Origin of the sequence: Streptomyces sp. NPDC094032, assembly GCF_040303965.1 — a bacterium.
In the GTDB taxonomy this organism is placed as follows: domain Bacteria; phylum Actinomycetota; class Actinomycetes; order Streptomycetales; family Streptomycetaceae; genus Streptomyces.
Genome location: NZ_JBEOUE010000021.1, coordinates 1 through 57,671, shown reverse-complemented (window position 1 = coordinate 57,671; position 57,671 = coordinate 1). Strand labels below are relative to the sequence as shown.

At 72.2% G+C, this 57,671-nt stretch carries 49 protein-coding genes and 1 pseudogene (1 of these 50 running past the window's edge); 30 read left to right on the top strand and 20 right to left on the bottom strand.

Features of this window, described 5'->3' with window-relative positions; all coding sequences use genetic code 11:
* The 7 genes from aroA to ABTZ54_RS26145 form a co-directional block, all read left to right on the top strand.
* Positions 1-201, top strand: the 3' end of a protein-coding gene (gene aroA, locus ABTZ54_RS26175) for a 3-phosphoshikimate 1-carboxyvinyltransferase (RefSeq protein ID WP_351667571.1). The gene continues 1,065 nt to the left of window position 1, outside the view; 201 of the gene's 1,266 nt are visible here — the last part of the coding sequence; its start codon lies beyond the left edge, outside the window; it ends in the stop codon at positions 199-201.
* Positions 202-234: 33 nt separating this feature from the next.
* On the top strand, positions 235-1,485 hold the full coding sequence (gene dxr / locus ABTZ54_RS26170; protein ID WP_351667569.1) for a 1-deoxy-D-xylulose-5-phosphate reductoisomerase: 1,251 nt from the start codon (positions 235-237) through the stop codon (positions 1,483-1,485).
* Positions 1,482-2,786 carry a M50 family metallopeptidase gene (locus ABTZ54_RS26165; RefSeq protein WP_351667567.1) on the top strand — a complete coding sequence of 435 codons (1,305 nt, stop codon included), beginning with the start codon at positions 1,482-1,484 and terminating at the stop codon, positions 2,784-2,786. Before dxr ends, ABTZ54_RS26165 begins: the two co-directional genes overlap by 4 nt.
* A gap of 147 nt (positions 2,787-2,933) precedes the next feature.
* Complete coding sequence (gene ispG / locus ABTZ54_RS26160) at positions 2,934-4,091, top strand: flavodoxin-dependent (E)-4-hydroxy-3-methylbut-2-enyl-diphosphate synthase (protein ID WP_329424710.1); 1,158 nt, start codon at positions 2,934-2,936, stop codon at positions 4,089-4,091.
* A gap of 156 nt (positions 4,092-4,247) precedes the next feature.
* Positions 4,248-5,096 carry a GNAT family N-acetyltransferase gene (locus tag ABTZ54_RS26155; protein ID WP_351667565.1) on the top strand — a complete coding sequence of 283 codons (849 nt, stop codon included), beginning with the start codon at positions 4,248-4,250 and terminating at the stop codon, positions 5,094-5,096.
* Between the two features lie 66 nt (positions 5,097-5,162).
* Entirely contained in the window at positions 5,163-5,708 is a 546-nt protein-coding gene (locus ABTZ54_RS26150) for a GNAT family N-acetyltransferase (protein ID WP_351667563.1), read from the top strand.
* Between the two features lie 69 nt (positions 5,709-5,777).
* Positions 5,778-7,481 carry a proline--tRNA ligase gene (locus ABTZ54_RS26145; protein ID WP_351667561.1) on the top strand — a complete coding sequence of 568 codons (1,704 nt, stop codon included), beginning with the start codon at positions 5,778-5,780 and terminating at the stop codon, positions 7,479-7,481.
* 64 nt (positions 7,482-7,545) lie between these two features.
* Here ABTZ54_RS26145 and ABTZ54_RS26140 read toward each other — a convergent pair whose 3' ends face one another.
* The 7 genes from ABTZ54_RS26140 to ABTZ54_RS26110 all read right to left on the bottom strand — a co-directional run bounded on the left by ABTZ54_RS26140 (position 7,546) and on the right by ABTZ54_RS26110 (position 12,800).
* Positions 7,546-7,737, bottom strand: coding sequence for a hypothetical protein (locus ABTZ54_RS26140; RefSeq protein WP_351667559.1), 192 nt, complete (start codon positions 7,735-7,737; stop codon positions 7,546-7,548).
* A 15-nt stretch (positions 7,738-7,752) separates the two neighbouring features.
* The gene (locus tag ABTZ54_RS26135) at positions 7,753-8,811 is read right to left on the bottom strand and encodes a glycosyltransferase family 2 protein (protein ID WP_351667557.1); all 1,059 of its coding nucleotides are present in this window, start codon (positions 8,809-8,811) and stop codon (positions 7,753-7,755) included.
* Positions 8,812-8,988: 177 nt separating this feature from the next.
* Positions 8,989-9,741, bottom strand: coding sequence for a response regulator transcription factor (locus tag ABTZ54_RS26130; protein WP_351667555.1), 753 nt, complete (start codon positions 9,739-9,741; stop codon positions 8,989-8,991).
* 155 nt (positions 9,742-9,896) lie between these two features.
* Positions 9,897-10,874: a slipin family protein gene (locus ABTZ54_RS26125; protein ID WP_351667553.1), complete on the bottom strand. Its 978-nt coding sequence runs from the start codon at positions 10,872-10,874 to the stop codon at positions 9,897-9,899.
* Positions 10,875-10,914: 40 nt separating this feature from the next.
* Positions 10,915-11,799: an aminoglycoside phosphotransferase family protein gene (locus ABTZ54_RS26120; RefSeq protein ID WP_351667551.1), complete on the bottom strand. Its 885-nt coding sequence runs from the start codon at positions 11,797-11,799 to the stop codon at positions 10,915-10,917.
* A gap of 51 nt (positions 11,800-11,850) precedes the next feature.
* A complete protein-coding gene (locus ABTZ54_RS26115; protein WP_351667549.1) occupies positions 11,851-12,267 on the bottom strand; it encodes a ferritin-like domain-containing protein in 417 nt (138 codons plus the stop codon).
* The gene (locus ABTZ54_RS26110; RefSeq protein ID WP_351667547.1) at positions 12,264-12,800 is read right to left on the bottom strand and encodes a hypothetical protein; all 537 of its coding nucleotides are present in this window, start codon (positions 12,798-12,800) and stop codon (positions 12,264-12,266) included. Before ABTZ54_RS26110 ends, ABTZ54_RS26115 begins: the two co-directional genes overlap by 4 nt.
* Positions 12,801-12,956: 156 nt before the next feature.
* On the opposite strand from ABTZ54_RS26110, the gene rimP reads away from it, so the two are divergent.
* The 10 genes and pseudogenes from rimP (at position 12,957) to ABTZ54_RS26060 (ending at position 25,691) form a co-directional block, all read left to right on the top strand.
* Entirely contained in the window at positions 12,957-13,463 is a 507-nt protein-coding gene (rimP, locus tag ABTZ54_RS26105) for a ribosome maturation factor RimP (protein ID WP_351667545.1), read from the top strand.
* A 2-nt stretch (positions 13,464-13,465) separates the two neighbouring features.
* Complete coding sequence (nusA, locus tag ABTZ54_RS26100) at positions 13,466-14,461, top strand: transcription termination factor NusA (RefSeq protein WP_351667543.1); 996 nt, start codon at positions 13,466-13,468, stop codon at positions 14,459-14,461.
* 73 nt (positions 14,462-14,534) lie between these two features.
* The gene (locus ABTZ54_RS26095; protein WP_351667541.1) at positions 14,535-14,816 is read left to right on the top strand and encodes a YlxR family protein; all 282 of its coding nucleotides are present in this window, start codon (positions 14,535-14,537) and stop codon (positions 14,814-14,816) included.
* 145 nt (positions 14,817-14,961) lie between these two features.
* A complete protein-coding gene (infB, locus tag ABTZ54_RS26090) occupies positions 14,962-18,051 on the top strand; it encodes a translation initiation factor IF-2 (RefSeq protein ID WP_351667539.1) in 3,090 nt (1,029 codons plus the stop codon).
* 138 nt (positions 18,052-18,189) lie between these two features.
* Positions 18,190-18,483 carry a DUF503 domain-containing protein gene (locus ABTZ54_RS26085; protein ID WP_351667719.1) on the top strand — a complete coding sequence of 98 codons (294 nt, stop codon included), beginning with the start codon at positions 18,190-18,192 and terminating at the stop codon, positions 18,481-18,483.
* Between the two features lie 36 nt (positions 18,484-18,519).
* The gene (gene rbfA / locus ABTZ54_RS26080; RefSeq protein WP_351667537.1) at positions 18,520-18,960 is read left to right on the top strand and encodes a 30S ribosome-binding factor RbfA; all 441 of its coding nucleotides are present in this window, start codon (positions 18,520-18,522) and stop codon (positions 18,958-18,960) included.
* Complete coding sequence (gene truB, locus ABTZ54_RS26075) at positions 18,957-19,883, top strand: tRNA pseudouridine(55) synthase TruB (protein ID WP_351667535.1); 927 nt, start codon at positions 18,957-18,959, stop codon at positions 19,881-19,883. Before rbfA ends, truB begins: the two co-directional genes overlap by 4 nt.
* A gap of 190 nt (positions 19,884-20,073) precedes the next feature.
* Positions 20,074-20,517, top strand: a pseudogene (locus ABTZ54_RS26070) (trypsin-like peptidase domain-containing protein); the annotation flags it as partial.
* Positions 20,518-23,370: 2,853 nt separating this feature from the next.
* The gene (locus tag ABTZ54_RS26065; RefSeq protein WP_351667717.1) at positions 23,371-24,324 is read left to right on the top strand and encodes a bifunctional riboflavin kinase/FAD synthetase; all 954 of its coding nucleotides are present in this window, start codon (positions 23,371-23,373) and stop codon (positions 24,322-24,324) included.
* Positions 24,325-24,557: 233 nt separating this feature from the next.
* Positions 24,558-25,691: a type III polyketide synthase gene (locus ABTZ54_RS26060; protein WP_502997316.1), complete on the top strand. Its 1,134-nt coding sequence runs from the start codon at positions 24,558-24,560 to the stop codon at positions 25,689-25,691.
* A gap of 54 nt (positions 25,692-25,745) precedes the next feature.
* Here the strand turns inward: ABTZ54_RS26060 and ABTZ54_RS26055 are convergent, their stop codons facing one another.
* The 8 genes from ABTZ54_RS26055 to eccE all read right to left on the bottom strand — a co-directional run bounded on the left by ABTZ54_RS26055 (position 25,746) and on the right by eccE (position 37,127).
* Complete coding sequence (locus ABTZ54_RS26055) at positions 25,746-26,762, bottom strand: oligopeptide/dipeptide ABC transporter ATP-binding protein (protein WP_351667715.1); 1,017 nt, start codon at positions 26,760-26,762, stop codon at positions 25,746-25,748.
* A gap of 20 nt (positions 26,763-26,782) precedes the next feature.
* Positions 26,783-27,748, bottom strand: coding sequence for an ABC transporter ATP-binding protein (locus ABTZ54_RS26050; RefSeq protein ID WP_351667531.1), 966 nt, complete (start codon positions 27,746-27,748; stop codon positions 26,783-26,785).
* Positions 27,745-28,629 (bottom strand): ABC transporter permease, encoded by an 885-nt coding sequence (locus ABTZ54_RS26045; RefSeq protein WP_351667529.1) that lies wholly within the window; start codon positions 28,627-28,629, stop codon positions 27,745-27,747. The genes ABTZ54_RS26050 and ABTZ54_RS26045 overlap by 4 nt, the downstream gene beginning before the upstream one ends.
* Positions 28,626-29,690 carry an ABC transporter permease gene (locus tag ABTZ54_RS26040; protein ID WP_502997315.1) on the bottom strand — a complete coding sequence of 355 codons (1,065 nt, stop codon included), beginning with the start codon at positions 29,688-29,690 and terminating at the stop codon, positions 28,626-28,628. Before ABTZ54_RS26040 ends, ABTZ54_RS26045 begins: the two co-directional genes overlap by 4 nt.
* A 3-nt stretch (positions 29,691-29,693) precedes the next feature.
* A complete protein-coding gene (locus ABTZ54_RS26035) occupies positions 29,694-31,541 on the bottom strand; it encodes an ABC transporter substrate-binding protein (RefSeq protein WP_351667713.1) in 1,848 nt (615 codons plus the stop codon).
* Between the two features lie 206 nt (positions 31,542-31,747).
* Complete coding sequence (locus ABTZ54_RS26030; RefSeq protein ID WP_351667525.1) at positions 31,748-34,525, bottom strand: SCO5717 family growth-regulating ATPase; 2,778 nt, start codon at positions 34,523-34,525, stop codon at positions 31,748-31,750.
* 218 nt (positions 34,526-34,743) lie between these two features.
* The gene (locus ABTZ54_RS26025) at positions 34,744-35,592 is read right to left on the bottom strand and encodes a hypothetical protein (protein ID WP_351667711.1); all 849 of its coding nucleotides are present in this window, start codon (positions 35,590-35,592) and stop codon (positions 34,744-34,746) included.
* A 209-nt stretch (positions 35,593-35,801) separates the two neighbouring features.
* Complete coding sequence (eccE, locus tag ABTZ54_RS26020; RefSeq protein WP_351667523.1) at positions 35,802-37,127, bottom strand: type VII secretion protein EccE; 1,326 nt, start codon at positions 37,125-37,127, stop codon at positions 35,802-35,804.
* 191 nt (positions 37,128-37,318) lie between these two features.
* On the opposite strand from eccE, the gene eccB reads away from it, so the two are divergent.
* The 4 genes from eccB (at position 37,319) to ABTZ54_RS26000 (ending at position 41,050) form a co-directional block, all read left to right on the top strand.
* Positions 37,319-38,857, top strand: coding sequence for a type VII secretion protein EccB (eccB, locus tag ABTZ54_RS26015; protein WP_351667521.1), 1,539 nt, complete (start codon positions 37,319-37,321; stop codon positions 38,855-38,857).
* 14 nt (positions 38,858-38,871) lie between these two features.
* Positions 38,872-40,194, top strand: coding sequence for a type VII secretion-associated serine protease mycosin (mycP, locus tag ABTZ54_RS26010; RefSeq protein ID WP_502997314.1), 1,323 nt, complete (start codon positions 38,872-38,874; stop codon positions 40,192-40,194).
* Between the two features lie 179 nt (positions 40,195-40,373).
* The gene (locus tag ABTZ54_RS26005) at positions 40,374-40,712 is read left to right on the top strand and encodes a WXG100 family type VII secretion target (RefSeq protein WP_351667519.1); all 339 of its coding nucleotides are present in this window, start codon (positions 40,374-40,376) and stop codon (positions 40,710-40,712) included.
* 44 nt (positions 40,713-40,756) lie between these two features.
* Positions 40,757-41,050: a WXG100 family type VII secretion target gene (locus ABTZ54_RS26000; protein WP_351667517.1), complete on the top strand. Its 294-nt coding sequence runs from the start codon at positions 40,757-40,759 to the stop codon at positions 41,048-41,050.
* 88 nt (positions 41,051-41,138) lie between these two features.
* Here the strand turns inward: ABTZ54_RS26000 and ABTZ54_RS25995 are convergent, their stop codons facing one another.
* Together ABTZ54_RS25995 and eccCa are read right to left on the bottom strand one after the other, a co-directional pair.
* Positions 41,139-41,384, bottom strand: coding sequence for a DUF397 domain-containing protein (locus tag ABTZ54_RS25995; RefSeq protein ID WP_351667515.1), 246 nt, complete (start codon positions 41,382-41,384; stop codon positions 41,139-41,141).
* Between the two features lie 143 nt (positions 41,385-41,527).
* Positions 41,528-45,481: a type VII secretion protein EccCa gene (eccCa, locus tag ABTZ54_RS25990; protein WP_351667513.1), complete on the bottom strand. Its 3,954-nt coding sequence runs from the start codon at positions 45,479-45,481 to the stop codon at positions 41,528-41,530.
* Positions 45,482-45,662: 181 nt separating this feature from the next.
* Between eccCa and eccD the strand changes: the two genes are divergently transcribed.
* From eccD to ABTZ54_RS25960, 6 genes are all read left to right on the top strand, one after another.
* Positions 45,663-47,138 (top strand): type VII secretion integral membrane protein EccD, encoded by a 1,476-nt coding sequence (eccD, locus tag ABTZ54_RS25985; protein WP_351667466.1) that lies wholly within the window; start codon positions 45,663-45,665, stop codon positions 47,136-47,138.
* Between the two features lie 205 nt (positions 47,139-47,343).
* A complete protein-coding gene (gene rpsO / locus ABTZ54_RS25980; RefSeq protein WP_132918941.1) occupies positions 47,344-47,634 on the top strand; it encodes a 30S ribosomal protein S15 in 291 nt (96 codons plus the stop codon).
* Positions 47,635-47,930: 296 nt separating this feature from the next.
* Entirely contained in the window at positions 47,931-50,150 is a 2,220-nt protein-coding gene (locus tag ABTZ54_RS25975; RefSeq protein ID WP_351667464.1) for a polyribonucleotide nucleotidyltransferase, read from the top strand.
* Complete coding sequence (locus tag ABTZ54_RS25970) at positions 50,147-51,526, top strand: M16 family metallopeptidase (protein WP_351667462.1); 1,380 nt, start codon at positions 50,147-50,149, stop codon at positions 51,524-51,526. The genes ABTZ54_RS25975 and ABTZ54_RS25970 overlap by 4 nt, the downstream gene beginning before the upstream one ends.
* 34 nt (positions 51,527-51,560) lie before the next feature.
* Positions 51,561-52,313, top strand: coding sequence for a 4-hydroxy-tetrahydrodipicolinate reductase (gene dapB / locus ABTZ54_RS25965; RefSeq protein WP_351667460.1), 753 nt, complete (start codon positions 51,561-51,563; stop codon positions 52,311-52,313).
* A 4-nt stretch (positions 52,314-52,317) separates the two neighbouring features.
* Positions 52,318-52,758, top strand: coding sequence for a hypothetical protein (locus ABTZ54_RS25960; protein WP_351667458.1), 441 nt, complete (start codon positions 52,318-52,320; stop codon positions 52,756-52,758).
* A 29-nt stretch (positions 52,759-52,787) separates the two neighbouring features.
* On the opposite strand, the gene ABTZ54_RS25955 is transcribed toward ABTZ54_RS25960, so the two are convergent.
* Together ABTZ54_RS25955 and ABTZ54_RS25950 are read right to left on the bottom strand one after the other, a co-directional pair.
* Complete coding sequence (locus ABTZ54_RS25955) at positions 52,788-53,342, bottom strand: SCO5741 family PH domain-containing membrane protein (RefSeq protein WP_351667456.1); 555 nt, start codon at positions 53,340-53,342, stop codon at positions 52,788-52,790.
* 53 nt (positions 53,343-53,395) lie between these two features.
* Positions 53,396-53,635 carry a hypothetical protein gene (locus ABTZ54_RS25950; protein WP_351667708.1) on the bottom strand — a complete coding sequence of 80 codons (240 nt, stop codon included), beginning with the start codon at positions 53,633-53,635 and terminating at the stop codon, positions 53,396-53,398.
* A 161-nt stretch (positions 53,636-53,796) separates the two neighbouring features.
* Between ABTZ54_RS25950 and thyX the strand changes: the two genes are divergently transcribed.
* From thyX to ABTZ54_RS25935, 3 genes are all read left to right on the top strand, one after another.
* Positions 53,797-54,537, top strand: coding sequence for an FAD-dependent thymidylate synthase (gene thyX, locus ABTZ54_RS25945; protein WP_351667454.1), 741 nt, complete (start codon positions 53,797-53,799; stop codon positions 54,535-54,537).
* 178 nt (positions 54,538-54,715) lie between these two features.
* Positions 54,716-55,615, top strand: a complete 900-nt coding sequence (gene dapA, locus ABTZ54_RS25940; protein ID WP_351667452.1) for a 4-hydroxy-tetrahydrodipicolinate synthase — start codon at positions 54,716-54,718, stop codon at positions 55,613-55,615.
* A 111-nt stretch (positions 55,616-55,726) separates the two neighbouring features.
* Positions 55,727-57,412: a ribonuclease J gene (locus tag ABTZ54_RS25935; RefSeq protein WP_351667450.1), complete on the top strand. Its 1,686-nt coding sequence runs from the start codon at positions 55,727-55,729 to the stop codon at positions 57,410-57,412.
* 64 nt (positions 57,413-57,476) lie between these two features.
* On the opposite strand, the gene ABTZ54_RS25930 is transcribed toward ABTZ54_RS25935, so the two are convergent.
* Positions 57,477-57,671: hypothetical protein (locus ABTZ54_RS25930; protein ID WP_351667448.1), on the bottom strand; the 195-nt coding region annotated here is incomplete at its 5' end.

Here is a 57,671-nt window from a genome sequence, read left to right as displayed (position 1 = left end):
ATCCACCCCGGCACCCCCGGCACCCCAGGCACCCCCGTCGGGCCCGTCGAGATCGCCACCCACGGGGACCACCGCATCGTGATGTCGTTCGCGGTCACCGCCCTGCGCACGCCCGGCGTCACGTTCGACGACCCCGGCTGCGTACGCAAGACGTTCCCGGACTTCCACACCGTTTTCGAGGCGTTCGCCCGGGGGCTGTGAGGAGCGCACAGTCTTTGCGGCAAGAATGGGGGCATGAGCGACCGCCCCTCTCCTCTCGCCGACCCGCACATCGCCTTCGATGTGTCCACCGGACGCCGCGACATCGTCGTGCTCGGCTCCACCGGTTCCATCGGCACCCAGGCCATCGACCTGGTCCTGCGCAACCCCGACCGGTTCCGGGTCACCGCCCTCGCCGCGTCCGGCGGCCGGATCGGGCTGCTCGCCGAGCAGGCGCACCGGCTGCGGGTCGGCGCGGTCGCGGTGGCCCGCGAGGAGGCGCTGCCCGAGCTGCGCGCGGCGCTGACCGCGCTGTACGGATCCGAGCCGCTGCCCGAGCTGCTGGCCGGCCCCGACGCCGCCACGCAGCTCGCCGCGTCGCCCTGCCACACCGTCCTCAACGGCATCACCGGCTCCATCGGCCTGGCGCCCACGCTCGCCGCCCTGGAGGCCGGCCGCACCCTGGCGCTGGCCAACAAGGAGTCGCTGATCGTCGGCGGCCCCCTGGTGAAGGCGCTGGCCAAGCCCGGCCAGATCATCCCGGTCGACTCCGAGCACGCGGCCCTCTTCCAGGCGCTCGCCGCCGGCACCCGCGACGACGTCCGCAAGCTGGTCGTCACCGCCTCCGGCGGCCCCTTCCGCGGCCGCACCCGGGCCGAGCTGGCGGGCGTGACCCGCGAGGACGCGCTCGCCCACCCGACCTGGGCCATGGGCCCGGTGATCACGGTCAACAGCGCGACCCTGGTCAACAAGGGCCTGGAGGTCATCGAGGCCCATCTGCTCTACGACATCCCGTTCGACCGCATCGAGGTCGTCGTCCACCCCCAGTCGTACGTCCACTCGATGGTCGAGTTCACGGACGGCTCCACGCTCGCCCAGGCCACCCCGCCGGACATGGGCGGCCCCATCGCGATCGGCATCGGCTGGCCCGAGCGGGTCCCCGACGCGGCCCCCGCCTTCGACTGGACCAAGGCCTCCACCTGGGAGTTCTTCCCCCTCGACAACGAGGCCTTCCCGTCGGTGAACCTGGCCCGGCACGTCGGCGAGCTCGGCGGCACCGCCCCCGCCGTCTTCAACGCCGCCAACGAGGAGTGCGTGGACGCCTTCCTCGCCGGAAGGCTGCCGTTCAACGGAATCATGGATACGGTCACCCGAGTCGTCACCGAGCACGGCACCCCGGACCGGGGAACCTCGCTCACGGTGTCGGACGTCCTGGAAGCCGAGACCTGGGCAAGGGCCCGGGCCCGGGAACTCGCGGCGAAGGCAATCGCGGAGGCGCGCGCATGACCGTTCTCTTGTACGTACTGGGCCTGGTGCTGTTCGCCTTCGGCCTGCTCGTGTCGATCGCCTGGCACGAGCTCGGCCACCTCTCCACGGCGAAGCTGTTCGGCATCCGGGTGCCCCAGTACATGGTCGGCTTCGGCCCCACCGTCTGGTCGCGCAAGAAGGGCGAGACCGAGTACGGCTTCAAGGCGATCCCCGCCGGCGGCTACATCCGCATGATCGGCATGTTCCCGCCCGGCAAGGACGGGAAGATCGAGGCCCGCTCCACCTCCCCCTGGCGCTCCATGATCGAGGACGCCCGCGAGGCCTCCTTCGAGGAGCTCCAGCCCGGCGACGAGGACCGGCTCTTCTACACGCGCAAGCCGTGGAAGCGCGTCATCGTGATGTTCGCCGGACCGTTCATGAACCTGGTCCTGGCCGTCTTCCTGTTCTTCGGCAGCGCCATGGCCATCGGCTTCGAGGCCCAGACCACCAAGGTCGCCGGCGTCCAGAAGTGCGTCATCCCGCAGTCCACCAAGCGCGAGGCCTGCCAGGCCGGCGACCCGGTCTCGCCCGCGTTCGCCGCCGGACTGAAGCCGGGCGACAAGATCCTCGCCTTCAACGGCACCGCCGTCGCGGACTGGAACACCCTCTCCGACCACATCCGGGACACCATCGGCCCCGCCACCATCACCGTCCAGCGCGGTGACCAGCGGATCGACCTCCACCCCACGCTCATCAAGAACGAGGTCTACAAGAAGGACGCCGACGGCCGGGTCGTCCAGCCGCTCCAGACGGTCCCCGCCGGCTACCTGGGCTTCGCCTCCAAGACCGAGGTCACCCCGCTCACCTTCGGCGAGTCCACCACCCGCATGTCCGACCAGCTCCAGGCCGGCGTCGAGTCCGTCATCGCCCTGCCCGGCAAGATCCCCGACCTGTGGAACGCGGCCTTCGGGGGCGGCGAGCGCGCCCAGGACTCGCCGGTCGGCGTCGTCGGCGCCGCCCGCATCAGCGGCGAGCTGATGACCGTGGACGCGCCGCCGCAGACGATCCTCGTCTGGTTCATGAACCTGCTGGTCATGTTCAACGTGTCGCTGTTCCTGTTCAACATGCTCCCCCTGCTCCCGCTCGACGGCGGCCACATCGCCGGCGCCCTGTGGGAGTCGATCCGCCGCCACACCGCGCGGATCTTCCGGCGCCCCGACCCGGGCCCCTTCGACGTGGCCAAGCTGATGCCGGCCGCCTACGTCGTGGCAGGCGTGTTCGTCTGCTTCACGCTGCTCGTCCTCGTCGCCGACATCGTCAATCCGGTGAAGCTGACCTGAGCCGCACGCGGCCGGAACCCGTGCGGTGTCCGGCCGCCCGCCCGCGGGGCGGTAATCTCGAAGACCTGAGCAAGGCCTGAGCAAGACCTCAGCAAGACCTGAGCAAGACCTGAGCCCGATGAACCACACCTTGGGGTTGTACAGCTGATGACCGCGATCTCTCTCGGAATGCCTTCCGTCCCGACCAAGCTGGCCGAGCGGCGCAAGAGCCGCCAGATCCAGGTCGGATCGGTGGCCGTCGGCGGCGACGCCCCCGTGTCGGTGCAGTCGATGACTACCACCCGCACCTCGGACATCGGCGCCACGCTCCAGCAGATCGCCGAGCTCACCGCCTCCGGCTGCCAGATCGTCCGGGTGGCCTGCCCCACCCAGGACGACGCCGACGCCCTCGCGACCATCGCGAAGAAGTCGCAGATCCCGGTCATCGCCGACATCCATTTCCAGCCGAAGTACGTGTTCGCCGCGATCGACGCCGGCTGCGCCGCGGTCCGCGTCAACCCGGGCAACATCAAGCAGTTCGACGACAAGGTCAAGGAGATCGCCAAGGCGGCCTCCGAGACCCGTACCCCGATCCGTATCGGCGTCAACGCCGGATCGCTCGACGCCCGCCTGCTCGCCAAGTACGGCAAGGCCACCCCCGAGGCGCTCGTCGAGTCCGCCCTCTGGGAGGCCTCCCTCTTCGAGGAGCACGGCTTCGGCGACATCAAGATCTCGGTCAAGCACAACGACCCGGTCGTCATGGTCAACGCCTACCGCCAGCTGGCCGCCGCCTGCGACTACCCGCTGCACCTCGGCGTCACCGAGGCCGGCCCCGCCTTCCAGGGCACCATCAAGTCCGCCGTCGCCTTCGGCGCGCTGCTCTCCGAGGGCATCGGCGACACCATCCGCGTCTCCCTCTCGGCCCCGCCGGTCGAGGAGGTCAAGGTCGGCAACCAGATCCTGGAGTCGCTGAACCTCAAGCCGCGCCGCCTGGAGATCGTCTCCTGCCCGTCCTGCGGACGCGCCCAGGTCGACGTCTACAAGCTGGCCGAGGAGGTCACCGCCGGCCTGGAGGGCATGGAGGTCCCGCTGCGCGTCGCCGTCATGGGCTGCGTCGTCAACGGCCCCGGCGAGGCCCGCGAGGCCGACCTCGGCGTCGCCTCCGGCAACGGCAAGGGCCAGATCTTCGTGAAGGGCGAGGTCATCAAGACCGTCCCCGAGTCGAAGATCGTCGAGACCCTGATCGAAGAGGCCCTGAAGATCGCCGAGCAGATGGAGAAGGACGGCGTCGCCAGCGGCGAGCCGACCGTCGCCATCGGCGTCTGAGCCCCGCGCTCCCGAAGCAGCTCTCGAAGCAGCTCTCGAAGCAGCTCGCGAAGCCCCTCCGCCCCTCCCGGGACGGAGGGGCTTCGCACACCCCGGGCGGCGGGGGACGGGGGTAAAGTGCGGAGACCAGCAGAAACCGTACGGTGAGGCCCCCTCGTGTTGACGCAGACCTCCACCCGGGTCCTCGAACCCGCCGACCTCGGCGCCGCGCTCGCCGTCCTGGAGAGCGCCCCCGTCGAGAACGCCTTCGTGACCGCCCGCGTCCAGATCGCCGGGCTCGACCCCTGGCGCCTGGGCGGCGAGATGTGGGGCTGGTACGCCGACGGGCACCTGCGCTCGCTCTGCTACTCCGGCGCCAACCTGGTCCCCATCTGCGCCACCCCCGAGGCCGTCCGCGCCTTCGCCGACCGGGCCCGCCGGATCGGCCGCCGCTGCTCCTCCATCGTCGGCCCCGCCGGACCCACCGGGCAGCTCTGGCGGCTCCTGGAGCCCGGCTGGGGCCCCGCCCGCGACGTCCGCGCCCACCAGCCGCTGATGGTCGCCGACGCGCCCTCCACCACCGTCACCGCCGACCCGCTGGTCCGCCGGGTCCGGAAGGACGAGATGGAGGTGATCATGCCCGCCTGCGTGGCCATGTTCACCGAGGAGGTCGGCATCTCCCCGATGTCCGGCGGCGACGGCGGACTCCTCTACCAGGCCCGCGTCGCCGAGCTCGTCGGCTCCGGCCGCTCCTTCGCCCGCATCGAGGACGGCCGGGTCGTCTTCAAGGCCGAGATCGGCGCCGCCACCCGCCAGGCCTGCCAGATCCAGGGCGTCTGGGTCGCCCCCGAGCACCGCGGCCGCGGCCTCTCCGAGACCGGCATGGCCGCCGTCCTCCAGTACGCGCTCGCCGACGTCGCCCCCCTCGTCAGCCTCTACGTGAACGACTACAACACCCCTGCCAGGGCCGCGTACCGCAGGGTCGGCTTCGACGAGGTCGGCGCCTTCATGAGCGTGCTGTTCTGAAGCACGTCCTGAAGCACCTCCAGAAGCACGTCCTGAAGCGCCCGTACGGCTTGTAGGGTGCGGCGCATGGATGACACGAAGGTCGGGATCGGGCCCGTCAATCTCGCCGCGCGCGTGGACGAGGCGCTCGCCGTGCAGGCCCAGGCCTTCGGGCTCGAAGCGGACGAGATCGCCGTACGCCGCCACATCGTGCTGCGCCATCTGCTCAACCCCGGCGCCCGCGCCTACGGGGCGACCACCCCCGACGGGACGCTCGTCGGCTTCGTGTACGGGATGCCCAACGACCGCTCCCACTGGTGGTCCACCATCGTCGAGCCGTATCTGCGCACCACCGGCAGCGAGGGCTGGCTCGACGACTCCTTCGTCATCACCGAGCTGCACGTCCACCCGGCCTTCCAGGGCCGTGGCGTCGGCCGCGCGCTGATCACCACCATCACCGACACCTCGGAGCTGCCCCGCTCGATCCTCTCCGCGATCGACACCGACAGCCCCGCCCGCGGCCTGTACGCCTCGCTCGGCTACCTCGACCTCGCCCGGCAGGTGCACTTCCCGAGCGCACCCCGCCCGTACGCGGTCATGGGCGCCCCGCTGCCGCTCAGACGCGGGAACTGATTTCTCCGACCCGGGCCCGCCCGGCTAACCTCCTAGCCATCACCCTTACCCGGCAGGAGTACGAGAACCATGGCCAACGCACCGGTCCAGCGCATGTCGAAGTTGATGGCGAAGACGCTGCGCGACGACCCGGCGGACGCCGAGGTCCTCAGCCACAAGCTGCTCGTCCGCGCCGGCTACGTCCGCCGCACCGCCGCCGGCATCTGGAGCTGGCTGCCCCTGGGCAAGAAGGTCCTCGCCAACGTCGAGCGCGTCGTCCGTGAGGAGATGGACGCCATCGACGCCCAGGAGGTCTCCCTGCCGGCCCTGCTGCCCCGCGAGCCCTACGAGGCCACCGGCCGCTGGGAGGAGTACGGCCCCGAGCTGTTCCGCCTCCAGGACCGCAAGGGCGGCGACTACCTCCTCGGCCCGACCCACGAGGAGATCTTCACCCTCCTGGTGAAGGACCAGGCGTCCTCCTACAAGGACCTGCCGGTCATCCTCTACCAGATCCAGACGAAGTTCCGCGACGAGGCACGCCCCCGCGCCGGCATCCTGCGCGGCCGCGAGTTCCTCATGAAGGACTCGTACTCCTTCGACACCGAGGACGAGGGCCTCGCGCACTCCTACGCCCTGCACCGCCAGGCGTACCAGCGCGTCTTCGAGCGCCTCGGCCTCGACTACCGCATCTGCGCCGCCACCGCGGGCGCGATGGGCGGCTCGAAGTCCGAGGAGTTCCTCGCCCCGGCCGCGGCCGGCGAGGACACCTTCGCCGACTGCCCGAACTGCGACTTCGCCGCCAACACCGAGGCGGTGTACCAGGCGGTGAAGCCGGTCGACGCCACCGAGGTGCCCGCCGCCGAGGAGATCCCGACCCCCGACACCCCCACCATCGAGACGCTCGCCGCCTCGCTGGGCGTCCCGGCCTCCGCCACGCTCAAGAACCTCCTGGTGAAGGTCGACGGCGAGATCGTCGCCATCGGCGTCCCCGGCGACCGCGAGGTCGACATGGACAAGGTCGAGGCGCACTTCGGCCCGACCGCCACGGTCGAGCTGGTGACGGAGGAGGACTTCGCGCAGCGCGCCGACCTGGTCCGCGGCTACGTCGGCCCGCAGGGCCTGGAGAAGGTCACCTACATCGCCGACCCGCGCGTCGCGCCCGGCACGGCGTGGATCACCGGCGCCAACAAGCCCGGCACCCACACCAAGAACGTCGTCGCGGGCCGCGACTTCGAGGTCGAGCAGTACGTCGACGTCGTCGTCGTCCAGGACGGCGACCCCTGCCCCAAGTGCGGCACCGGCCTGAAGCTGGACCGCGCGATCGAGATCGGCCACATCTTCCAGCTCGGCCGCAAGTACGCCGACGCGCTCAAGCTGGACGTCCTCGGCCAGAACGGCAAGCCGGTCCGCGTGACCATGGGCTCCTACGGCATCGGCGTCTCCCGCGCCGTCGCCGCCCTCGCCGAGCAGACCGCCGACGAGAAGGGCCTGTGCTGGCCCGCCGAGATCGCCCCGGCCGACGTGCACGTCGTCGCGGCCGGCAAGGCGCAGCAGATCGAGCTCGCCCTGGAGGTCTCCGACAAGCTGGCCGCCGCCGGTCTGCGCGTCCTGGTCGACGACCGCGCGGGCGTCTCCCCGGGCGTCAAGTTCACCGACGCCGAGCTCATGGGCGTCCCGAAGATCCTCGTCGCCGGCCGCCGCGCGGCCGAGGGCGTCGTCGAGCTGAAGGACCGCCGCACGGGCGAGCGCGAGGAGCTCCCGGTGGCCGAGGCCATCGCGCGCCTCTCCGCCTGACCCGCACACGGAGGCGCCCTCCACCGGACCTGGTCCGGTGGAGGGCGCGTTCTCATGGGGCCGCTCAGCGGCGGCGTTCGGGGCGGTCGCCCCGGATGACGGGGACGAGGCTGCGCACCGCGAGTCCTGCGGCGATCAGCGTCGTCGCGGCCACGATGAGAGCGAGCACGGCGAGCGGGGACATGCCGCCGCCGGTCGCGGCGAGGCCCGCGCCCGTGCCGCCCACGGCACTCGCGCCGACGGGTTTTCCGTACATGGTGATCCTTTCCTTTCAGGTGGCGACCCAGCGCTCCTTGCGGCGCAGGACGAGATCGACGAGGGACCGGGCGAAGACCAGCTGCCGGAAGACGTCGTAGAGGAGTTCCGGGACCAGCGGCAGGGCGAGCAGGACGGCCCGGCGGCCCGCTCCGCGCACGGTCAGGGTGCGTTCGAGGACGAAGATCAGCGTGATCGCCGTCCAGAACAGGGAGAAGCCCTGCCAGCCGACCGTGGCCAGGACGAGCACGGTGAGGGTGGCGAACAGGGCGAGCGCGAGGCCGCCGAGGGCGAGCATCAGCTGCTGCCCGAAGTACGGCAGGGTGACCCTGGTCAGGCCGTAGTCGCGCAGGTTCTCAAGCGCGCCCCGCTGCCACCGCAGCCGCTGGTGCCACAGCTTGGGCAGGGTCGGCATGACCTCGGTGACGAGCCAGCAGCCGTCGGGGGAGACCGTGCGGTGCCCCAGCGTCTTGACGGCCTTGGTCATCTCGTCGTCCTCGGTGAGCGAGGCGAGGCTGTAGTAGCCGTCCCCGCCGCCGATCCGGTCCGCGCGGCGCGCCGCGCGGACCTCGCGCAGCACCCGGGCGCGGAAGACGGTGCCGGTCCCGGTGAGGACGACGGCCTTGTTGCCCTTGCGGTGGATCTCCAGGGCGTACCGCTCGTACTCCATGCGCTGGAGGAGGCCGAGCAGCCCGCCGCCCTCCTCGCCGAAGAAGATGCCGCCGACGGCTCCGACGGTCTCGTCCTCGTCCAGGGCGTCGACGGCGCACCGGACGAACTCGGGGTTGAGGACGGTGTCGGCGTCCTGGACCAGGACCATGGCGTCGTCGGGAAGCGCGTCGAGGGCGGCGGGCAGGGCCTGGTTGAGCGCGCCCGCCTTCTTGTCCCGGTTGCCGGAGGTGACGAACACCTCGGCCCCGCAGCGTTCGGCGATCTCTGCGGTGAGGTCCGTGCAGTTGTCCGCGACGACGACGATCCGGTCGGGTCGCAGCGACTGCCGGTAGAGCCCGGCCAGAGTGGCGACGATGCCGTCCTGCTCGTCGTGCGCGGGCACGACCGCCACCAGTTCCGTCACCGGGATCCCTCCGTACGTTCCGCGCGTGCTGGAACCTCGACGGTCTCGCGGTGGGGTTGCGGAGCGGGTGCGCGGCGGGTGCGGCCGGGTTGCCGGGCGGCGGTGGGTGACCTTCGGCGGGCGTTTCGGGACCTACGGTCCGCACCCTCGGGGGACGGAGGGCATGTGTCGGGCGGGTCAGTCGGTGGGGTGGTAGCGGTAGCCGACGCCTCGGACGGTGCCGATGCCGGTGCGGCCGCCGGTCGCCGCGGCGATCTTGCGGCGCAGTCTCAGGATGGCGTACTTCACCCGGCGGGGGTCGGCGTTCTCGTCCTCGCCCCACACCTGGCGGAGCAACTGCCCGTGGCTCAGCACCTGTTCGGGCCGGGCGGTGAGCAGGGCGAGCAGGTCGAATTCGAGCGGAGTCAGGTCGAGCGGGGTCCCGTCGGCGCGGGCCGTCCGGGTCGGGCGGTCCACGGTGATCCGCGGCCCGCGCGCGGTGCCGCCCCCGGCTTCCGGGGCCTCGTGGGCGGGCGCGGTGCCGGGCAGCAGCAGCCGCCGGAAGCGGGCGGCGACGCGGGGCATGCCCTGCGCGCGGGAGAGGGCGAAGGTGATGTAGTCGTCCGCGCCGAGGCGGTACGCGCGGGCCGCGTCGTCCTCGATGTAGACGGGGGCCCCGACGACGATGGGCAGGACCCGGTCGCGGGCGCGCAGCTCGGCGAGCAGCCGCCAGGGGTCGCAGCCGGGCAGCTGGAGACTGAGCACCACCCCCTGCGGCGCGCGCTCCCGCAGCGCGCGGCGGACGGCGGGGCCGTCGGCCGCCTGCCGGACCTCGTACCCCAGCTCGCGCAGCATGCCGCCGAGCTCCTTCAGGACGCGGGCGTCCGTGACGGCGAAGAGGATGAGCGGTCGGGCGGGCCCGCCCGGCTCCTGGGTGGCGGAGAACGGCATATCAGGACAATAGAGTCAGCTGCGCATCCCGGCACGCGTCGGCCTGCGCCGGACCCCGCCGTCGGGCCCCCCGCCAGGCCCGCCGCCAGGCCCGGCCCGTCAGGCCCGGCCCGTCAGGCCCGGCCCGTCAGGCCCGGCCCGTCAGGCCCGGCCCGTCAGGCGGCGGCACCGGTCCCGGTCCCGCCCCCGGCCTCGTCGTCGTCCTCCCTCGGTACCGGATCCACCGACGCGCCCGTCAGGTCCTCGATCGCCTCCGCCGCGTGGTCGACGCCCTTCAGGTACGCGTCGGAGCGCGGCATCACCGCGGGGGGCGCGACCGGGGCGACCGGGGCGGCCGGGGCGGCTTGGGTGGCTTGGGCGGTCTGCTCCGGGCCGCCGGCCGCGCGTTCCAGGAAGCGGAGGAGCTCGACCGGGATCGGCAGGACCAGGGTCGAGTTCTTCTCCGCCGACACCGCCATCACCGTCTGGAGCAGCCGCAGCTGGAGCGCGGACGGCGTGTCCTCCATCTGGCGCGCCGCCTCCGCCAGCTTCTTCGAGGCCTGGAGCTCCGCGTCCGCGTTGATCACCCGGGCCCGCCGCTCGCGGTCCGCCTCGGCCTGCCGGGCCATCGAGCGCTTCATCGTCTCCGGCAGCGATACGTCCTTGATCTCCACCCGGTCGATCGCGACGCCCCACCCCATCGCCGGGCTGTCCAGCATCAGCTCCAGGCCCTGGTTGAGCTTCTCGCGGTTGGACAGCAGGTCGTCGAGGTCGCTCTTGCCGATGATCGACCGCAGCGAGGTCTGGGCCATCTGCGAGACGGCGAACTTGTAGTCCTCCACCCGCACCAGGGCGTCCGCCGCGTCCACGACCTTGAAGTAGACGACCGCGTCGACCCGCACCGTCACGTTGTCCCGGGTGATGCCCTCCTGGGCCGGCACGGGCATGGTGACGATCTGCATGTTCACCTTGTGCATGCGGTCGACCAACGGGACGATCATCTGGAAGCCGGGCTGGCGCTCCCGGTCGACGAGCCGCCCGAAGCGGAACACCACACCGCGCTCGTACTGCTTCACCACCCGCGCCGCGGCGCCCGCGTACACGGCGACCGCCGCCCCCGCCCCCACGACTGCCATCAACAGCTCTTGGATCATGACGGGCCCCCTGAGAAAGGGTTACAAAAAGGGTATTCCCCTACAGCCAGCCCGCGAACTCAAGGAGCAGCTCCGCGTCGGCCCGCCGCCCCGCGTCCAGCGCCCGCGTCGCGGACTCGACCGCCCGGAACAGCGTCCAGCCGCGCAGCCGCTCCCGGTCCATGTCCAGCGCGTCCGCCAGCTTGTTCACCCGCCGCCGGGCCGCCGAGGCCCCGGACGAGGCGGCCACCAGGTCCTCCACCCGGTCCCGCACCAGCCGCGCCAGGTCGAAGGCCCGCTCGCCGACCAGCGGCTCGGGGCCGACCGCGAGCCAGGGCACCCGGTCACCCGCGAGGACCTTGCCCTGGCGGAAGCAGCCGTGCAGCAGCAGCGCCTCGGCATCGCCCGCGAGCAGCTCCTCGCGGGCCGCGAGGGCGGTCGTCACCAGGGCGCCGGCCTCGGCGTCGGCGAGGTGCTCCGCCATCGCGGCGGCCTGCCGCCCGGTCCGCTCGGCGACCGACTCGAAGCCGTGGTCCGCGGGCGGCTCGACCCACAGCCGCCGGACGGTCCCGGCGGCCTCCAGGAGCGCCTTCGCCTCCGGCAGCGAGCGCAGCGAGACCTCCGGGTGCAGCCGCTCCAGGAGCAGCCCGCCCTCCCCGGTGGTGCCGATCGGGCGCACCGCGCCCCAGCCGTTCCAGTGCGCGAGCGCGTCCCGCTCCAGGTCCGGGCGGGCGACGGCGGGCGCCAGCTTCAGGGCTGCCCCCGGGACGAGCACGACGAGGCTGCTGCGACCGCCCGGGGCCATCACCCGTTCGGCGACGAGACCGGCGTGCTCCAGCGCGTCCCGGGTGAGCTCGGGCAGCTTCCCGAGCCACTCGGCCGCGACGGCCTCCCCGTACGTCTCGCCGAGCGCCCGCACCAGTCGCTGCGGCGGTTCGAAACCCATACGCGCCTTGTTTCCTTCGTTTCCTCGGTGACAGGCCGGTACTACGCCCGACTACGCCCGTTCGGCGAGCCCAGGAAAGGTTACGTCGCTGCCGCGCCAGCGGACGGCACGGACCGCCGCCTCGCGCAGCGCCGCCGCCGCGTCCTTGCGCAGCGGCCCGTCGGCGGAGCGGACCAGGTCGGAGTAGACCCCGGCGATCCGGTCCTCCAGGACGGCGGCGAGACGTACGGCCGCGGCGGGGTCCGGCACGGTGAACGGCAGCTCATAGGCCGCGGCGGCGGCGGTCGGCTCGCCGCCCAGGTCGCGGACGGTGCGGCGCAGCGCGTCCCGGCGGGCACGGTGGCCCTCGTACGCGGCGGTGGCCTCGGCGCGCCGGTCCTCGCCGACCCGGGCGCCGACGACCCCGTACCCGTACACGGCGGCGTGCTCGGCGGCGAGTGCGGCCTGGGCCGCGTCGAGCGCGGTCATCCCCGGCCCCCTTCGGTCAGCAGATAGGCGTGGGCCGCGCCGGCGGCGGCGACCGAGGCGAGCAGCCGGGCGTACTCGGGCGGCGCCGTCAGGAGCACGGCCGTGTGGGTGTCGGCGGTCGCCCGTTCGGCGGCGACGAGCCCGGCGACCGCGGCCGCGGGGTCGGCCGGTACGGGGGCCGGGGCCGACGAGGCGGACGCGGTGGGGGAGTGCGAGCCCGACGCGGAGGGGCCGGGGGCCGGGGGCGTGCCGCCCTCGCCGAGCGCCTTCACATGGGCCGCGACCGAGGCCCGCAGCGGCGCGAGCCGGCCGGCGAGCGAGGGGTGCGCGGCGAGCACCGCGTCGTAGCGGCCGAGGAGGGTCCGGCCGGTCGCCGCCGAGCGGGCGCGCAGCAGGGCCTCGGCGCGCGCGGCGCGTTCGGCGGCACTGGGAGGCTCCGGGCGCGCGTTCCCGGCGGAGGTGCAGCCGGCGAGCGCCGCCGTGGTGCCCGCCGCGCCCGCCGTCAGGAGCGCGCGCCTGCCGATGGTCGTCACACCGTCTCCCTCACGCTCAGGTATTCGAAGATCACCGCAGGCGAGCGTACCCGCGGCCCCCGGCCCGGTGGACGGCAACACCCTTCCGGACCGGATACCCTTTGATCTGACACGCGACGAACCCACAACAGCACACGCGGCCGAGGAGTCACCCGGATGAGCACCACCCAGAGCGAACGGCTGCGCGGTCTTCTGGAGCCGCTCGTCCACGCCAAGGATCTCGACCTGGAAGAGATCGAGGTGTCCCGGGCCGGCCGCCGCGGACTGCTGAGGGTCATCGTCGATTCGGAGGAGGGCGTCGAGCTCGACGCCTGCGCCGAGCTGAGTCGCGTCATCTCCGAGAAGCTGGACGAGACGGACGCGATGGGCGAGGGCGAGTACGTCCTCGAAGTCAGCTCCCCCGGCGCCGACCGCCCCCTGACCCAGCACCGCCACTACGAGCGCGCCACCGGCCGCCTGGTGAAGCTGACGCTGACCCCCGAGGCGGGCGGCGGCGAGGTCGTCACCCGGATCCTCGCGGTGGACGAGGACGGCCTCGACACCGAGGTGCCGGGCGTCAAGGGCCGCAAGGCCACCGCCCGCCGGGTCGAGTTCGCCGAGATCGCGAAGGCGCGTGTCGAGATCGAGTTCAACCGCAAGGACAAGAAGGAAGAGGAGGCGTAGCCGTGGACATCGACGTGAGGCTCCTGGAGGGCCTGGCGAAGGAGAAGGACATCTCCTTCGGGATGCTGGTCGAGGCGATCGAGTCGGCCCTCCTCATCGCCTACCACCGCACCCCCGACGCCCGCCGCCACGCGCGCGTGGAGCTGAACCGGGCCACCGGTCACGTGACCGTGTGGGCGAAGGAGGACCCCTCCGAGCTGGAGGAGGGCCAGGAGCCGAAGGACTTCGACGACACGCCGTCGGACTTCGGCCGGATCGCGGCGAGCACCGCCCGCCAGGTCATCCAGCAGCGTCTGCGGGACGCCGAGAACGACGTGACCTTCGGCGAGTACGCCCGCCGCGAGGGCGACATCGTGGCCGGCCAGGTGCAGCAGGGCAAGGACCCGAAGAACGTCCTCGTCCGGCTGGACGACAAGCTGGAGGCCATCCTCCCGGTGCAGGAGCAGGTGCCGGGCGAGGACTACACGCACGGCCTGCGGCTGCGCACGTACGTCGTCCGGGTGGCGAAGGGTGTCCGCGGTCCGTCCGTCACCCTTTCGCGTACCCACCCCAATCTGGTGAAGAAGCTCTTCGCCCTGGAGGTGCCGGAGATCGCCGACGGCTCGGTCGAGATCTCGGCCATCGCCCGTGAGGCCGGTCACCGCACCAAGATCGCCGTCCGTTCCACCCGTTCGGGCCTGAACGCCAAGGGCGCCTGCATCGGCCCGATGGGCAGCCGGGTGCGCAACGTCATGGCGGAGCTGCTCGGCGAGAAGATCGACATCGTCGACTGGTCGGACGACCCGGCCGAGATGGTGGCGAACGCGCTCTCCCCGGCGCGGGTCTCCAAGGTCGAGATCGTGGACCTGGCCGCCCGCTCGGCCCGGGTGACGGTGCCGGACTACCAGCTGTCGCTGGCGATCGGCAAGGAGGGGCAGAACGCCCGTCTGGCCGCGCGCCTCACCGGCTGGCGGATCGACATCCGCCCGGACACCGAGGTCTCGGACCCCCGGGACTGAGACCGATTTTGGCCAACAGCTGTTCGATTTTTGCCCCGAACGGGTGAGGTCGGTACGGGGAGGTAGACTTATCGTGTCTGGCCGGACGCATGCCCGCGCGTGCCCTGAGCGAACCTGTGTGGGATGCCGGGAGCGAGCGGCCAAGAGCGACCTGCTGCGGATCGTGATGAATAAGGACGAGTGCGTCCCCGATCATCGCGGTACGCTGCCCGGCCGGGGTGCGTATGTGCACCCCGCCGTGGTCTGTCTCGACCTGGCGGTTCGCCGCCGGGCGTTCCCCAGGGCCTTCAAGGCCCAAGGACCGCTCGACACGGTGGCTCTCCGCCACCACGTCGAGCGGGTGGCACCGCAGTGAAGAAGTACGGCACGGAATCCCGTGCGGTCAGGTACCTCGCGAGTTGGAAGTAGGTCGAGATTGCGATGAGCACTCGATGAGTACGCGATGAGTACGCCCATGAAGTAGCGACGGTCCGGCGGTAACCGGACCTAAAAGGAGCGAAGTGGCTAAGGTCCGGGTATACGAGCTCGCCAAGGAGTTCGGTGTGGAGAGCAAGGTCGTCATGGCCAAGCTCCAAGAACTCGGTGAATTCGTCCGTTCGGCGTCCTCGACGATCGAGGCGCCGGTCGTGCGCAAGTTGACTGACGCTTTGCAGGGTCCCGGCGGCAACGCCGGCAAGACCGCTGCCAAGCCCGGCGCGCCCCGCAAGGCGACGCCTTCCCCCGCGAAGCCCGCGGCGCCGTCCCCGGCCGCCGCGGCTCGTCCCGCTGCCCCCAAGCCCGGCGCCCCGGCCCCCAAGCCGGCCCCCGCCGCGCCCGCGGCGCCGGTCACCCCGGCCGCGCCCGCGAGCAGCACCCCCTCTCCGGCTCCGGCCGCGTCGGGCCCGCGTCCGGGTCCGAAGCCGGCCCCGAAGCCCGCGCCCGCCGCGCCGGCTCCGACCACCCCGGAGTTCACGGCCCCCCCGGCCGCCCCGTCGGCCCCGGCCGCCGGTCAGCGTCCCGGCGGTGCCGCCCCCGGCCCGCGTCCCGCCGCTGCCCGTCCGGGCCAGCAGGCGCCGCGTCCGGGTCAGCAGGCCCCGCGCCCCGGCCAGCAGGCCCCGCGTCCGGGCGGTCGCCCGGCCGGCCCGCGTCCGGGCAACAACCCCTTCACCTCCGGTGGCTCCACCGGCATGGCGCGTCCGCAGTCGCCCCGTCCGCAGGGTGGCGCGCCGCGTCCCGGTGGCCAGGGTGCCCCCGGCGGCGCTCCGCGTCCGCAGGGCCAGGGCGGCGTTCCCGGCGCCCCGCGTCCCCAGGGCGGCGCTCCGCGTCCGACCCCCGGTGGCATGCCTCGTCCGCAGGCTCCCCGCCCGGGCGGCGCGCCCGGCGGTAACCGTCCGAACCCGGGCATGATGCCGCAGCGTCCCGCTGCCGGCCCGCGTCCCGGCCCCGGCGGTCGTGGCCCCGGTGGCCCCGGCGGTCGTCCGGCCGGTCCCGGCGGCGGCGGTCGTCCCGGCTTCGCCGGTCGTCCGGCCGGTCCCGGCGGTGGCGGCGGCGGCTTCGCCGGCCGTCCCGGTGGTCCCGGTGGCGGCGGCGGTCGTCCGGGTGGTCCCGGCGGCGGTGGCGGCGGCTTCGGCGGTCGTCCCGGTGGCTTCGGCGGTCGTCCCGGTGGTCCGGGTGCCCGTGGTGGCACGCAGGGCGCCTTCGGCCGTCCCGGTGGTCCCGCGCGTCGTGGTCGCAAGTCGAAGCGGCAGAGGCGCCAGGAGTACGAGGCCATGCAGGCCCCGTCCGTGGGCGGCGTGATGCTGCCTCGCGGCAACGGCGACACCATTCGCCTGTCGCGCGGTGCCTCCCTCACCGACTTCGCCGAGAAGATCGGCGCCAACCCGGCGTCGCTCGTCGCGGTGATGATGAACCTCGGTGAGATGGTCACGGCCACGCAGTCCGTCTCCGACGACACGCTGACGATGCTCGGCGAGGAGATGAACTACGTCGTCCAGATCGTCAGCCCGGAGGAGGAGGACCGCGAGCTTCTCGAGTCCTTCGACATCGAGTTCGGCGAGGACGAGGGCGGCGAAGAGGCTCTGGTCTCCCGTCCGCCGGTCGTCACCGTCATGGGTCACGTCGACCACGGTAAGACCCGACTGCTCGACGCCATCCGCAAGACCAACGTCGTCGCGGGCGAGGCCGGTGGCATCACCCAGCACATCGGTGCCTACCAGGTGGGTACCGAGGTCAACGGTGAAGAGCGCCGCATCACCTTCATCGACACCCCGGGTCACGAGGCGTTCACCGCCATGCGTGCCCGTGGTGCGAAGTCGACCGACATCGCGATCCTCGTGGTCGCGGCCAACGACGGCGTCATGCCGCAGACGATCGAGGCGCTCAACCACGCCAAGGCCGCCGGCGTCCCGATCGTCGTCGCGGTCAACAAGATCGACGTCGAGGGTGCCGACCCGGTCAAGGTCCGCGGTCAGCTGACCGAGTTCGGTCTGGTGGCCGAGGAGTACGGCGGCGACACCATGTTCGTCGACATCTCCGCCAAGCAGGGTCTGCACATCGACTCCCTGCTGGAGGCTGTGGTCCTCACCGCCGACGCCTCGCTCGACCTTCGGGCCAACCCGAACCAGGACGCGCAGGGTATTGCGATCGAGTCCCACCTCGACCGCGGTCGCGGTGCCGTCTCGACCGTCCTGGTCCAGCGCGGAACGCTGCGCATCGGCGACACCGTGGTGGTCGGCGACGCGTACGGCCGCGTCCGGGCGATGCTCGACGACAAGGGCAACAACGTCGAGGAGGCGACCCCGTCGACTCCCGTCCTGGTGCTCGGTCTCACCAACGTGCCGGGTGCCGGCGACAACCTCATCGTTGTCGACGAGGACCGTACGGCCCGCCAGATCGCCGAGAAGCGCGCCGCGCGTGAGCGCAACGCCGCCTTCGCCAAGCGCGTCCGCCGGGTGTCCCTGGAGGACCTCGACAAGGTGCTCAAGGCCGGTCTCGTCCAGGAACTCAACCTCATCATCAAGGGCGACGCGTCCGGTGCGGTCGAGGCCCTCGAAGCCTCGCTGCTCCAGCTCGACGTCGGCGAAGAGGTGGACATCCGCGTCCTGCACCGCGGTGTGGGTGCGGTCACCGAGTCCGACATCGACCTGGCGATGGGCTCCGACGCCATCGTCATCGGCTACAACGTCCGTGCGGCCGGCCGTGCCGCGCAGATGGCGGAGCGCGAGGGCGTCGACGTCCGGTACTACTCGGTGATCTACCAGGCCATCGAGGAGATCGAGGCGGCCCTGAAGGGTCTCCTCAAGCCGGAGTACGAAGAGGTCGAGCTCGGTACGGCGGAGATCCGCGAGGTCTTCCGCTCGTCCAAGCTGGGCAACATCGCCGGTGTCCTCATCCGCTCGGGCGAGGTCAAGCGCAACACCAAGGCGCGTCTGGTCCGCGACGGCAAGGTCATCGCCGAGGACCTCACGATCCACGGTCTGCGCCGCTTCAAGGACGACGTCACCGAGATCCGCGAAGGCTTCGAGGGTGGTATCAACCTCGGAAACTTCAACGACATCAAGATCGACGACGTCATCGCGACGTACGAGATGCGCGAGAAGCCGCGCGCCTGACGTACAGCGTTGATCCGGGGCCGGTCGGCGGGAAGGAATTCCGTCGATCGGCCCCGGCCGTTGCGTGTACGGTTCTGATGTCCCCGCCAAGTGGTTGGCGGGGCCATGAACCCGAACCGGCGGGACATCCGGGCATACATGTATGTGGGGACGCTGTCCTTCGATCTGCTCCTCGGCGACGTACGGTCGCTGAAGGAGAAGCGCTCCGTCGTCAAGCCGATCGTCGCCGAGCTCCAGCGGAAGTTCTCCGTGAGCGCGGCGGAGGTGTCGGGCCAGGATCTCCATCGGCGGGCCGAGATCGGCGTCGCGATGGTGTCGGGCGACCAGGGGCACCTCAGTGACGTACTGGACCGGTGCGAGCGCCTGGTCGCCGCCCGGCCGGAGGTGGAGCTGCTGTCGGTTAGACGCAGGCTCCACACCGACGAAGACTGAACTCAGCAAGCAAGGCAAGAAAGAGGAGAAGGACCAGTGGCCGACAACGCGCGGGCGAAGAAGCTGGCGGACCTCATCCGGGAGGTGGTCGCCGAGAAGCTGCAGCGCGGCATCAAGGACCCGCGCCTGGGTACGCACGTGACGATCACGGACACCCGCGTCACCGGGGACCTGCGGGAGGCCACGGTCTTCTACACGGTCTACGGGGACGAGGAGGACCGGGCCAGCGCCGCCGCCGGCCTGGAGAGCGCCAAGGGCATCCTGCGTTCGGCCGTCGGCCGGGCCGCGGGCACCAAGTTCACCCCGACGCTCACCTTCGTGGCCGACGCCCTCCCGGAGACCGCCAAGAACATCGAGGACCTCCTCGACCAGGTGCGCGCCTCCGACGCCAAGGTGCGGGACGCGTCCTCGGGCGCGACCTTCGCCGGTGAGGCCGACCCGTACAAGAAGCAGGGCGGGGACGAAGCCGCCGAATGAGCAACGCACAGAAGACGCCCGGCGGCGGCTCCCGGACGGAGGCCTCCGGAGGCCTTGTCATCGTCGACAAGCCGGCGGGCTTCACTTCGCATGACGTCGTGGCCAAGATGCGGGGGATCGCCAAGACCCGCCGCGTCGGCCACGCCGGCACGCTCGACCCCATGGCCACGGGCGTCCTCGTCCTCGGCGTGGAGCGGGCGACCAAGCTGCTCGGTCACCTGGCGCTGACCGAGAAGGAGTACCTGGGCACCATCCGGCTCGGGCAGACCACGATCACCGACGACGCCGAGGGCGAGATCACGGCGTCGGTCGACGCTTCGAAGGTCACCCGCGAGCAGATCGACGCGGGGGTCGCGGAGCTCACCGGCGCCATCATGCAGGTCCCGTCGAAGGTCTCCGCGATCAAGATCGACGGCAAGCGGTCGTACGCGCGCGTGCGCGGCGGCGAGGAGTTCGAGATCCCGGCCCGGCCGGTCACCGTCTCCTCCTTCCGCGTGTACGACGTGCGCGAGGGCACCGCGGAGGACGGCACCCCGGTCATGGACCTGGTGGTCTCCGTCGTCTGCTCCTCCGGTACGTACATCCGGGCGCTCGCCCGGGACCTGGGCGCCGGGCTCGGCGTGGGCGGGCATCTGACCGCGCTGCGCCGCACCCGGGTCGGCCCGTACAAGCTGGACTCCGCGCGCACCCTGGAGCAGCTCCAGGAGGAGCTCACGGTCATGCCGGTCGGCGACGCGGCCGCGGCGGCGTTCCCGCGCTGGGACGTCGACGAGAAGCGGGCCGGGCTGCTGCTCAACGGGGTCCGCCTGGACATGCCGGAGTTCCCGGCGGGCGCGGTCGCGGTCTTCGGCCCGGACGGGCGGCTGATCGCGCTGGTCGAGTCGCAGCGCGGCAAGGCGAAGAGCCTCGCCGTCTTCGGCTGAGCCGATTTTCCTCGTGGGGCGGGCGCGCACGCGTGCCCGCCCCACGATCCCCCTCCGCCGGGTTCCTGTCCCGCCGGAGATCACGTATTCACCCTTTCGGGCAGGCGCTCGAAGCGAACGGGGGGAGTGCGAGGGGGCGCGTTCGGTCCTGAGCTTTTCCCGGTGATCACCGCCGACCTACCGTCGGACCATGGGGAGCGGGGACCTGGCAGAGCTGGTGCGGATCGAGGATCCGGCCGGCCGGCCGTGCGGCACCGGATTCCTCGCCGACCACCAGGGCACGGTGCTCACCGGCCACGAGGTGGTCGAGGGCCGCGCCGCCCTCCTGCTGCGCACCCCCGACGGCCGCAGCCTCCGGGTCGGCCCCGCCGATCTCACCCTGCTGCCCGACTGCGGGCTCGCGCTCGTCCGCGCCGAAGGGCTGACCGCCCGCCCCCTGCCCCTGGCCGCCCGGCAGGACATCGAGCCCGGCACGTACGTACGGATCGCCGCGCACGGCTGGCGCGAGGCGCGGGTTCTCGGCGGCACGGCGGGCCCCGCCCTCGAACTGGCCATCGGCACCGAGGGCGCCGAGGCGCTGCACCTCGGCGGTCCTGCCGCCGGGGGCCCCGTCCTCGACCCCGCCACCGGAGCCGTCCTAGCGGTCCTCGGCACCGCCCTGCACGGCGACCGGCGCGCGGCGGGCCACGCCCTGCCGCTGGCCGCCCGCCCCGGCCCGCTGGCCGCGCTGCTGCTGCGCAACGCCGCCACCGTCCCCGCCTACGGCCGGGACCTCAACCTGGCCGGGGTCCTGGAGCTCACCGCCACCACCACCGGCGGGTGCGACGAGCTGCCCGCCGGGCGGCTGCGGGCCGACGACGGAGAGGACGCGGCCCTCGTGCTCGCCGTCGTCGGCGTGCCCGGCACCGGCCGCAGCACCGCCCTCGCGGGCCTCGCCGCCCGGCGCGCCCGGGGGCCGGCCCCGGCGCCCACCGTCTGGCTGCGGGGCGCGGACCTGCGCTCCGACGACCGCTCGGTCGCCGAGGCGATCGGCCGGGCCCTGCACCGGGCCGGGCGGGTCGCCGCCGCCTCCGGCACCCCCGGCGACCCCGCGCGCGCGACCCCCGAGCAGGCCGCCGCCCTCGCCCGCGCCGCCCACCGGCCGCTCCTGGTCCTGCTCGACGGACCCGAGGAGATGCCGCCGCGGCTCGCCCACCGGCTCGCCTCCTGGATCTCCGCCACCGAGCAGTGGCTCGCCGCCCACGGGGTCCGGCTGGTGACCGCCTGCCGCCCCGAGCACTGGGAGCAGGCCGGACCCCTGTACGTCACGGAGCCGAGGACCGTCGTCCTGGGCGAGCTCACCGAGGCGGCCGCGCGCGAGGCCCGGCGCCGCCACGCCGTCCCCGAGGACGGGATCGCCGCCGAGGACGCCCGCCACCCGCTGGCCCTGCGGCTGCTCGGCGAGGTCCGCGCCGCCGCCCGGGGCGAGGCGCCGGGCCGCCCCCGGCGGGACGAGGTCTTCGCCGCCCACCTGGCCCTGATGTGCCTGCGGGTCGCGGTGCGGATCGCCGCCGGCACCCGGCCCGTGGTGCGCGGGACGGCCGTGCGGCGGCTCGCCGCGCGGGTCAGCGGCCAGGTCCACGAGGCCGCCCGCCGCTGCCTCGGCCCCGGTCAGGGCGAGCTGGACCGCGAGTCCTTCGAGGAGCTCTTCCCCTGGTCCACCGGCTGGGCCTCCGCCGTCCTCACCGAGGCCCTGCTGGTCCCCGCGGGCCCCGGCTACCGCTTCGCCCACGAGGAGCTCGCCGACTGGCTCCAGGGCGCCCACCTGGACATCGACCGCGCCCTCGACACCCTGGTCCACCACCCGACCCCCCTCGCCGGCCTCCCGGTCCCCCGCCACCGCATCGGCCCCGTCCTCCAGGCCCTCCACCACCTCCACCACGACCAGGGCCCGGAGGCCCTGTCCCCCCGGCTCACCTCCCTGGCGGACGCGCTCGCGGGCTTCGCGGACGGGGGAGCGGCGGGGGGTACGGGCGGGGGCCCGGACCCGGCGGCCGTCCGGCCCGCCCACGGGAGCGCACCCGAGGCTCCCGCCCGCCACGCGGCCCCGCCCGGGCCCGGGCCCGCCGCACCGGCCGCAGGCCCCGGCCCGGCCCCGGCCCGCCACGCTCGCGCCGCCGCCCCGGACGCCCCCGCCCGCCCGGCGGCGAAGCCCGCCGCCCCGCCCCCCGAGGTCGCCGAAGGCGTCTGGTGGGCCTCGCGGCTGCTCGGTGGGGTGTTGGGTGGGGTGGGTGATCTGCGGCCGTATCTGCCTGTGCTGCGGCGGCTCGCCGACCAGATCGGGGCTCGGCCGGGGGCGGGGGAGGGGTTTCCCGGGTTCGGGGCCGGGTTCTGGGCGGGGTTGCGGGTGACCGATGGGGAGCGGGTGGATCTGTTGCGGCGGCTGGTGCCTGTGGATCCGGCGCCGGGGGAGGGTGCGCCGCCCCGGTTCCTCGACGCCGTCGCCGGGCTGCTCGCGGCGGATCCGAGGGGTGTGCAGCCGCTGCTGTGCCGCTGGTTCGGGGACGAGCGGCCGCTCGCCGCCGCGCCCGGCGCCACCGTCGGCACCGCCGCCCAGGCGGTGCTGCACACCCACCGCGGGCTCGCGGTCGACGACCTGTGCGAGGCGCTGGTCGCCACCGCCCACCCGCTCGCCGACGGGCTGCTCGGCGCGCTGGCCGAGGACGAGCCGACCGCGCTCTGCCGGGCCGTCGACCGCTGGGCCCACGACGACGGGCGCCCCGAACGGCGCACGGCCGCCGCCGTGTACGGGCGGCTCGTCGCCGCGCACGTCACGAGCGACGCCGACCGCGCCACGCTGCGCTTCGCCGCCCTCGCCCTGCTCGCCCGGCCCGCCGACCGCGCCCTGCACGCGCCCGCGCTCGCCCTGCTGGTCCGCGACCCGGAGTCCCGCGCCCGGCACCTGCCCCGCGCCCTCGCCGAGCCGGGCGTGCCCGTGGAGGCCCTCGGCGCCGCCCTCGCCAGCCACCCCGAGCCCGTCCTCGACGCCCTCCGCGCCCGGCTCCACGGCCACGAGCCCGCGGCGGTCCTGCGGCTCCTCGCCCAGGTCCCCACGCCCCGCCTGGCGCGCCGCGCCGCCGACCTCGTCGCCGAGTACGCCGAGCGGCACCCGGAGGGCGCCGAACTGGTCGCCGCCTTCGTCGACACCCGCCTCGAAGAGGGGCCGGTGGCCCGCTGCGTCCTGCACCCACTGGTGGTCCGGCTGCTCACCGGAGCCCACCCGGCCGTCCGCGCCGCCCTCGCCCCCGTCCTCGCCGCCCCCGGCACCGGCGCCTCCCGCTTCCTGCGCGCCGAACTCCGCGACGTACCGCGGGCCGCGCCCCGGGCCGTAACGAAGGTCACCTCACCCATGCCGATGGCGACCCGGCCGCATGCTCATGGCAGTCTTAGACCTGCGCCAACAGGCGTACACGCGGACTTGGGTACAGGCGGACGAGGAGCGGTCACAGTGCAGCGCTGGCGTGGCTTGGAGGACATCCCCCAGGACTGGGGGCGCAGCGTCGTCACCATCGGCTCCTACGACGGGGTGCACCGAGGGCACCAGCTGATCATCGGGCGCGCCGTGGAGCGCGCCCGCGAGCTCGGTGTCCCCTCGGTCGTCGTCACCTTCGACCCGCACCCCTCCGAGGTGGTGCGCCCCGGCAGCCACCCGCCGCTGCTCGCCCCGCACCACCGGCGCGCCGAGCTGATGGCGGAGCTGGGCGTGGACGCGCTGCTGATCCTGCCGTTCACGGCCGAGTTCTCCCAGCTGTCCCCGGCGGACTTCATCGTGAAGGTCCTGGTCGACAAGCTGCACGCCAAGCGCGTCATCGAGGGCCCGAACTTCCGCTTCGGCCACCGCGCCGCGGGGAACGTCGACTTCCTGGCCGAGCTGGGCGCCACGTACGACTACGACGTCGAGGTCATCGACCTGCGCGTGACCGGCGCCGCGGGCGGCGGGGAGCCGTTCTCCTCGACGCTCACCCGGCGGCTGGTCGCCGAGGGCGACATGGCGGGCGCCGCCGAGATCCTGGGCCGCCCGCACCGCGTCGAGGGCATCGTCGTGCGCGGCGCCCAGCGCGGCCGCGAGCTGGGCTTCCCGACCGCCAACGTCGAGACCCTGCCGCACACCGCGATCCCGGCCGACGGCGTCTACGCGGGCTGGCTGACGGCCGCCGGCGAGCGGATGCCCGCCGCGATCTCGGTCGGCACCAACCCCCAGTTCGACGGCACCGAGCGGACCGTCGAGGCGTACGCGATCGACCGCGAGGGCCTGGACCTCTACGGCCTGCACGTGGCCGTCGACTTCCTGTCGTACGTGCGCGGCATGCTCAAGTTCGACACCCTCGACGACCTCCTCACGGCGATGGCCGACGACGTCAAGCGCAGCCGCGAGCTGACCACCGCCTACGACGAGGCCTGAGCGCCCCTCACCGGGTGACGCCGCCCGCGCGCGGGCGCGGCCGTTCGGTGGACTGCCGGGTGGAACTCTCGTATCGACGCCGGACGCCGACAGCCCCCTGAAAGGGGGGACGCGCCGCCGTCCCGCATGGTGACGCTCCGTGCCCGGTCCGTCGCTCGCGCGGTTGCGGGCTCCGGGCGGCCGGGCGAGTGTGGGCGGCAGTCCATGGCGAACGAGACGAAGGAGCGCTTGTCGTGGTGACCCTGTGCAAGCCGGCGGTGGCCGTACCCGAGTACGTGATCACGATGGAGGAGACCCTCGACCTCGCCCGCGCGCGCCATGCCGACCATCCCCAACTGCCTCTCGCCCTCCGGCTGATCGGGAACACCGGGGTCGCCCGACGGCACCTCGTGCGGCCGATCGAGGAGATCCTGGAACACCCCGGCTTCGAGGAGCGCAACGAGATCTACGCGGCGGAGGCGAAGGCCCGCGTCCCCGCCGTGGTCGAGAAGGCCCTGGCCAACGCGGGTCTCGGCGCCGGCGACATCGACATGATCGTCTACGTGTCGTGCACGGGCTTCATGATGCCCTCGCTGACCGCCTGGCTGATCAACAGCATGGGCTTCCCCAGCCGCACCCGGCAGGTGCCCATCGCCCAGCTCGGCTGCGCCGCCGGAGGCGCCGCGATCAACCGGGCGCACGACTTCTGCACCGCCTACCCGGACGCCAACGTCCTCATCGTGGCCTGCGAGTTCTGCTCGCTGTGCTACCAGCCCACCGACCTCGGCGTCGGATCGCTGCTCTCCAACGGCCTGTTCGGCGACGCCGTCGCCTCCGCCGTGGTGCGCGGCCGGGGCGGCACCGGCATCGCCCTGGAGCGCAACGACTCCCATCTGGTGCCCGGCACCGAGGACTGGATCGCCTACAGCGTGCGCGCCACCGGCTTCCACTTCCTCCTCGACAAGCGGGTCCCGGGGACGATGGAGCCGCTCGCGCCGGCGCTGCGCCGGCTCGCGGGCGAGCACGGCTGGGACGCGGGCGACCTGGACTTCTACATCATCCACGCGGGCGGCCCGCGCATCCTCGACGACCTCAGCCACTACCTCGACGTCCCGCCGGAGGCCTTCCGGTTCAGCCGGTCCACGCTCACCGAGTACGGCAACATCGCCAGCGCCGTCGTCCTGGACGCGGTGCGCCGCCTCTTCGACGAGGGCGGTCTCCAGGAGGGCGCCCGAGGCATCCTCGCGGGCTTCGGCCCGGGCATCACCGCGGAGATGTGCCTGGGCCGGTGGACCAACGGGGAGCCGGCGCGGGAGCCGGACCTCGCCGCCCGCCGGATCGTCGGCTACGCGCCCCGCCACGCGCCCGCGGCCCGCACCGTCGCCTGACCCCTCCCGCCCGGCCCGCGCGCCGGGCGGGGCCCCGGGCGGCGGTCGCCGCGCTCAGCCCCGTACCGCCTCCCGCGCCGCCCAGTGGCAGGCCGCCGCCGGATGTCCGTCGCCGCCGAGGACCGGCAGGTCCTCGGTGCGGCAACGGTCCGCGACCTCGGCGGCCCGGCCCGAGGCGAGCACCTGGCAGCGCACGTGGAAGCGGCAGCCGGACGGGACGCGCGCGGGGTCCGGGGGCTCGCCCGCCAGCACCACCGGCTCGCCCTCGGACTCCGGAAGGACCGACAACAGCGCCTGCGTATAAGGATGCTGAGGATTCGTCAGGACCGATTCGACCGGGCCGGTCTCCACGATCCGGCCCAGGTACATCACCGCCACCCGGTCCGCGATGTTCCACGCGAGCCCCAGATCGTGCGTCACCACCAGCGCCGAGAGACCCAGCTCGTCACGGAGCCGCAGCAGCAGCGCCAGGATCTCGCCGCGCACCGAGGCGTCCAGCGAGGCCACCGGCTCGTCCGCGACGATCAGCTCGGGCTCCAGGACCAGCGCGCCCGCGATGACCACCCGCTGCCGCTGCCCGCCGGACAGCTCGTGCGGATAGCGCAGGAAGAACCGCTCCGGCGGCCGCAGCCCCGCCCGGGACAGCGCCCCGGCGACCGCGGCCCGCTCGTCGCCCGCGTACCCGTGGATGCGCAGCCCCTCCGCCACCGCGTCGTACACCGTGTGCCGGGGGTTCAGCGAACCGCTCGGGTCCTGGAGGACCAGCTGGGCCCGCCTGCGGTACGCCTTGAGCGCCTTGCCCGAGTAGCCGAGCGGCGCCCCCGCGAACGCCACCTCGCCCCCGCTCGGCCGGACCAGGCCCAGCAGCGACCGGGCCAGCGTGGTCTTGCCGCACCCCGACTCGCCGACCAGGGCCACGATCTCGCCCGCCCCGATGTCCAGGTCCACCCCGTCCACCGCCCGGGCGGCAGGACCGCCGCGCCGCCCGGGGAAGACGACCCGAAGGCCGCGCGCCGACAGCAGCGGCCCCGCCCCCGGCTCCGGCGCGCCCGCGCCCGTGCTCGTCCCCATGCCCGTACCCGTGTCCGTACTCAAGTGGTGCTCCCCACGTGTACGCAGGCCGCCCGGCGCCCCGCGCCCGCGTCCCGCAGCTCCTGGTCCTGCTCCGCGCAGAGCTTCACCGCCACCGGGCAGCGCGGGTGGAAGGCGCACCCGGCCGGCAGCCCCGCCGGGTCCGGCGGGTCGCCCGGCAGGCCGCGCGGGGCCCGCCGGGAGGCTGGGTCGCCGATCCGCGGGAACGCCCCGGACAGGGCCCGCCCGTAGGGGTGCGCGGCGGCCTCGTACACCGCCTTCGCCGGACCCTCCTCCACCACCCGCCCCGCGTACATCACCGCGAGCCGGTCGCAGGTGTCGGCGAGCACGGCCAGATCGTGGCTGATCATCAGCAGGCCGATGTCCTGCTCGGCGACCAGCCGCTCGATGAGCCGCAGGATCTGCGCCTGGATCATCACGTCGAGCGCGGTCGTCGGCTCGTCCGCCACGATCAGCCGCGGATCGCAGGCCAGCGCCATCGCGATCATCACGCGCTGCCGCTGCCCGCCGGACAGCTCGTGCGGATAGGCCGCCGCCCGAGCGGCCGGAAGACCCACGTGCTCCAGGAGCTCCCCGGCCCGGGTGCGGGCCGCGGCCGGGGTGGACCGGCCGTGCACCAGCAGCGGCTCGGCGATCTGGTCGCCGATCCGCCGGACCGCGTTCAGCGAGTGCATGGCGCCCTGGAAGACGATCGACGCCCCCGCCCAGCGCACCGCCCGCAGCCGCCCCCACTTCATGGTGAGGACGTCCTCGCCGTCCAGCAGGATCTCTCCGCTCATCCGCGCCGAGGCGGGCAGCAGCCGCAGCAGCGCGAGCGCCATCGTCGACTTCCCGCAGCCGGACTCGCCGGCCACGCCCAGTTTGCTCCCGGCGGGCAGGCTCAGGTCGACCCCACGCACGGCGGGGACGGCGGACGCGCCCGACCCGTACGTCACGCTCAGGTTCCGTACCTCCAGAAGGGTCATCGACCCACCCCCAGCTTCGGGTTGAGCACGGACTCCACGGCCCGCCCGCACAGCGTGAACGCGAGCGCGACCAGCGCGATGGCGATGCCGGGCGGGGCCAGGTACCACCAGTGGCCGGACGAGACGGCGCCCGCCTCCCGCGCGTCCTGGAGCATCCCGCCCCAGGAGACCACCGTGGGGTCGCCGAGCCCGAGGAAGGCCAGGGTCGCCTCGGTGAGGATGGCCGTCGAGATACCGAGCGTGGTCTGCGCGAGCACCAGCGGCATCACGTTCGGCAGCACGTGCCGGGTCATGACGTGCCCGTGCCCGCCGCCGAGCGCGGTGGCCCGTTCGATGTACGGGCGCGACTCCACCGCGATCGTCTGCGCCCGCACCAGCCGGGCGGTCGTCGGCCAGCTGGTGACGCCGATCGCGAGGATCACCGTCCACATCGAGCGGGACATCACGGTCGCCAGGACGATCGCGAGGACCAGCGTCGGCATCACCAGGAACCAGTCGGTGATCCGCATGACGACGGTGGAGAACCAGCCGCCGTAATGCCCGGCGACGATCCCGACGAGGGTGCCGATGGCGACGGACAGCACCGCCGCCAGCAGCCCGACGAGCAGCGAGATCCGCGCCCCCCACACAAGCAGGCCGAGCAGCGAGCGCCCGAACTGGTCGGTGCCGAGCGGGAATGCGGCGCTCGGCGGCTCCAGGGCGGTGCCCGGCGCGTTGGTCACCGACTGCACGTCGGCGCCCACGGTCAGCGGCGCGGTCAGCGCGAGCAGCGCGATCAGGGCGAGCCCCAGCAGGCCGTACAGACCGGCCCGGTGGCCGCGGTAGGACTTCCAGAAGCGGGCGGCGGTGCCGCGCCTGCGTTCCCAGGTCAGAGAGGTCATCGGCCCACCCGGGGGTCGAGCAGCGGATAGAGCAGGTCGGCGAGCAGGTTCATCACGATCATCGCGCCCGCGAAGACCACGAACAGGCCCTGCACCAGCGGGAGATCGGGCACGCTGAGCCCCTGGTAGAACAGTCCGCCGAGCCCCGGCCAGGAGAAGACCGTCTCCACCAGGATCGAACCGGCGACCACATGGCCGAGGTTGATGAAGACCATCGTCACCGTCGGCAGCAGCGCGTTCGGCACGGCGTGGCGGCGCCGTACGGCGTCGTCGCGCAGCCCCTTCGCCCGCGCGGTGGTCAGATAGTCGCCGCCCATCTCGTCGAGGAGCGAGGAGCGCATCACGAGCAGGGTCTGCGCGTAGCCCACGGCCACCAGCGTGAGCACCGGCAGCACCATGTGGTGGGCGACGTCGAGCGCGTACGCGAAACCGGTCTCGCCGGTGCCGGACTCCATGCCGCCGGTCGGGAAGAGACCCGGGATCGGGCCCATGCCCACCGAGAACACGATGATCAGCAGCAGTCCGAGCCAGAACGACGGCACCGACCACAGGGTCAGCGCCACCCCGGTGTTGAGCCGGTCGCCGAGGCTGCCGTGCCGCCAGGCCGAGCGGGTGCCGAGCCACAGCCCGAGCGCCGAGTAGAGCACCACGGCCGTGCCGGTGAGCAGCAGGGTCGCGGGCAGCTTCTGGGCGATGAGCTCGCCGACCGGGGCGCGGAACTGGAAGGACATGCCCAGGTCGCCGCTGAGCGCCTTGGCGCAGTAGTCGGTGAACTGCTGCCACATCGGCTGGTCGAGGCCGAACTGATGGCGCAGCGTGGCCAGTTGCTCGGCCGAGGTCGGAAGCCCGTGGGTCATCGCCTTGACCGGGTCGCCGGGGATGATCCGGAAGAGGAAGAAGCTGGTCACGAGCACGGCGAGGAGGGAGACGGCCGCGCCGGCCACCTTCCCCGCCGCGTGGCGCAGATACGCGAGAGCGGTGGCGGACCGTGGTGCGCCGCCCTCCGCGGCGCGGACCGGCTCGGTCCGTGCCACGGAGGCGGGAGTGCTTGCGCTCGTCACCGGCTACTCGCGGTCGTCGGAGGTGGAGCGGCGGCGCATCCCGAGGAAGATCCCGAGGCCGACGACCACGACCACGGCGGCGCCGATCCCGACGATCACCCCGGTGGACGAGGAGCCGGACGTCGAGTCGGCGGCCTGGGCGGCGGGCACGGCCGACCACCAGCTCCAGTAGCCGTCCTGGCCCCAGAGGTTGCCGGCCGCCGAGGGCATCGTGGTGATGGAGCCGATCTGGTCGGTGCGGTACGCCTCCAGGGCGTTCGGGTACGCGATGACGTTCATGTACCCGGTGTCGTACAGCCGCGACTGCATCTGCTTGACCAGCGCGGACCGCTTGCCGGCGTCGTACTCGACGGCCTGCTGCGCGTACAGCGCGTCGAAGCGCGGGTCGCAGATGAAGTTGTCGGTGGCGCCGGAGTCCTTCGGGGTCGCTGGCAGCGCGCCGCAGGTGTGGATCGACAGGACGTAGTCCGGGTCGGGGTTGACCGACCAGCCGTCGAAGGCGAGGTCGTAGTCGCCCTTGACCCAGGGGTCGGAGACGCTGTCGAGGCACTCGACCTTCAGGCCGATGCCCAGCGCGCCCCACCACTCCTGGAGGTACTTGCCGATCGCCTTGTCGTTCGGGTCGGTGGCGTGGCACAGGATGCGGAAGTCGAGCGGCTTGCCGTCCTTGCCGACCCGCTTGCCCTCGCCGTTCTTCTTGTACCCGGCGGTGTCGAGGACCTGCGCGGCCTTGGCGGGGTCGTAGCCGCGCTTCTGGTCGGCGGCGGGCTGCCAGAAGTACGAGCCGAAGCGCGGCGGGATGTAGCCCTCGCCCTCGACGGCGTGGCCCTGGAAGACCTTGTCGACGAGGGTGGCGCGGTCCACGGCGAGGAAGAGCGCCTTGCGCACCTCCGGGTCGAGCAGCGCCTTGTTCCCGTTGCCGAAGGCCTTGCCGTCCTTGGCGCGGGCGCCCGGGTTGGTGGCGAGGGCGAAGAAGCGGCGGCCGGGGGCGTCGTTGACCTTGATGTCCTTCTGGGTCTTCAGCGCGGCGGCCTGGGCGGGGGTCAGATTCGGTACGAAGGACACCTCGCCCTTCTGGAGGGCGGCGACGGCCGCGTCCCCGTCCTTGTAGTACTTGAAGACCAGCTCGTCGAACTTGGGCGCCCCGCGCCAGAAGCCCTTGTTGGGCTTCAGCTTGATGTACTGGTCGACCTTGAAGTCCGTGATGACGAACGGGCCGTTGCCGACGATCGGGAACTGCTTGTCGTTGTTGAACTTGGAGAAGTCCGAGACCTTCTCCCACACGTGCTTGGGCACGATCGGCACGTCCAGCGCCGTCATCGTCGCCTGCGGCTGCTTCAGCTCGATGACCAGGGTCTGCGGGTCCGGCGCGCTGACCTTCCTGAAGTTGGCGGTGAAGCTGCCGTTGGCGGTCGCCGCGTTCGGGTCGGTCATCATCTTCTGGAAGGTCCACGCCGCGTCCTCGGCGGTGGCCTGCTGCCCGTCGGACCACTTCGAGTCCTTGCGGATCGTGTACGTCCAGGTCAGCTTGTCCGGCGACGACGTCCACGCGGTCGCGAGGCCCGGGACGACGTGAGCGTCCTTCGGGTCGTAGTTGGTCAGGTACTCGTAGGCCAGCCGGTGGATGCTGGTGGAGACCAGCTTCTGGGCGAGGAAGGGCGACAGGGAGTCGACGCTCTGCGAGACGGCGACGGTGAGCGTGGTGCCGGAGCCCGCCTTGCCGTCGGCCGCCTGTGCCGTCTGTGCCGCCTGGGGGACGGCCACGAGCGAGGCGGCGGCGACACCGCCGGCGACGAGCAGGCGGAGGGCTCTGTGAGTGGGTGCCGGACGGGGTGGTGCCTTCGTGACCATGACCATGGGACGTGACCTCGCGTCGGGATGCGTGCGTCGTGGGAAGTGCCGTGGATCTTGGGCTGACGATGGATGAAGCGAAGGTGTATCAGCGGTGGTCTGCCGTCGTCAACGATGTCTCAAACCCCGTGTGGGCTGCGGGAATGCCAAAAGCCCCCGTACCGGAACACCGGTACGGGGGCTCATTGGTCTACTCCTGTGACGCCCTACTGCTGAGGGGCTGGCGGAGCCTGCGGAGGCTGCTGCGGCGGCCAGTTGGGCGGCGGGACCTGCCCCTGCGGATCGGCCTGCGGCGGGAGCGGCTGCGCGGGGGGCTGCTGCCAGCCCTGCGGTACGGGGGGCTGGCCCGGGTGGGCGTCGTACGGCTGTCCGGGTGCGGGGGGTGCTCCGTACGGCTGACCGGGCTGACCCGGGTGGCCCGGCTGCGGGTAGGGCTGGCCGGGGGCGGGCTGGCTCTGCTGGGGGTAGGGCTGGGGGGCGTACGGCTGTCCGGGCATGGGCTGCCCCGGCATGGGCTGCCCCGGCATGGGCTGGCCCGGCATCGGCTGTCCGGGTACGGGCTGTCCGGGCGCGAGCTGGCCCGGCATCGGCTGCCCGGGCATCGGCTGGCCCTGACCCATGCCCATGCCCTGGCCCTGGCCATAGCCCGGCATCGGCGGGGCCATGTGCGGGGGCAGACCGCCCTGGCCGTCACCGGTCCACAGGCCCTGCGCCTGCTGCGCCCGTACGAAGTCCTCGGCCACCATCGCCGAGAGGTGGAAGTACGCCTCGCGGGTCTTCGGCCGCATCATGTCCAGGTCGACCTCGGCGCCCGCCGCCAGATGCTCGTCGAAGGGCACCACGACCACCCCGCGGCAGCGCGTCTGGAAGTGCTGCACGATGTCCTCGACCTTGATCATCTTGCCGGTCTCGCGGACCCCGGAGATGACGGTGATCGAACGCTGCACCAGCTCCGCGTACCCGTGCGCGGAGAGCCAGTCGAGCGTCGTGGAGGCGCTGGAGGCGCCGTCCACGGACGGCGTGGAGATGATGATCAGCTGATCGGCCAGGTCGAGCACTCCGCGCATCGCGCTGTAGAGCAGACCCGTGCCGGAGTCGGTCAGGATGATCGGGTACTGCTTGCCCAGGACGTCGATCGCCCGCCGGTAGTCCTCGTCGTTGAAGGTCGTCGAGACGGCGGGGTCCACGTCGTTGGCGAGGATCTCCAGACCGGACGGCGCCTGCGAGGTGAACCGGCGGATGTCCATGTACGAGTTGAGGTACGGGATCGCCTGCACCAGGTCGCGGATGGTCGCCCCGGTCTCGCGGCGCACCCGGCGCCCGAGGGTGCCGGCGTCCGGGTTCGCGTCGATCGCCAGGATCTTGTCCTGCCGCTCGGTGGCGAGGGTCGCGCCAAGGGCGGTGGTCGTCGTGGTCTTGCCGACGCCGCCCTTCAGCGAGATGACCGCGATCCGGTAGCAGGAGAGCACCGGCGTCCGGATCAGCTCCAGCTTCCGCTGCCGCTCCGCCTCCTCCTTCTTGCCGCCCAGCTTGAACCGGGCCGAAGCGCCGGGATTGCGGCTGGACTTGGCCTTCTGCTTGTTGTTGCGCAGCAGCCGGTCGGAGGAGAGCTCGACGGCCGCGTTGTACCCGAGCGGGGCGCCCGGCACGGACCGCTCGCGCTGGTCGTGCGTCACGGCCGTGGGCCACGCGGCCCCGGTCCGCGGATCGACCGGCGGGGGCGCCACGACGTAGTCCGGCGGCAGACTCCCCGGCTGCGGGGTCTGCGGAGGCTGGGGCTGCGCGGGGAAGGGCTGCGGGGGCTGCGGGAAGCCGTAACCGCCCTGCGGCGGCTGCGGGGCCTGCGGCGGTACGGGTACGGGCGGGGCGTCCTGCGGCTGCGGCTGGCCCGGGTGCGGGAAGCCGTAACCGGCCTGCGGGGGGAGCGGCTGAGGGGGCTGGGGGAAGCCGTAGCCGCCCTGCGGGGCCTGCGGCGGCTGCGGCTGGCCCGGGTGCGGGAACCCGTATCCGCCCTGCGGCGGCACCGGCGGCGCGGGCCAGGACGCGGTGGCGGGCAGCGGCGCGGCGGGCGGCTGCCCACCCGGGACCGGCTGGGCGGGCCACTGCGGCGCGGGCGCGGGCGTCGCGGGCTGGAACGAGGGCGGCAGCGGCGGCAGCCCGGGGCTCTGCGGCGGCACGGGAGCCATGTCGGGCACGGGCTGGGCGGGCGGCAGCCCGGGGCCGGGCACGACGTCCTGCGGTGCGGGGGGAGCGGGGGAGACGGGCGCGGGCTGGACGGGCGGCAGCTCCGTGGCGGGGCCGTCGGGCACGGGCGCGGCGGCCAGGGGCGCGGTGGCCTGCGGCACGACGTCCTGCGGCGCGTCCTCGGCGGCGGGCTCCTGCGGCTCGGGCTCCGGGTCGGCCTGCGCCTCGGCTTCGGCCGGGATCCCGGGCTCAGCCGTGGCCTCCGGGGCGGTGGCCGTGTCCTCGGCGTCCGCCGTAGCGGCCTCGGCGACCGGCTCGGGGGCGACGGTGTCCGCCGTCGGCTCCGTCGGCTCCGGCGCGGGCTCGGGTGCGCCGCTGGTGTCCAGGGAGGCGGGGGGTACGACGGGAGCGGCCTCCGGCGCCTCGGCCGGGGCGGGCTGCTGCGCGGCCTGATCCCGCTCCGCCATCTCGCGCTTCAGCGCGGCGGGGGAGAAGCGCATGGTCGCACCGCTCTCCACGTCACCACCGCCGAAGGCCACGGGCGGAGGCGGAGGCGTCGGCGTCCAGGTCGGCTCGAAGCCGCCGGCCGCCGGGAGTCCGGGCACCGCGACCGGCGCACCGGTCGGCGGGGGAGGCGTGGGCGCACCACCGGTCGACGCACCCGACGCGTTCTGGGTGTACCAGGCCGGAGGGGTGTAGTCGATCGTGAACTCACCCGTCATCTCGGCGGCGTCCGCGTCGGACTGATCGTCGACGGGCGGGTTCCAACCCCCGTTCATCTCGTCCCGATCGCCGTTCACTTTGCCTCCTGCTGATTGGTCGCGCACCCTATGTGCCGTCGTGGGCGGGCACTTCCCACCCTAAACGCCAACCGTGCCCGTCGGGCAGGGCCGACGGCCCCCCGCCGCGCCCCGCGCGGAACACGCCCGGGCCCCAAGTGACCCACGCGTACCGGAGCGTGAAACCCCCGGTGAATCAAATCCATGGAAAAACGGACAGGTTGGACGGTTTCGCCCGCTCAGTCCATCCGGCGCGCGCCGCCCAACAATCCGGTCTCGGCGTCCGTGGCCTGGGTCATCACGAACTGGCGGTCGTTCGGCGTGCACCACAGGGTCACGCCGTCGGCGAGCGTCGACAGGGCCTCCGACTCGGTGCGCTGGAGGCCCATGATGCGCCCGATCTGCGTCGCCTCGTCGGGGGAGACCCGCTGGATCCCGACCAGGGAGGACTTCTCCAGGAGGCGGGGGGCGACCGGGCTCAGGTAAGGGAGGAGGGTCACGACGGACTGCCAGGGCCCGGACACGACCCGGCCGCGCGGCGGCCGCATGCCGCAGTCGCGGACGACGACCACGGGGCTGCCCGCGGAGGCGCCCTGCGGCGGCACCCGGCCCACGTCGTGCAGGGTGATGCAGGGCTGTCCGCCGCCCGCCGCCTGGGCGAGCGCCGTCCACGCCTGCGCGCGGCCGGTCTCGACGGCGATGCGCGCGCCGGTGGCCGCCGCGCGCAGCGCCAGCACCTGCGCGGTCCACAGACCGCCGATGAGGGTGACGTCGTACGGGCTCGGCCGGTTGATGCCGAGCACGGCGGGCCGGCCCTCGGCGTCCACGCCGACGACCAGACCGTCGTCGCCCACCGGCAGGGCCAGCGCGCCGAGTTGGTCGATCGGGACGGAGTGGCGGTCCCGGCGCGGCCCGATCAGCCCGAAGCCGAACCGGGGCTTCGACCCCCGCCCCGCACGCCGCCCGCCACCGCCCGCACCACCGCCACCGGCCCGCCGCGAGACAGCCCCAGCAGGCCGCCCCCCAGACACACCGACCCCAGCCTGCCCGAACCCCTGCCCGGTGGCCTGCCCGGTCGGCTGGCCCATGGCCTGGCCGGAGGCCTGACCGGTCAGCTGCCCGGCCTGCCCGAACCCCTGCCCGGCCGCCTGGCCCACGCCCTGCCCCATGCCCTGCCCAGCGCCCTGCCCAAGACCAAGCCCCTGGCCCTGCCCAACCCCCTGCCCCCCGGCCTGACCCACCGCCTGCCCCATCCCCGGACCCATCCCCGGCCCCGTCCCACTCATCGGCGTCGACATCACCGCGCACCCCCCAGCGGCAGCGTCGCCAGCATGCCCGGGACCTGTTCGCGGTCGAGTCGGACCAGGCCCGTCTTCACGCCGCGCGCCGCGCGCTCCAGTTCGTGTCGGGCGGTCACCAGCTCCTCGTCGCTGCGCCCGGTGATCCGTACATGTCCGGTGACCGTCACCTCCTGACGGTCACCGCCGCTCAGCGTCAGGCTGAAGGTCGTCGCCAGCGCCGGCAGCGAGGTCAGCAGCGCCACCAGCTGCGGCATCGACGCCCCCGCGCCGCCCGCGCCGCCCAACTGGGGCCAGCGGCCCACCCAGTACGTCGTGTGCCGTCGGTCGTCCACCCGCCAGGTCCGCGCCGTCTCCTGGGTCCGCCGCGCCTGCGCCTGCCCCCGGCCCGCCTGCGCTATCGCCATGGGGCTGGCGCAGGTCGAGGTGGCGAGCGCGGCGGTCAGTTCCTGCTCGGTGAGGACGGTCGCCCGGAAGCCCGCCCCCGCCAGCCGGCTCGCCAGCTGGTCCGCGGCCCGCACCAGGCACTTCTGCGCGCCCTCAAGACCGCCGCCGCGCGCCTCCACCGCCTCGGGGCACAGCTCCGGGTCCAGCTTGAGCGCGATCCAGGTGATGCGGAGCGCGGGCGAACCCGTCTGCGCCTGCAGCGGCGCGTAGTTGCGGGCGGCCATCGACTGCGCGGGCAGGTGCGGCGCGGGCGCCGGCTGGGTGTGCTGCACGATCTGCGCGGACTCCAGCCGGATGCCGTCCACCGACAGGACGTCCCGGACGAGCCCGACCGGCAGCGGCCGCGCCGAGCGGTCCGGGCGCAGCGCCGTGGCCTCCGACTCGACCCGCACCACCGCCGTGAGGAAGGTGCCGTCGCCGATCATCCCGACCGGACGCCGGTCGCGGTCGCTGTACGCGTACGTCCGCAGCGCCGGGTCGCACTCGACGACCGGGGCGAGCCCCGGCTCGGTGCCCTCCGGCACGGTCAGCGAACCGGCCCGGCGGGTCCTGGCGCGCAGCGCGAGGAAGGTGGCCAGCCACTCCGGCAGCGACCGCCGGTGCCGCCGCACCACCGCGAGCAGCACGAGCAGCGCCGCGACCACGCCCGCGGGCACCAGCATCAGCTTGTCGACGACGGCCGCCACGAGCAGCAGCGCCGCCGCGACCTGGATCAGTACGAGCTGTTGCAATCGGAACGAACCGAAGTGTCCCGGACGCGCCTGGAGTCGTGGTGAGACCGAGGACGGAACGGACGAAACGGGCCCCGGAGAAGGGGAGACGGAGGGTGCGGAAGAGGACGCGACGGCAGCGGGCCGCGCCCGCGTAGCGGAAGCCATGATGGAGAATCCCCCTCAATTCATCCCGATCACCCTGGCCCGCCAGGCCATTGGCGGCTGGATCACCCTACCCGCCCCACAAGCGCGGGCGGACAGCAGGCATAGTAGGGGGCCGGTCCGACAGCCGGGGCCCGGGCGCCATGCTCCCCGGACTCCCGAGCGCAGACTGAGCCTGACGAAAATGGGGACTCATGGCATCACGGCGGGACGAGCTCAACGCGTACACCTTTGCGAAGAAGCGCACGGTCGCGGCATTCCTCCAACCCTCTCCCTCGGGTACGGAGGAGGGGGCGCCCAAGCCGCTGCGCGCGGTCGTCCCCGGCCTGATCATCGGCGCCCTGGTGCTGGCCGGGTTCGGCGCCTGGGGCATGTTCAAGCCCTCCGCGCCCAAGGGCTGGGACAAGCCCGGCACCAAGGTGATCGTCGGCAAGCAGTCGACCACCCGCTACGTGGTGCTCACCACCGGCACGGGCAAGAACCGGAAGACCCTGCTCCATCCGGTGCTCAACCTGGCCTCGGCCCGGCTGCTGCTCAACCCCGACGACTTCCAGGTCATCCAGGTCGACGACAGCGAACTCGACAAGGGGAAGCCGCCGCGCGGCCCGATCCTCGGCATCCCCTACGCCCCGGACCGGCTGCCCGGCGCCGAGGACGCGGGCACGGCCAAGCGCTGGGCCGTGTGCGAACAGCCCGGCGGCGGCAACGGCGGCGGCGTGCAGAAGGCCACCTTCCTCTTCGCCAAGCGCGACCTCGGCCGCACGGACGACAAGAGCAAACTGAGTCCTGGCCAAGTCCTGTACGTGAAGGGGCAGAAGGCGAGCGCCCAGTACCTCGTCGACGACAAGGGCGTGAAGTACCGGATCAACGAGAAGGCGACCAACCTCACCCTCACCCTCTTCGGAGACAAGCAGCCCCAGCAGGTGACCGACGACTGGCTGGCCACCCTGAAGACGGGCACGCCCATCGACTACCCGGTGATCCCGGGCCCGGTCGGCACCGACGCCGGCGTCAACGGCGGCCTCTCCGAGGCCCAGGACAGGGTCGGCATGGTGCTGCGCGCCAAGACCGGCGCCGGCCCCCAGGACTACGTCGTGCTCCAGGGCAAGGTGCAGCCCGTCTCCGCCTTCACCGCCTGGCTGCTCATCAACTCCCCGCAGGAGGGGAAGCCGGACATGAAGGGCGAGCGGAGCGACGTCGACCTGAACAAGATCCCCCCGGCCGACGGCACGTTCGCCGCCGACCGCGACTGGCCCACGCGTCAGTCCGAGCTGGTCAACTCCTCCGGTGTCGCGGGCGCCCGCGACACCCTCTGCTCGGTCCTGGAGAAGGTCGACGGCAAGGGCGGGACGACCCTGTCGACCTGGGCGGGCACCAAGTACCCCGCCGACATCACGGCTGGCGGCACCAGCACGTACGTCACCCCCGGCACCGGGCTGCTCTACACCCAGGTCCAGGGCAAGCAGTCCGCGCCCGGCGGCTCCCTCTTCCTCGTCACCGACACCGGACTGCGCTACGCGATGCAGGCCAACGGCGACAGCGACAAGGGCCGTTCCGAGATCGGCGCGGCCGAGCAGAAGCAGAACGACGGACGCCCGGAACCCACCGACGCGCAGAAGCGTCTCGGCTACGAGAAGGTCACTCCGGTGCTCGTCCCGATGGAGTGGTCGGAGTTCCTGTCCAAGGGCCCGCGCCTCGACACCAACAGCGCGCGCCAGCCGCAGGGTTCGTGAGGGAGGGGGAGCGGATGACTGCGTACCGTATGGCCCGAACGGCCCGTACGGCGGCCCTGCTCGCCGCGACGACCCTCACCGGGCTGCTCGCGTCGCCGCCCGCCGCGTACGCCGAGGGTGTCGCGCGGCCCGCCGGTCTGGACGGCAGCGGCGAGTGCACCTTCCCCATGAAGAAGCAGATCGAGGGCGTCCCCTGGCCGCTCCAGCGGGTGCTGCTCGACGAGCTGTGGCAGGACACCAAGGGCAAGGGAGTCCGGGTCGCCGTCATCGACACCGGCGTCGACGTCGTCAATAAGCAGCTGGCGGGGGCGGTGGACCGGAAGGCGGGCAAGGACTACCTGAAGCCCGACAAGGAGAACCCGGGCCCGGGGGACAGCGAGCGCGGCAAGACCGGAGGCACCAAGGACGAGGTCGGCCACGGCACCAAGGTCGCCGGGATCATCGCCGCCCGCGCCGTCGACGGCACCGGCTTCGTCGGTCTGGCCCCCGAGGCCACGATCATCCCGATCCGGCAGAACGACGAGAAGAACAGCGGCAAGTCCGACACGATGGCGCTGGCCATCGACCACGCGGTCGCCCAGCGCGCGGACGTCATCAACATCTCCCAGGACACCGCCCAGCCGCTCGGCCCGAACTCGAAGATGGGCCAGGCCGTCGCCCGGGCGATCAAGGCCGGCGTCGTGGTCGTCGCCTCCGCCGGCAACGACGGTGTGGACGGCAAAGACAAGTTCACCTACCCCGCCGCCTTCCCCGGCGTGCTCGCCGTCGCCTCGTCGGACCGCGACAACGAGCGCGCCGCGTTCTCGCAGTCCGGCCCGTTCGTCGGGGTCGCCGCACCCGGTGTCGACATCGTCTCCACGGTCCCCGGGGGCGGCCAGTGCGTGGACAACGGGACCAGCTTCTCCGCCCCGTACGTCTCCGGCGTCGCCGCCCTGCTGCGCGCCAAGCACCCGGACTGGACCCCGGCGCAGATCGTGACCAGGATCGAGCAGACCGCGATCCGGTCGATCAACGGCCATGACAGGCACGTGGGTTGGGGCGTGGTCGATCCGGTACGGGCACTCGCCGACGGAACTGACGGAACTGACGGAACCGGCGGGGCCGGCGGATCCGACGGAAACGCCGACACCGCCCCGCCGAGCAGCCCCACCCCGGACCCGGGCCCGCCGAAGCCACCGGCGCCCGAACCGGCCCACATGGCGATGTCGGAGACTCCCCAGGAGCGCTCCGAACGGCTCGCCACCTATGTGTTGGGGATCGGCGCGGTGCTGGTGGCGGTCGTCGCCGGAACCGCCGCCGTGATCCGCGACAGCCGCCGCCGGAGACCGCTCCGATGAGCCAAGTATCCGGCGGGTGCTTTGCAGTTGGAACTACCGTCCCCAATGGCTAGAGTGACGGTCGGGGGCACGGTAGTGCGATCCCAGCACGGGGGCGGCATCAAGAGATACCCGTCCGAATCGTGATCGGAAGGCCCGGCGGCCCGACCGCCGCCGCCACCGATGGAAGAAGGGGCAAGATGTCGAAAGACCTGAACGTAACCAGTGCCGAACAAGTCAAGCTCGCCGGCCGGATCCAGGACTTCCACGACGAGCTCCAGGCCCGCATCACCTCCCTCAACGGCGTGGTGGACCGCATCCAGGCGGGCTGGCAGGGTGCTGCGAGCAAGGAGTACGACCGCGTTCAGAACGACCTGAACCAGCGGCTGCGCAACATGCGCGTCGAGCTCGTGAAGCTGGAAGAGGTCATGCGCATGAGCGCCGACGGCTTCACGCGGGAGGAGGAGGACCGCATCCGGTCCTTCCGCAAGATGGACGACACCACGGGTGGCCAGAGCGCCATCCTCGGCATGGCCTGAGCCTCGCCCACCTCCCGCGTCCCTACACTCCAGGAGCCACGAAGATGACTACTGCGGTCAATTACGACACCGTGACCCAGGCGGCCGGCGACGTCCGTCTGACGTCCAGCCAGCTCAGCCAGAAGCTGGACGACCTCATGGCCGAGGTCAACCGCGTCGCCTCCAACTGGGAGGGCGAGGCGAAGATCGCGTACCGCGAGAGCCAGGACCGCCTGACCAAGGACATGGCGGGCATGAACCAGGACCTGGCGCGCATCGCCCAGCTCCTCGACGAGTCGGTCGTCGGCTACCAGGACACCGACAAGGGCAACGCGTCCCGCTTCCGCATGATGATGTGACGAAGCGCGAGCAGAGCTGAGGGGGTGGCCCGTGTCGTACGGGCCACCCCCTCACGCGTACGCACGCCCTGCTTCGGCGTGCGCGCGCCTACTTCAGATCGAACTCGCCGTCCCGCGCACCGAGCACGAAGGCGTCCCACTCGGCCTTCGTGTACCGCAGCACGGTCTCCTTCTCCAGCGAGGAACGCATCGCCACCCCGCCACCGGGCAGATAGGCGATCTCCACCCGCTCCTCGTCCGGGCTGGTCCCCGGCGCCCCCTGCCACTCGACACCCGAGATGTCGAGGGCGTAGAGCTCTTCCTTCACACGTTCCCTGTCCTGGGCGTCAGTCATCGGCGCGGCCCCTATCTGTGCTGATCAGTTGGGTGAACGACCCTGCCGGTCACCCTACCGACGTCGACGCCCGCCCCGGGTCCGTACATCGAAACGGCCCCGGGACGGGCGTCGCCGCTTTCCGGCTGCTTTCCGGAAACGCCCTAGGTCCGGTCCGGCAGCCACCCCAGCTGCACCAGCGGAGCCCCCCGCTTGCGGGAGACGAAGGTGCCGCGGCCCGGCGGCATCGGCCTGGCGCGGACGTTGCCGAGGATGTCGCCCTCGCCGGGGTCGCCGGAGAGGATGACGCCCTGCGCGCCGAGCTCCTTCGCGCGCTGCATGAACGGCTCGTACATCGCGCGGGACGCGCCCGCCGCGCTGCGGGCCACGATGAAGCGGATGCCGACGTCGCGGGCGAAGGGCAGATTCTCCACCAGGACCTGGAGCGGGTTGCCCGAGTTCGTCGCGACCAGCTCGAAGTCGTCGATCAGGACGTACAGCTGCGGCCCCGTCCACCAGCTGCGGTCGCGCAACTGCTGCGGCGTGATGTCCGGCTTCGGGGCGCGCTTGGTCATCACCGTGTTGATCGCGTCCATGTGCATCTGCATGGCCGAGGCCATCGGCGCGTACTCAAGGAGGTGCGAAGGCGCCACCGCCTCCAGCATCGTGCGCCGGTAGTCGCCGACGACGATCCTGGCCTGCTCCGGCGTGTACCGCTCGCACAACTGCTTGGCGATCAGACGCAGCAGCGCCGTCTTGCCGGACTCGCTCTCGCCGAAGACCAGGAAGAACGGATCCGACTCGAAGTCGACGAACACCGGCTCCAGGTTCGTCTCGTCGATGCCGATCGCGATGCCGTGCTGCGGGTACTCGAAGCCCTTCGGCAACTGCTCCGCGGGCAGCCGGCGCGGCAGCAGTCGCACGGCCGGGGCGGGCGCCCCCGTCCACGCGGCCTTCACGGCCTGCACGAACGCGGCCGTGCCCTCGGAGAGGTCCACCGCCGAGCTCGACCCGTCGACGCGCGGCAGCGCCCCCATGAAGTGCAGCTTCTCCGGCACCTGCCCGCGTCCGGGCACGCCCGGCGGCACGTTGGCGGCGACCTTGCGGTCGAACTCGGAGTCCATGACGTCACCGAGCCGCAGCTCAAGACGCCCCAGCATCTGGTCCTTGAGCGCCGCCCGCACCTCCATGTAGCGGGCCGCGGTGATCACCACGTGGATGCCGTAGCCCAGACCGCGCGCCGCGAGGTCCGAGACGATCGGCTCCAGCATGTCGTAGTCGTTGCGGAAACCGCCCCAGCCGTCCACGACCAGGAACACGTCGCCCCAGGCCTCGCCGGGGAGTTCACCGGCCGCGCGCTTGCGCCGGTACGTCGCGATGGAGTCGATGTTGTTGGCGCGGAAGAACTCCTCCCGCCGGTTCAGCACGCCCATCACCTCGGCGACCGTCCGCCGCACCCGCTCCGGGTCGAGCCGGGAGGCCACCCCGCCGACATGCGGCAGATCGGCCAGCGAGGACATGCCGCCACCGCCGAAGTCCAGGCAGTAGAACTGCACCTCGGCCGGCGTGTGGGTGAGCGCGAACGACGACACCAGCGTGCGCATCAGCGTCGACTTGCCGGACTGCGGACCGCCGACCACCATCATGTGGCCCGCCGCCCCCGAGAAGTCCCGGTACAGCACCTCACGCCGCTGCTCGAACGGCTTGTCGATCAGGCCGAGCGGCACGGTCAGCCCGCCGGGGCGGGTGTACTCCGTCGCCGTAAGCCCCCGGTCCGCCGTCTGCGCGAGCCCCGGCAGCAACTGGTCCAGCGTCGGCGCCTGGTCGAGCGGCGGCAGCCACACCTGGTGGGCCGGCACGCCCTGCCCCTCAAGCCGGCGCACGATCACGTCGAGGACGGTGTCCGCGAGCGCGTCGTCCTCCTCGGCGCGCTGCGCCGTCAGATACGCCGGGTCGGGCGCCGCGTACACCACGGGCACCGGCGAGGCCGTGAACAGCGCGGGCCGCCGCTCGATCGGCAACTGCCCGGCCGCGAGCCGCGGACCGCCCGTACGGTACGTCCCCGAGACGTACGCCGCCTTGAAGCGGGTCATCTCGTCCGTACCGAACTTCAGATAGCCGGAGCCCGGCACCGACGGCAGGTGGTACGCGTCCGGCACACCGATCGCCGTGCGCGACTCCGCAGCGGAGAAGGTCCGCAGACCGATCCGGTACGAGAGGTACGTGTCCAGGCCGCGCAGCTTGCCCTCCTCCAGGCGCTGCGAGGCCAGCAGCAGATGCACGCCCAGCGAACGCCCGATGCGGCCGATCTGGATGAACATGTCGATGAAGTCCGGCTTGGCGGTGAGGAGTTCGGAGAACTCGTCGATCACCAGGACCAGCGAGGCCAGCGGCTCCAGCGGAGCGCCCGCCGCCCGCGCCTTCTCGTAGTCGTGGATGTTCGCGTAGTTGCCCGCCGACCGCAGCAGCTCCTGCCGCCGCTGGAGCTCACCGCGGATCGCGTCGCCCATGCGGTCGACCAGCGTCAGGTCGTCCGACAGGTTGGTGATGACCGCCGCCACGTGCGGCATCTGCGACATGCCCGCGAAGGTCGCGCCGCCCTTGAAGTCCGCGAGGACGAAGTTCAGCGTCTCCGAGGAGTGTGTCACCGCGAGCCCCAGCACCAGCGTGCGCAGCAGCTCCGACTTGCCCGAGCCCGTCGCGCCCACGCACAGACCGTGCGGGCCCATGCCCTCCTGGGCGGCCTCCTTCAGGTCCAGCATGACCGGCTGCCCGTCCTCGCCGACACCGATCGGCACCCGCAGCCGCTCGGCGACCGACCGGGGCCGCCAGGTGCGGGCCACGTCCACCGAGGCGGCGTCGCCCAGGTTCAGCAGATCCGTGAAGTCCAGGTTGGCCAGCAGCGGCTCGTCGTCGTCCCCGCCGCCCATCGCCAACGGCGCGAGCTGCCGGGCCAGCGCCTCCGCGGCCGGCAGCGACATCCCGTCCGGCACGCCCTCGTACGCGAAGCCGCCGCCCGACTCCAGGCGCAGCCGCCCCGGCCGCACCACCACGGACAGACCGCCGCGCGGCTCGTCGAGCTCACCGGAGACCACCTCGACGATGGTCACGCCCTGGAGCCCCTCGGCCGCCGCCAGCAGGGAGTCCGGCGGCACCATCCCGCCGTCCAGGACCACCACCACATGCGGCTGGTCGAGCACCGGCTGGTTGTCCCGGCTGAACCGCGGCCGCCCGTCGAGCCGCGAGCGGATCAACTGCTCCAGCTCGCCCAGATCGTCACCGAACAGGCGCTTGGTGCCCGCCCCGTCGACGGTCCCGGGCACCTGGCTGTGCGGCAGCCACTTCGTCCAGTCCCAGCGCTCCTGCGCGCCGCGCGCCGCCACCACGGCCAGCATCAGGTCGTCGGGGGAGTGCAGCGTCACCAGCTGCGCCACCAGACCGCGCGCGGCGGACTGCGCCGACTCCGGATCACCGGAGACCGTCACGTGGTAGAACGCCCGCATCGACACCGCCATCGGCAGCCCGTCCAAGGTGCCGTGCACCGCGAGGAACTGCTGCATCGCGCCCGCGCACAGCGGCTCCAGCTCGTCCACCGGAGCCGTGTCCGGCGCCACCAGCGGAGTCGCCAGCTGCTGCGCGCCGAGACCGATCCGCGCCTGCGCGAAGTCGTGGTCGCCGACCCGCCGCTCCCAGACCCGCGAGCCCTCGGCCACTACCGACCACAACTGCTCGGGCGCCGGGTGCAGATAGAGCTGCGCGTCCCGCTGACGACGGGCCGTCCGGCGCACCGTACGCCGGGTCTGCGCGAGGTATTTGAGGTAGTCCCGCCGCACATCGGCCATTTGCCCCTGCGTACCGCGACGGAATCTCACGAACTGGGCGATCGCCATCGCGACCGTCGACGCCAGCATCAGGACGCCCATGATCCGCATGATCGGCGACGGCGTCATGAAGAAGAAGACCACCGACGAGCCCATGCCCAGCATCGGCAGGAGCTGCATCAACGCGGACTCCTGCTGCCCCCGCGGAAGTTCCGGCGGCGGCTCCAGGACCAGTTCCTCGCCGGGTACTTCCGGAGGAAGGGACCTCGGCGGGCGTTTGACGACGATCTGGCTCACCGGCGCATCAATCCCTCGTTACGGGCGGGCTCGTGAGGGAGCGACCGCACCGGCGCCCCCGTCGGCTGTGTTCCATGCGGTCTCCCCCGTGAGTGCAGGATCCTACTTGCAGCCACCGTCACCGGTCCCCGGTAGGGTGGCGCCGCATTGTGCGCAACCGCGAATCAGGGGGTCCAGAAACGTGAGTACGACCGCAGCGACCGGCTTCTGCCGCGTCACCGTCGTGGCGCCCGACAGCCGCATCGACGTCGCACTCCCCGAGGACATCGCCGTCGCCGACGTCTACCCGGAGATCCTCCGGCTCACCGGGCAGACCCAGCCGGCCGGCGCCCCCACCGGCTACCACCTGGTCCGGCGCGACGGCTCCGTCCTCGACGGCGCCCGCACGCTCGCCGCCCAGCAGGTCCTCGACGGCGAGGTGCTCTCGCTCCGCCCCTTCGCGCAGTCGCTGCCGCCGGCCGTCTTCGACGACGTCTCCGACGCCGTCGCCTCCGCCGTCACCCGCGACCGGCACCTGTGGAGCGACGACCTGCTGCGCGGCGCCGGACTCGTCGGCGGCGTGCTGCTCCTCGTCCTCATGGGCTTCGTCCTCTGGTTCGCCGACCCGCTCCGCCACGACATGCACAGCCTGCCCGGCGTCATCGCGGGCGCCGCGGGCCTGCTGCTCACCGCCTTCGCGGGCGTCCGCGCCCGGGTCTACGGGGACCGCGCCACCGCCGTCGCCCTGGGCCTCGGCGCGCTGCCGCTGCTGCTCATCGCCGGCTCCGGCATCATCGCCCCCGACGCGGGCCAGGGCCCCGGCCGGCTCCAGTTCCTGCTCGGCTGCGTCACCGTCCTGGTGGCCGCCGTCGCGCTCGTCGCGCTCACCCCGAGCGGCGACGCCCCCTTCGTCGCGGCCACCTTCCTGGCCACCGTCGGCACCCTCGCCACCTTCCTGGCGATCCTGACCGAGGCCTCCGCCACCGGGACCGCCGCCGTCTGCGTGCCCGTCGCCATCGGCCTGGTCGCCTTCCTGCCCGGCCTCTCCGCCCGCTTCGCCCGGCTGCCCATCGGCTACGCCGCCCCGCGCAGCGCCGCCGACGACGAGTTCCTGCCCGACCCGCACCGCGCGGCCCACGAGGAGGCGCAGCCCGTCGACGGCGAGCGCATCGCCCTCCAGGCCCGGCGCGGCCACGAGATGCTGCTCGGCCTGGTCGGCGGCTGCGCGGCCGTCGTCGTCGGCTCCGCCGCGGTCCTCGGCTTCGCCGGGAACGTCTGGGGACAGCTCCTCGCGCTGGCCGCCGGCCTCGCGATGCTGCTGCGCGCCCGGCTCTTCCGCTACACCTCGCAGGTCGCCTGCGTTCTGGTCGCCGGTCTCGCCGCCATCGCGCTGCTGATCCTCGGCCTCTCCCTCAACCCGCCGGTCGACCTGGTCAAGGACCTCGTGATGTACGGGGACCGCGGCGGCCTCGACATCCGTACGATCTGGCTCACCGCGGCCGTCGCCGCCGGTGCCGCCCTGGTCACCGCGATCGGCCTGATCATCCCGAGGAAGGGCCTCTCGCCCTTCTGGGGCCGGCTGCTCGACCTCACGGAGGGTTTCGTCCTGCTCTCCCTGGTCCCGCTCTGCCTCGCCGTCCTCGACGTGTTCATGGCGGCCAGGTCCATGACCAGCTGAGGTCCGCCCGGATCACCCGAACGGCCTCACCGGCGACCTGGTACGCTGTGTGACGGCCGTTTGTGTACGCGCTTCCGGAACTCTGCCCTCAGGGCGGTCTCGGGGAGCTGCGCTCATCGGACCTTCGCTCGCGAGTCACGGAAGATTCCCCTGAGATCCAGACCAGGGGCACTCGTGGGCGCACGAACACCAAGAGGAGATCCGCGTGGCTCTCGACGCCGCTGTCAAGAAGCAGATCATGGCCGAGTTCGGCACCAAGGAGGGCGACACCGGCTCCCCCGAGGTCCAGGTCGCGATGCTGTCCCGCCGCATCTCGGACCTGACCGAGCACCTCAAGACCCACAAGCACGACCACCACTCCCGTCGTGGTCTGCTGATCCTGGTCGGCCAGCGCCGCCGCCTTCTGCAGTACCTGGCCAAGAAGGACATCCAGCGCTTCCGTGCCCTGGTCGACCGCCTCGGCATCCGCCGCGGTGCGGCCGGCGGCGCCAAGTAAGGACGCCGTGAAGGGAGCGGTTCCCACTTTCAGGGGGCCGCTCCCTTTGCTGTACGTGCGAAAGGTGCGCACCGGCCCGTAGGCTGGTGGCACAACCGCACCGCACAACAGCACAGACGAAGAGCGAGGAGCCGCCTGCTCGCCGCCGGTCCTCGGTAGTGGCCCCCGGGCAAGAGACCCCGGGAGCTTCGATCGAAGACCGGCCCGCACCCAGCGCGCTTCTCCGCCTCCGTCGACACCGTCCCCGGCCACACGGGCCGAAGGACGCAAAGACGAACACGTAGGAGAAACCGCTAGTGGAGAACGAGACCCACTACGCCGAGGCCGTCATCGACAACGGCACCTTCGGCACCCGCACCATCCGCTTCGAGACCGGCCGTCTGGCCAAGCAGGCCGCCGGCTCCGCCGTCGCCTACCTGGACGACGACACGATGGTCCTTTCCGCGACCACCGCCTCGAAGCGCCCCAAGGACCAGCTCGACTTCTTCCCCCTGACGGTGGACGTCGAGGAGCGGCAGTACGCGGCCGGCAAGATCCCCGGCTCGTTCTTCCGCCGTGAGGGCCGGCCCTCCGAGGACGCGATCCTCACCTGCCGCCTGATCGACCGGCCGCTGCGCCCCTCCTTCAAGAAGGGCCTGCGCAACGAGATCCAGATCGTCGAGACGATCATGGCGCTCAACCCCGACCACCTGTACGACGTGGTCGCGATCAACGCCGCCTCGGCGTCCACGATCCTGGCGGGCCTGCCCTTCTCCGGCCCGATCGGCGCCACCCGCGTCGCCCTGATCAAGGGCCAGTGGGTCGCGTTCCCGACGCACACCGAGCTCGAGGACGCCGTCTTCGACATGGTCGTCGCCGGTCGCGTCCTGGAGGACGGCGACGTCGCGATCATGATGGTCGAGGCCGAGGCCACCGAGAAGACGATCGAGCTCGTCAAGGACGGCGCCGAGGCGCCGACCGAGGAGGTCGTCGCCGCGGGCCTCGAGGCCGCGAAGCCCTTCATCAAGGTCCTCTGCAAGGCCCAGTCGGACCTCGCCGCCAAGGCCGCCAAGCCCACCGGCGAGTTCCCGGTCTACCTGGACTACCAGGACGACGTCCTGGAGGCGCTCACCGCCGCCGTCAAGGGTGAGCTCACCAAGGCGCTCACCATCGCCGGCAAGCAGGAGCGCGAGGCCGAGCTCGACCGCATCAAGGAGATCGCGGCCGAGAAGCTGCTCCCGGCCTTCGAGGGCCGCGAGAAGGAGATCGGCGGCGCCTACCGCGCGCTGACCAAGAAGCTGGTCCGCGAGCGCGTCATCAAGGACAAGGTCCGCATCGACGGCCGTGGCCTGACCGACATCCGTACGCTTGCGGCCGAGGTCGAGGCCATCCCGCGCGTGCACGGCTCGGCGCTGTTCGAGCGTGGCGAGACCCAGATCCTGGGCGTCACCACCCTCAACATGCTCCGCATGGAGCAGCAGCTGGACACCCTCTCCCCGGTGACCCGCAAGCGCTACATGCACAACTACAACTTCCCGCCGTACTCCGTCGGTGAGACCGGCCGCGTGGGCTCGCCCAAGCGCCGCGAGATCGGCCACGGCGCGCTCGCCGAGCGCGCCATCGTGCCGGTGCTGCCGACCCGCGAGGAGTTCCCCTACGCGATCCGCCAGGTGTCCGAGGCCCTCGGCTCCAACGGTTCGACGTCGATGGGCTCGGTCTGCGCCTCCACCATGTCGCTGCTGAACGCCGGTGTGCCCCTCAAGGCCGCCGTCGCCGGTATCGCCATGGGTCTGATCTCCGAGGAGATCGACGGCCAGACGCACTACGTCGCCCTCACCGACATCCTCGGTGCGGAGGACGCCTTCGGCGACATGGACTTCAAGGTCGCCGGCACGAAGCAGTTCGTGACCGCCCTCCAGCTCGACACCAAGCTGGACGGCATCCCGGCCTCCGTCCTGGCCGCGGCCCTCAAGCAGGCCCGCGACGCGCGACTGCACATCCTCGACGTGATGAACGAGGCGATCGACGTTCCGGACGAGATGTCCCCGAACGCGCCGCGCATCATCACCGTCAAGATCCCGGTGGACAAGATCGGTGAGGTCATCGGCCCCAAGGGCAAGATGATCAACCAGATCCAGGAGGACACCGGCGCCGAGATCACGATCGAGGACGACGGCACCATCTACATCGGTGCCCAGCAGGGCTCGCAGGCCGAGGCCGCCCGCGCCACGATCAACGGCATCGCCAACCCGACCATGCCGGAGGTCGGCGAGCGCTACCTGGGTACGGTCGTCAAGACCACCACCTTCGGTGCCTTCGTCTCCCTGCTCCCGGGCAAGGACGGCCTGCTGCACATCTCGCAGATCCGCAAGCTGGCCGGTGGCAAGCGCGTGGAGAACGTCGAGGACGTGCTCGCGATCGGCTCCAAGGTCCAGGTCGAGATCGCCGAGATCGACCAGCGCGGCAAGCTGTCCCTCATCCCGGTCATCGCGGACGAGGACGGCGCCGAGGGCGACAAGGACGACGCTGCCAAGTGACGTCCCGTAGTTCCCGCGCGACGGCCCGCCCCTCCTCGGAGGGGCGGGCCGTCGCCCGTACCCAAACGCTTCTCCCGGGCAAGGACGGCATCGGCACCGTGCGCCGTACGACCCTCCCCGGCGGCCTCCGGATCGTCACCGAGACCCTCCCCTCGGTACGCTCCGCCACCTTCGGCATCTGGGCCCACGTCGGCTCCCGCGACGAGACCCCGACGCTCAACGGTGCCACCCACTACCTGGAGCACCTCCTCTTCAAGGGCACCCACAAGCGGTCCGCCCTCGACATCTCGGCCTCGATCGACGCGGTCGGCGGCGAGATGAACGCCTTCACGGCGAAGGAGTACACCTGCTACTACGCCCGGGTCCTCGACACCGACCTGCCGCTGGCGATCGACGTCGTCTGCGACATGCTCACGGACTCGCTCATCCTCGAATCCGACGTGAACGCCGAACGCGGTGTGATCCTCGAAGAGATCGCGATGACCGAGGACGACCCCGGCGACATGGTGCACGACCTGTTCGCGCAGACCATGTTCGGCGACACCCCGCTGGGCCGCCCGGTCCTCGGCACCGTCGACACGGTCAACGGGCTCACCCGGGACCAGATCGCCCGCTTCTACAAGAAGCACTACGACCCGACCCACCTGGTCGTCGCCGCCGCCGGCAACGTCGACCACGCCACGGTGGTACGCCAGGTCCGCCGCGCCTTCGAGAAGGCCGGCGCCCTCACCCGTACCGACGCCACCCCGATCGCCCCGCGCGACGGGCACCGCACCCTGCGCACCGCGGGCCGGGTCGAGCTGCTCGGCCGCAGGACCGAGCAGGCCCACGTGGTCCTCGGCATGCCGGGTCTGGCCCGCACCGACGAGCGCCGCTGGGCGCTCGGCGTGCTGAACACCGCCCTCGGCGGCGGCATGTCCTCCCGCCTCTTCCAGGAGGTCCGGGAGAAGCGCGGCCTGGCCTACAGCGTGTACTCGTACACCTCCGGCTTCGCCGACTGCGGCCTCTTCGGGGTGTACGCGGGCTGCCGCCCCAGCCAGGTCCACGACGTGCTGCGGATCTGCCGGGACGAGCTCGACAAGGTCGCGACCGACGGGCTCACGGACGACGAGATCGCCCGCGCCATCGGGCAGCTCTCCGGCTCCACCGTGCTCGGCCTGGAGGACACCGGCGCGCTGATGAACCGCATCGGCAAGAGCGAGCTGTGCTGGGGCACCCAGATGTCGGTCGACGACATGCTGACCCGGATAGCGGCCGTCACCCCGGACGAGGTACGGGAAGTGGCCCGCGATGTACTGGAGCAGCGTCCCTCGCTCGCGGTGATCGGCCCGCTGAAGGACAAGCAGGCGGACCGCCTCCACCAAGCGGTCTCCTGACCAGCCCTTTCTCGTCATGTAAGGAACCAGAGGTATGAGCAAGCTGCGCGTGGCGGTCCTCGGAGCCCAGGGCCGCATCGGCTCCGAGGCGGTCAAGGCCGTCCAGGCCGCCGAGGACATGGAACTGGTCGCGGCCCTGGGCCGCGGCGACAAGCTGGAGACCCTGGTCGAGGCGGACGCCCAGGTCGTGGTCGAGCTGACCACGCCCGCCTCGGTCATGGAGAACCTCGACTTCTGCGTGCGCCACGGCATCCACGCGGTCGTCGGGACCACCGGCTGGACCGAGGAGCGCCTCGCGCAGCTGACGGGCTGGCTCGCCGCCGCTCCCGGGACGGGCGTCCTGATCGCCCCGAACTTCTCCGTCGGAGCGGTCCTGACCATGAAGTTCGCGCAGCTCGCGGCGCCGTACTTCGAGTCCGTCGAGGTCATCGAGCTGCACCACCCGCGCAAGGTGGACGCCCCCTCGGGCACCGCCGCCCGCACCGCCCAGCTGATCGCCGCCGCCCGTGCCGAGGCCGGCCTCGCCGCCCAGCCCGACGCGACGGCGACCGCCCTTCCGGGGGCGCGCGGCGCGGACGTGGACGGCGTCCCCGTCCACTCCGTACGCCTGCGGGGGCTGCTGGCCCACCAGGAGGTGCTGCTCGGCGGGGAGGGCGAGACCCTGACGATCCGCCACGACTCCCTGCACCACTCCAGCTTCATGCCGGGCATCCTGCTGGGCGCCCGCCGCGTGGTGGACGCCCCGGGCCTCACGTTCGGCCTGGAACACTTCCTGGACCTGGGCTGACGTCATGGGCGGAAAGATCACGTACGTCTTCCTCGCGACCGTCCTCGTCCTCGTCTTCGGCGTGGTCGGGATGGAGGGCGTCCTGCTGCTGCTGACCGGCGAGCCGGCCGCGATGGGCATGGGCGCCGTGGCGTTCCTGCTCCCGCTGGTCGGCGCCTGGTTCCTGTGGAAGAACACCCGCTTCGCGCGCCGGGCCAACCGCCTGGCCGCGGAGCTGGAGGCCGAGGGCGGCCTGCCCGTCGACGAGCTGAAGCGGACCGAGGGCGGTCGCATCGACCGTGACTCGGCCGACGAGGTCTTCGCCCGGCGCAAGGCCGAGACGGAGGACTCGCCGGACGACTGGCGCTGCTGGTTCCGGCTCGCGGTGGCGTACCACGACGCCCGCGACACCCCGCGCGCCCGCCAGGCGATGCAGCGGGCGATCACCCTGCGCGAAGCGGCCTAGGCCGCCCGGGGGACAGCCCGCCGCCCGCTCTAGCGGGCGGCGGACCCCGCGTACTCCGCGTTCCAGGCCTCGACGGTGTCGGCGGCACGGTCGAAGGCCTCGACGCGCGAGAGGAAGTCCGAGTTGTGGTCGGTGAGCAGCAGGGTCTGCGCACCCCCATGGCGTACGAGCATGAGGGCCTGGCCCTGGACGGTGCGGGGGAGTCCCAGCCAGCGCACCGGCTGCTGGGCGGTGCGCACCTCGGAGACCTTCGGCCACGGCACGGTCCGGGTCGAGAGGAACGAGACCTGCCGCAGGCCGGCCCGGCTCACCCACACGCCCATGCGCAGCAGGCGCAGGGCGGCGGCGATGATCAGCACGGCGACACCGAAGGTGAACGCGGCGCCGCCGAGCGCTCCGGCGACGGCGATGACGACGGCGGCCAGCAGCACGAACGAGGCGAGCAGCAGCGCGAGCGCCGCCATCCCCACCCGCCACGGTCCGGGCCGGTACGGACGACGCCACTGGTCGTGGTCGTCGAACGGCAGCGCGATGTCATCGGTCGCGTCGAAAGCACGGTCGGCCGTCAGAAAGGGCAGGGGCACGACAGGTCCTCACTCACAAGCACGTTCGGTGGGCTGTGCCCGGTGAGGCTACCTCAGCGCCCGTCGGAAGCCTCGGACTGCTGCTGCTGAGCGCCGGTGCTCCCGGTCTGGAGGGAGGGCATCCCGAAGACGAGCGATCCGACGAGGCCTGCCACCACGGTCAGCCCGATCAGCGTACGGCCCAGCACCTGTGACGGAGTGAGACGCTCACGCGGCGGCGGAGTGACGTTACTGCGGAAGCGGTCGGACTCCGCGACGAACGCGAACGGAACGGCCTCTCGCCGGCGCAACATCAGGGTCACTCTCCTCGACTCGGTGGTGATGACGTCTGTCACAGGTACAGACGAGCGAATCAGGGTTTTGGTGCCCTTTTTCATCAAAGCGGCCGAATCTCCTCCTTGAGGAGGACGGGACTACAGTGGGCGATTGCAACTCCCCGACAGGAAGGACCGCGGTGACCGACACACCCACCGAGAACCAGAAGATCGACTTCCGGAGCGACGTCACCGTCGATCTGGTCAAGAGCGCGGCCGGCGACTCGGACGTGCTCTGGGCGGCGCGGGTGTCCACGGCGGGCGAGCAGTCCCTTGAGGAGCTCCAGAAGGACCCGGAGCGCTCCAAGGGCCTGATCAACTACCTGATGCGGGACCGCCACGGCAGCCCCTTCGAGCACAACTCGATGACGTTCTTCATCAGCGCCCCGATCTTCGTCTTCCGCGAGTTCATGCGCCACCGGGTGGGCTGGTCGTACAACGAGGAATCGGGCCGCTACAGGGAGCTCCAGCCGGTCTTCTACGTCCCGGACACCTCCCGCAAGCTGGTCCAGGAGGGCCGTCCCGGCAAGTACGTCTTCGTCGAGGGCACCGAGGCGCAGCACGAGCTCATGGGCCGCGCCATGGAGGACTCGTACCGCCAGGCGTACGCGACCTATCAGGAGATGCTGGCCGCGGGCGTCGCCCGCGAGGTCGCCCGTTCGGTCCTCCCGGTGGGCCTGTACTCCTCGATGTACGCCACCTGCAACGCGCGCTCCCTGATGCACTTCCTCGGGCTGCGCACCCAGCACGAGCTCGCCGCGGTGCCCTCGTTCCCCCAGCGGGAGATCGAGATGGTGGGCGAGAAGATGGAGGAGCACTGGGCCCGGCTGATGCCGCTGACCTACGCCGCCTTCAACAAGAACGGCCGTGTGGCCCCATAGAGCACATAAGTACGAACTTCTCCCGCGAAGTGTCCGTATTGCGACGTTTCACGAAGTTCATCTAGGCTGATCAAACGGACCCGGCACTGCTTGAACCCCCGAGCAGGCAGTGCCGGGCTCCCTTTCTCACGTCCCCCTAGGGGACACCCGGCGCTGAGCAGCGAGTAGCGTGTTACCCATGGCTCCGATCTCCACTCCGCAGACCCCCTTCGGGCGGGTCCTCACCGCCATGGTCACGCCCTTCACGGCGGACGGCGCACTCGACCTCGACGGCGCCCAGCGACTCGCCACCCACCTCGTGGACGCCGGCAACGACGGCCTGATCGTCAACGGCACCACCGGCGAGTCCCCCACCACCACCGACGCGGAGAAATCGCAGCTCGTACGGGCCGTACTGGAGGCGGTCGGAGACCGCGCCCACGTCGTCGCCGGCATCGGCACCAACGACACCCACCACACGCTCGAACTCGCCCGTACGGCGGAGCGCGACGGCGCACACGGCCTCCTCGCCGTCACGCCGTACTACAACAAGCCCCCTCAGGAGGGCCTGTACCGGCACTTCTCGGCCATCGCCGACGCCACCGAGCTCCCGGTGATGCTCTACGACATCCCCGGCCGCAGCGGCGTCCCGATCGACACCGAGACGCTCGTCCGGCTCGCCGAGCACCCCCGGATCGTCGCCAACAAGGACGCCAAGGGCGACCTCGGCCGCGCCAGCTGGGCCATCGCCCGCAGCGGCCTCGCCTGGTACTCCGGCGACGACATGCTCAACCTCCCGCTGCTCTCCGTGGGCGCCTGCGGCTTCGTCTCCGTGGTCGGCCACGTGGTCACCCCGGAACTCCGCGCCCTCCTGGAGGCCCACCTGGCCGGCGACGTCCAGAAGGCCACCGAGATCCACCAGCGGCTGCTCCCGGTCTTCACCGGCATGTTCCGCACCCAGGGCGTCATCACCACCAAGGCCGCCCTCGCCCTCCAGGGCCTCCCGGCCGGACCGCTGCGCCTCCCGCTCGTCGAACTCAGCGACGAGGAGACCGCCCAGCTCAGGCTCGACCTGGCCGCCGGCGGGGTAGAACTCTGAACAACGGACTTCACAACTGAAGACACGTAACTGAACACAAACTGCAAGTGCACGAATGTCATGCGCGCCACGTGCCGGCCGGTACGTGGCGCGTGTGGTGAGGAGAGACTTTTGAGCCATCCGCATCCTGAACTCGGCACCCCGCCGAAGCTGCCCAAGGGCGGCCTGCGTGTCACCCCGCTCGGCGGGCTGGGTGAGATCGGCCGGAACATGACGGTCTTCGAGTTCGACGGCCGTCTGCTGATCGTCGACTGCGGCGTCCTCTTCCCCGAAGAGGAGCAGCCGGGCGTCGACCTGATCCTGCCCGACTTCACCACCCTCCAGGACCGCCTCGACGACATCGAGGGCATCGTCCTGACCCACGGCCACGAGGACCACATCGGTGGTGTGCCGTACCTGCTCCGCATGAAGCAGGACATCCCGCTCATCGGCTCCAAGCTGACCCTGGCGCTCATCGAGGCCAAGCTGCAGGAGCACCGCATCCGCCCGTACACCCTTGAGGTGTCCGAGGGCGACCGCGAGCGGCTCGGCCCCTTCGACTGCGAGTTCATCGCCGTCAACCACTCCATCCCCGACGCGCTGGCCGTCGCCATCCGCACCCCCGCGGGCATGGTCGTCCACACCGGCGACTTCAAGATGGACCAGCTGCCGCTGGACAACCGCCTCACGGACCTGCACGCGTTCGCGCGCCTGAGCGAGGAGGGCATCGACCTCCTCCTCACGGACTCGACGAACGCCGAGGTCCCGGGCTTCACGGCGCACGAGCGGGACATCTCCAACGTCCTGCGCAACGTCTTCGCCAACGCCCAGAAGCGCATCATCGTGGCCAGCTTCGCCAGCCACGTGCACCGCATCCAGCAGATCCTGGACGCCGCCCACGAGTACGGCCGCAGGGTCGCCTTCGTCGGCCGCTCCATGGTCCGCAACATGGGCATCGCCCGCGACCTCGGCTACCTGCGGGTCCCCGCCGGCCTGGTCGTGGACGTGAAGACGCTGGACGACCTGCCGGACGACGAGGTCGTGCTGGTCTGTACGGGCTCCCAGGGCGAGCCGATGGCCGCCCTGTCCCGCATGGCCAACCGCGACCACCAGATCCGGATCGTCCCCGGCGACACGGTCATCCTGGCCTCGTCGCTGATCCCGGGCAACGAGAACGCGGTCTACCGCGTGATCAACGGCCTGACCCGCTGGGGCGCCAACGTCGTCCACAAGGGCAACGCCAAGGTCCACGTCTCGGGCCACGCCTCGGCCGGCGAGCTGCTGTACTTCTACAACATCTGCAAGCCGAAGAACCTGATGCCGGTCCACGGCGAGTGGCGCCACCTGCGCGCCAACGCCGAGCTCGGCGCCATGACGGGTGTCCCCAAGGACCACATCGTCATCGCCGAGGACGGCGTCGTCGTCGACCTGGTCGACGGCCGCGCCCGGATCACCGGCAAGGTCCAGGCGGGTTACGTGTACGTCGACGGCCTCTCGGTCGGCGACGTCACCGAGACCCACCTCAAGGACCGCCGGATCCTCGGCGACGAGGGCATCATCTCGGTCTTCGTGGTCGTGGACTCCTCGACCGGCAAGATCGTGAGCGGCCCGAACATCCACGCCCGGGGCTCCGGCATCGAGGACTCCGCGTTCGACGCGGTGATCCCCAAGGTCGACCAGGCCCTGAACAAGTCCGCCCAGGACGGCGTGGTCGAGCCGCACCAGCTCCAGCAGCTGATCCGGCGCACGGTCGGCAAGTGGGTGTCGGACACCTACCGCCGCCGCCCGATGATCCTCCCGGTGGTCGTGGAGGTCTGACGGACCGGCACGCACCAGGAGCGGGGCGCCTCGATTTGCATCGGGGCGCCCCGCTCCAGTACGTTTACGGCTCCGCCAGAACGGGAACCGCCGAGCGCCACAGTGCGCCGGTACGGAAACCGGGAGGCGGGAAAACCGGTTCCGAACTTCTGATAAAGTACGGAACACGCCGGAAGGCCCCGAAAGAAACAAATTCGGGACCGGAAAGCACCGAGGAAATCGGATCGGAAAGATCTGATAGAGTCGGAAACGCAAGAAC

What these genes read in the sequence shown, in the direction of transcription:
- dxr (WP_351667569.1), top strand. Translation starts at nt 235, where the DNA reads ATGAGCGACCGCCCCTCTCCTCTCGCCGACCCGCACATCGCCTTCGAT.
- ABTZ54_RS26165 (WP_351667567.1), top strand. Translation starts at nt 1,482, where the DNA reads ATGACCGTTCTCTTGTACGTACTGGGCCTGGTGCTGTTCGCCTTCGGC.
- ispG (WP_329424710.1), top strand. Translation starts at nt 2,934, where the DNA reads ATGACCGCGATCTCTCTCGGAATGCCTTCCGTCCCGACCAAGCTGGCC.
- ABTZ54_RS26150 (WP_351667563.1), top strand. Translation starts at nt 5,163, where the DNA reads ATGGATGACACGAAGGTCGGGATCGGGCCCGTCAATCTCGCCGCGCGC.
- ABTZ54_RS26145 (WP_351667561.1), top strand. Translation starts at nt 5,778, where the DNA reads ATGGCCAACGCACCGGTCCAGCGCATGTCGAAGTTGATGGCGAAGACG.
- ABTZ54_RS26140 (WP_351667559.1), bottom strand. Translation starts at nt 7,737, where the DNA reads ATGTACGGAAAACCCGTCGGCGCGAGTGCCGTGGGCGGCACGGGCGCG.
- ABTZ54_RS26130 (WP_351667555.1), bottom strand. Translation starts at nt 9,741, where the DNA reads ATGCCGTTCTCCGCCACCCAGGAGCCGGGCGGGCCCGCCCGACCGCTC.
- ABTZ54_RS26125 (WP_351667553.1), bottom strand. Translation starts at nt 10,874, where the DNA reads ATGATCCAAGAGCTGTTGATGGCAGTCGTGGGGGCGGGGGCGGCGGTC.
- ABTZ54_RS26120 (WP_351667551.1), bottom strand. Translation starts at nt 11,799, where the DNA reads ATGGGTTTCGAACCGCCGCAGCGACTGGTGCGGGCGCTCGGCGAGACG.
- ABTZ54_RS26115 (WP_351667549.1), bottom strand. Translation starts at nt 12,267, where the DNA reads ATGACCGCGCTCGACGCGGCCCAGGCCGCACTCGCCGCCGAGCACGCC.
- rimP (WP_351667545.1), top strand. Translation starts at nt 12,957, where the DNA reads ATGAGCACCACCCAGAGCGAACGGCTGCGCGGTCTTCTGGAGCCGCTC.
- ABTZ54_RS26085 (WP_351667719.1), top strand. Translation starts at nt 18,190, where the DNA reads ATGTATGTGGGGACGCTGTCCTTCGATCTGCTCCTCGGCGACGTACGG.
- truB (WP_351667535.1), top strand. Translation starts at nt 18,957, where the DNA reads ATGAGCAACGCACAGAAGACGCCCGGCGGCGGCTCCCGGACGGAGGCC.
- ABTZ54_RS26055 (WP_351667715.1), bottom strand. Translation starts at nt 26,762, where the DNA reads ATGGGGACGAGCACGGGCGCGGGCGCGCCGGAGCCGGGGGCGGGGCCG.
- ABTZ54_RS26050 (WP_351667531.1), bottom strand. Translation starts at nt 27,748, where the DNA reads ATGACCCTTCTGGAGGTACGGAACCTGAGCGTGACGTACGGGTCGGGC.
- ABTZ54_RS26045 (WP_351667529.1), bottom strand. Translation starts at nt 28,629, where the DNA reads ATGACCTCTCTGACCTGGGAACGCAGGCGCGGCACCGCCGCCCGCTTC.
- ABTZ54_RS26035 (WP_351667713.1), bottom strand. Translation starts at nt 31,541, where the DNA reads ATGGTCACGAAGGCACCACCCCGTCCGGCACCCACTCACAGAGCCCTC.
- ABTZ54_RS26025 (WP_351667711.1), bottom strand. Translation starts at nt 35,592, where the DNA reads ATGGGCCAGCCGACCGGGCAGGCCACCGGGCAGGGGTTCGGGCAGGCT.
- eccE (WP_351667523.1), bottom strand. Translation starts at nt 37,127, where the DNA reads ATGGCTTCCGCTACGCGGGCGCGGCCCGCTGCCGTCGCGTCCTCTTCC.
- eccB (WP_351667521.1), top strand. Translation starts at nt 37,319, where the DNA reads ATGGCATCACGGCGGGACGAGCTCAACGCGTACACCTTTGCGAAGAAG.
- mycP (WP_502997314.1), top strand. Translation starts at nt 38,872, where the DNA reads ATGACTGCGTACCGTATGGCCCGAACGGCCCGTACGGCGGCCCTGCTC.
- ABTZ54_RS26005 (WP_351667519.1), top strand. Translation starts at nt 40,374, where the DNA reads ATGTCGAAAGACCTGAACGTAACCAGTGCCGAACAAGTCAAGCTCGCC.
- ABTZ54_RS26000 (WP_351667517.1), top strand. Translation starts at nt 40,757, where the DNA reads ATGACTACTGCGGTCAATTACGACACCGTGACCCAGGCGGCCGGCGAC.
- ABTZ54_RS25995 (WP_351667515.1), bottom strand. Translation starts at nt 41,384, where the DNA reads ATGACTGACGCCCAGGACAGGGAACGTGTGAAGGAAGAGCTCTACGCC.
- dapB (WP_351667460.1), top strand. Translation starts at nt 51,561, where the DNA reads ATGAGCAAGCTGCGCGTGGCGGTCCTCGGAGCCCAGGGCCGCATCGGC.
- ABTZ54_RS25960 (WP_351667458.1), top strand. Translation starts at nt 52,318, where the DNA reads ATGGGCGGAAAGATCACGTACGTCTTCCTCGCGACCGTCCTCGTCCTC.
- ABTZ54_RS25950 (WP_351667708.1), bottom strand. Translation starts at nt 53,635, where the DNA reads ATGTTGCGCCGGCGAGAGGCCGTTCCGTTCGCGTTCGTCGCGGAGTCC.
- dapA (WP_351667452.1), top strand. Translation starts at nt 54,716, where the DNA reads ATGGCTCCGATCTCCACTCCGCAGACCCCCTTCGGGCGGGTCCTCACC.